This window comes from Streptococcus sp. k-628, from assembly GCF_013277475.1.
In the GTDB taxonomy this organism is placed as follows: domain Bacteria; phylum Bacillota; class Bacilli; order Lactobacillales; family Streptococcaceae; genus Streptococcus.
The window spans coordinates 1-41163 of the sequence record NZ_VMMZ01000015.1 but is presented as its reverse complement, the minus strand read 5'-3'; the positions used below and the strand labels follow the sequence as shown (position 1 = coordinate 41163).

General features: G+C 41.9%; 41 protein-coding genes. 3 read left to right on the top strand and 38 right to left on the bottom strand.

Features of this window, described 5'->3' with window-relative positions:
* Positions 1-196: 196 nt before the first annotated feature.
* The 18 genes from HT730_RS02745 to HT730_RS02660 form a co-directional block, all read right to left on the bottom strand.
* Complete coding sequence (locus HT730_RS02745) at positions 197-1231, bottom strand: prephenate dehydratase (RefSeq protein WP_173306739.1); 1035 nt, start codon at positions 1229-1231, stop codon at positions 197-199.
* Positions 1224-2693, bottom strand: coding sequence for an O-antigen polysaccharide polymerase Wzy (locus tag HT730_RS02740; protein ID WP_173306738.1), 1470 nt, complete (start codon positions 2691-2693; stop codon positions 1224-1226). Before HT730_RS02740 ends, HT730_RS02745 begins: the two co-directional genes overlap by 8 nt.
* Positions 2694-2708: 15 nt before the next feature.
* Complete coding sequence (locus HT730_RS02735; RefSeq protein ID WP_173306737.1) at positions 2709-3695, bottom strand: glycosyltransferase family 2 protein; 987 nt, start codon at positions 3693-3695, stop codon at positions 2709-2711.
* Between the two features lies 1 nt (position 3696).
* Positions 3697-4800, bottom strand: coding sequence for a glycosyltransferase (locus tag HT730_RS02730; RefSeq protein WP_173306736.1), 1104 nt, complete (start codon positions 4798-4800; stop codon positions 3697-3699).
* On the bottom strand, positions 4790-5635 hold the full coding sequence (locus tag HT730_RS02725; RefSeq protein WP_205380740.1) for a phosphorylcholine transferase LicD: 846 nt from the start codon (positions 5633-5635) through the stop codon (positions 4790-4792). The genes HT730_RS02730 and HT730_RS02725 overlap by 11 nt, the downstream gene beginning before the upstream one ends.
* Before the next feature lie 125 nt (positions 5636-5760).
* Complete coding sequence (gene psr / locus HT730_RS02720; protein WP_054386687.1) at positions 5761-7035, bottom strand: polyisoprenyl-teichoic acid--peptidoglycan teichoic acid transferase Psr; 1275 nt, start codon at positions 7033-7035, stop codon at positions 5761-5763.
* Positions 7032-7880: a prephenate dehydratase gene (pheA, locus tag HT730_RS02715; RefSeq protein ID WP_173229021.1), complete on the bottom strand. Its 849-nt coding sequence runs from the start codon at positions 7878-7880 to the stop codon at positions 7032-7034. Before pheA ends, psr begins: the two co-directional genes overlap by 4 nt.
* A complete protein-coding gene (locus HT730_RS02710) occupies positions 7877-8353 on the bottom strand; it encodes a shikimate kinase (RefSeq protein ID WP_173229019.1) in 477 nt (158 codons plus the stop codon). Before HT730_RS02710 ends, pheA begins: the two co-directional genes overlap by 4 nt.
* Entirely contained in the window at positions 8346-9629 is a 1284-nt protein-coding gene (aroA, locus tag HT730_RS02705; protein ID WP_173306735.1) for a 3-phosphoshikimate 1-carboxyvinyltransferase, read from the bottom strand. The genes HT730_RS02710 and aroA overlap by 8 nt, the downstream gene beginning before the upstream one ends.
* 91 nt (positions 9630-9720) lie before the next feature.
* A complete protein-coding gene (locus HT730_RS02700; protein WP_070478366.1) occupies positions 9721-10059 on the bottom strand; it encodes a YlbF/YmcA family competence regulator in 339 nt (112 codons plus the stop codon).
* A 53-nt stretch (positions 10060-10112) separates the two neighbouring features.
* On the bottom strand, positions 10113-10328 hold the full coding sequence (locus HT730_RS02695; RefSeq protein WP_240151452.1) for a hypothetical protein: 216 nt from the start codon (positions 10326-10328) through the stop codon (positions 10113-10115).
* A complete protein-coding gene (locus HT730_RS02690) occupies positions 10294-10449 on the bottom strand; it encodes a hypothetical protein (protein WP_173306734.1) in 156 nt (51 codons plus the stop codon). The genes HT730_RS02695 and HT730_RS02690 overlap by 35 nt, the downstream gene beginning before the upstream one ends.
* 10 nt (positions 10450-10459) lie before the next feature.
* Positions 10460-11563, bottom strand: coding sequence for a prephenate dehydrogenase (locus tag HT730_RS02685; RefSeq protein WP_173306733.1), 1104 nt, complete (start codon positions 11561-11563; stop codon positions 10460-10462).
* Positions 11564-11572: 9 nt separating this feature from the next.
* Positions 11573-12739 carry a chorismate synthase gene (gene aroC, locus HT730_RS02680; RefSeq protein WP_173306732.1) on the bottom strand — a complete coding sequence of 389 codons (1167 nt, stop codon included), beginning with the start codon at positions 12737-12739 and terminating at the stop codon, positions 11573-11575.
* Positions 12740-12748: 9 nt separating this feature from the next.
* Entirely contained in the window at positions 12749-13816 is a 1068-nt protein-coding gene (aroB, locus tag HT730_RS02675; RefSeq protein ID WP_173306731.1) for a 3-dehydroquinate synthase, read from the bottom strand.
* Positions 13817-13834: 18 nt separating this feature from the next.
* Positions 13835-14689 (bottom strand): shikimate dehydrogenase, encoded by an 855-nt coding sequence (locus tag HT730_RS02670; protein WP_173306730.1) that lies wholly within the window; start codon positions 14687-14689, stop codon positions 13835-13837.
* The gene (aroD, locus tag HT730_RS02665; RefSeq protein ID WP_000767770.1) at positions 14679-15356 is read right to left on the bottom strand and encodes a type I 3-dehydroquinate dehydratase; all 678 of its coding nucleotides are present in this window, start codon (positions 15354-15356) and stop codon (positions 14679-14681) included. The genes HT730_RS02670 and aroD overlap by 11 nt, the downstream gene beginning before the upstream one ends.
* Entirely contained in the window at positions 15353-16516 is a 1164-nt protein-coding gene (locus tag HT730_RS02660) for a class I SAM-dependent rRNA methyltransferase (protein WP_173306729.1), read from the bottom strand. The genes aroD and HT730_RS02660 overlap by 4 nt, the downstream gene beginning before the upstream one ends.
* 149 nt (positions 16517-16665) lie before the next feature.
* Between HT730_RS02660 and HT730_RS02655 the strand changes: the two genes are divergently transcribed.
* Positions 16666-18783 carry an LTA synthase family protein gene (locus HT730_RS02655; protein ID WP_173306740.1) on the top strand — a complete coding sequence of 706 codons (2118 nt, stop codon included), beginning with the start codon at positions 16666-16668 and terminating at the stop codon, positions 18781-18783.
* Between the two features lie 279 nt (positions 18784-19062).
* Here HT730_RS02655 and HT730_RS10655 read toward each other — a convergent pair whose 3' ends face one another.
* The 3 genes from HT730_RS10655 to HT730_RS02645 form a co-directional block, all read right to left on the bottom strand.
* A complete protein-coding gene (locus HT730_RS10655) occupies positions 19063-19323 on the bottom strand; it encodes a hypothetical protein (RefSeq protein WP_345890421.1) in 261 nt (86 codons plus the stop codon).
* A gap of 71 nt (positions 19324-19394) precedes the next feature.
* Positions 19395-21029 (bottom strand): hypothetical protein, encoded by a 1635-nt coding sequence (locus tag HT730_RS02650; protein WP_173306728.1) that lies wholly within the window; start codon positions 21027-21029, stop codon positions 19395-19397.
* A complete protein-coding gene (locus HT730_RS02645; protein WP_173306727.1) occupies positions 21010-21759 on the bottom strand; it encodes an ABC transporter ATP-binding protein in 750 nt (249 codons plus the stop codon). Before HT730_RS02645 ends, HT730_RS02650 begins: the two co-directional genes overlap by 20 nt.
* 178 nt (positions 21760-21937) lie before the next feature.
* Between HT730_RS02645 and HT730_RS02640 the strand changes: the two genes are divergently transcribed.
* Positions 21938-23392 carry an alpha-amylase gene (locus HT730_RS02640; protein WP_173306726.1) on the top strand — a complete coding sequence of 485 codons (1455 nt, stop codon included), beginning with the start codon at positions 21938-21940 and terminating at the stop codon, positions 23390-23392.
* Positions 23393-23481: 89 nt separating this feature from the next.
* Here HT730_RS02640 and alaS read toward each other — a convergent pair whose 3' ends face one another.
* The 10 genes from alaS to budA all read right to left on the bottom strand — a co-directional run bounded on the left by alaS (position 23482) and on the right by budA (position 33728).
* On the bottom strand, positions 23482-26100 hold the full coding sequence (gene alaS / locus HT730_RS02635; protein ID WP_173306725.1) for an alanine--tRNA ligase: 2619 nt from the start codon (positions 26098-26100) through the stop codon (positions 23482-23484).
* 21 nt (positions 26101-26121) lie between these two features.
* Positions 26122-26607 (bottom strand): LURP-one-related/scramblase family protein, encoded by a 486-nt coding sequence (locus tag HT730_RS02630; RefSeq protein WP_173306724.1) that lies wholly within the window; start codon positions 26605-26607, stop codon positions 26122-26124.
* A 273-nt stretch (positions 26608-26880) separates the two neighbouring features.
* Entirely contained in the window at positions 26881-27132 is a 252-nt protein-coding gene (locus HT730_RS02625) for a hypothetical protein (RefSeq protein ID WP_054385332.1), read from the bottom strand.
* 146 nt (positions 27133-27278) lie between these two features.
* The gene (locus HT730_RS02620) at positions 27279-28349 is read right to left on the bottom strand and encodes an ABC transporter substrate-binding protein (RefSeq protein ID WP_173306723.1); all 1071 of its coding nucleotides are present in this window, start codon (positions 28347-28349) and stop codon (positions 27279-27281) included.
* Entirely contained in the window at positions 28346-29119 is a 774-nt protein-coding gene (locus HT730_RS02615; protein ID WP_000712739.1) for an ABC transporter permease, read from the bottom strand. The genes HT730_RS02620 and HT730_RS02615 overlap by 4 nt, the downstream gene beginning before the upstream one ends.
* The gene (locus tag HT730_RS02610; protein WP_000753801.1) at positions 29116-29922 is read right to left on the bottom strand and encodes an ABC transporter permease; all 807 of its coding nucleotides are present in this window, start codon (positions 29920-29922) and stop codon (positions 29116-29118) included. The genes HT730_RS02615 and HT730_RS02610 overlap by 4 nt, the downstream gene beginning before the upstream one ends.
* Entirely contained in the window at positions 29903-31060 is a 1158-nt protein-coding gene (locus HT730_RS02605; RefSeq protein ID WP_000742895.1) for an ABC transporter ATP-binding protein, read from the bottom strand. The genes HT730_RS02610 and HT730_RS02605 overlap by 20 nt, the downstream gene beginning before the upstream one ends.
* A 159-nt stretch (positions 31061-31219) precedes the next feature.
* Positions 31220-32125, bottom strand: coding sequence for a UDP-N-acetylmuramate dehydrogenase (gene murB, locus HT730_RS02600; protein WP_173306722.1), 906 nt, complete (start codon positions 32123-32125; stop codon positions 31220-31222).
* A gap of 109 nt (positions 32126-32234) precedes the next feature.
* Positions 32235-32987 carry a YhfC family glutamic-type intramembrane protease gene (locus tag HT730_RS02595; RefSeq protein WP_173306721.1) on the bottom strand — a complete coding sequence of 251 codons (753 nt, stop codon included), beginning with the start codon at positions 32985-32987 and terminating at the stop codon, positions 32235-32237.
* Positions 32988-32996: 9 nt separating this feature from the next.
* Complete coding sequence (gene budA / locus HT730_RS02590) at positions 32997-33728, bottom strand: acetolactate decarboxylase (RefSeq protein WP_000360311.1); 732 nt, start codon at positions 33726-33728, stop codon at positions 32997-32999.
* A 141-nt stretch (positions 33729-33869) separates the two neighbouring features.
* Here budA and HT730_RS02585 point away from each other — a divergent pair, with 141 nt between their 5' ends.
* A complete protein-coding gene (locus HT730_RS02585) occupies positions 33870-35141 on the top strand; it encodes a PLP-dependent aminotransferase family protein (RefSeq protein WP_173306720.1) in 1272 nt (423 codons plus the stop codon).
* 19 nt (positions 35142-35160) lie between these two features.
* Here HT730_RS02585 and HT730_RS02580 read toward each other — a convergent pair whose 3' ends face one another.
* From HT730_RS02580 to HT730_RS02550, 7 genes are all read right to left on the bottom strand, one after another.
* The gene (locus HT730_RS02580; protein ID WP_173306719.1) at positions 35161-35976 is read right to left on the bottom strand and encodes an ABC transporter substrate-binding protein; all 816 of its coding nucleotides are present in this window, start codon (positions 35974-35976) and stop codon (positions 35161-35163) included.
* A 157-nt stretch (positions 35977-36133) separates the two neighbouring features.
* Positions 36134-36787: a phosphate signaling complex protein PhoU gene (gene phoU, locus HT730_RS02575; RefSeq protein WP_000946458.1), complete on the bottom strand. Its 654-nt coding sequence runs from the start codon at positions 36785-36787 to the stop codon at positions 36134-36136.
* Between the two features lie 11 nt (positions 36788-36798).
* Positions 36799-37557: a phosphate ABC transporter ATP-binding protein PstB gene (pstB, locus tag HT730_RS02570; RefSeq protein WP_173306718.1), complete on the bottom strand. Its 759-nt coding sequence runs from the start codon at positions 37555-37557 to the stop codon at positions 36799-36801.
* A 12-nt stretch (positions 37558-37569) separates the two neighbouring features.
* Positions 37570-38373, bottom strand: a complete 804-nt coding sequence (gene pstB, locus HT730_RS02565; protein WP_000049848.1) for a phosphate ABC transporter ATP-binding protein PstB — start codon at positions 38371-38373, stop codon at positions 37570-37572.
* A gap of 10 nt (positions 38374-38383) precedes the next feature.
* Entirely contained in the window at positions 38384-39268 is an 885-nt protein-coding gene (gene pstA / locus HT730_RS02560; protein ID WP_000543046.1) for a phosphate ABC transporter permease PstA, read from the bottom strand.
* Positions 39258-40175 (bottom strand): phosphate ABC transporter permease subunit PstC, encoded by a 918-nt coding sequence (pstC, locus tag HT730_RS02555; protein ID WP_173306717.1) that lies wholly within the window; start codon positions 40173-40175, stop codon positions 39258-39260. Before pstC ends, pstA begins: the two co-directional genes overlap by 11 nt.
* A complete protein-coding gene (locus HT730_RS02550; RefSeq protein ID WP_173306716.1) occupies positions 40175-41053 on the bottom strand; it encodes a phosphate ABC transporter substrate-binding protein PstS family protein in 879 nt (292 codons plus the stop codon). Before HT730_RS02550 ends, pstC begins: the two co-directional genes overlap by 1 nt.
* Positions 41054-41163: the final 110 nt, after the last annotated feature.

The following is a 41163-nucleotide window of genomic DNA, read 5'->3' as shown; positions in this document are numbered from 1 at the left end:
ATACTCTTCGAAAATTTCTTCAAACCACGTCAGCTCTATCTGCAACCTCAAAACAGTGTTTTGAGCAACCTGCGGCTAGCTTCCTAGTTTGCTTTTTGATTTTCATTGAGTATAAAAGAAAATTTCTGCAGACAGATAGAAAAAGCCTTCAAAATCGGCTCTTAGCCAACTTTGAAGACCTAATACATCAGAAAGCTTATAGTTTAAAGGTTGCTACACCGAGGATAGAACGATTTAAGTTTCTGAGAATTTGAAGACTTTGCTCAAACTTCTTATAACGAGTCACTCCGTACTCTTCAACAAGAAGGACTGTATCTCTTTCCAAAAGCGATGGCACATCTTGTAAATCGACAAAATGCATTCCTTTTAAAGACTCTTGATTTTGTTTCAATTTATCTAGGATAGCTTTGTTTGAGCTAACGATTGTTAATTCTTGTCCAGCATTTTTGTATGACAAGACATCTGCTAGGTTAGCAATTGTTGTAATCTCTGTTACAAAATCAATTTGATACTGATAAAAATCACCTGCTCTATTGATTGTTGGATTAAAGAGATAAACTAACACATTTCCCATCACAACCAAAATCACACAAACCACTCCAATAACAACTAAACGAAGAATCAAGTTTTTCACATTCAATCCAAGCGCTGTCTCACCATTTGCATTCAATTCTTTAGAGTTGATGGTTTCCAATTTTTCAATTTTTACATTTGCAAAAGTGTGTTTAAATTTCTCAATCAATCCATCAATTTTTCGCTCCAACAAGTCATTAGCATCTTTACTTGGTGTCAAAATTTTCACACCAACCCCTGCATCGTCAATCATATAGTAGACGGTCAGTTTTTTCCACCAATAATCATTCGTAGAATTTTTCAAGGTTGTTTCTGTCGTATCTAATTCACTGGCAATTTTTTTCAACTCACTGGGTTCTACATCATTGAAAAGATAAGCTCCATTCAAATTCCCATCAATCAATTTCCCATAAAAATCACTATAACCACCAATTTGATGATTCAAAATCGTTTTGGCTGAGTCTTCTGGAGGAGTGATTTTATAGCTAAGATAAGTTGAATAACTTGTTGTATCTTTGACAGTGTTTTTATTCCTAACTGCTTTAATTGTAAATGGTACAGCAATGAGAGCAAATAAAGCGATAAGAGCTAAAATATTTGCTTTTCGTTTTTTATAAAGATTTGCAAACAAATCAGCTACTGAATAATGTTCAAACATGATTTTTTTCTCCTTTGTTGAGTAGATACTGGTTCTCTTTTGTAAGCATTTTTGCTACAAATATCATCACAAGAACAATTCCCCAGAATTGCATTGTAAATAGATTGAAGAAACTTTCTGAAAAGCTACTTCTTGGCATAAAGAATAAATTATTCAAGATGAGTAAGGACAAGGCAAATAAGATTGTTCTAGAGCGATAGGCTACTTGCAACATGGCTATAAATAGCATACCGAGTAAGAGACTAAGCAGAAAGACTCCTATCATACCATAGTCGGTATACAACTCCATAATATAGCTACTTCCGATACCATGTCCTTTTAAATATTCCTTGTTCAAAACAAGATAGGACAAATTGTGGGCATAACTATTACTATCAATAGCTAGCTCCACACTATTGGTTGTATGTTCAAAGGCTTTTCCTCCGAAAATAGCCCCCAAGCTTCCCCTTGCAAAATAATCAAGGACAGGACCAAAAGTAAAATTACGGAAATCTCGGTAAGGGAGGCTACTGTTAAATAGAAAACCTCGAGCCAGAACTCCAAAACTAGTCCCTTGTTTATAGATAAAGTCAAGCAGAATATCCCAGAAACCTGTATGGGAAACCTGGACATTATCCCGTACATAATTGAGCACTCCCATCGCTAACATGAGAATAGGAGAACCTACAAAAATCGCTAACTTTTCTTTAAACCCAATCCATTTTCCTTTTTCAGTTTGCTCCCGCATGAAGTAATAAACGAAAGCAAATAAAATACTTAAAATAAAGGGATTTCGTGTCCCAATTGCCAAATGAATAGTATTGGCTGCAATAAAGGAGACAAGCACTGCTGTGGCCTGCCATTTCTTTGGCTTGGTTGCCAGATACATACACATTGCATAGACCGTAAAGGTTGATAAGATATAGGTAAAATAGGGAAGTTTACTTTCAAAATTTGCATAGTAGGCATAGTAGGACGTCTGCAAGCGATACAAGAGCCGTTCGAATAACCGAATGAAATAGAAAGGATAGGTGAGAAGAAAAACTCCTAGCGATACAAAGCGTAACCGCTTGATATAAACCTCTTTTAGAGAATTTCCTATATTTGCTACTTTTATTTTCTTCCTAGCTATGAAGTAACGAGCCAGGACGCCTCCTGTGGTCAATCCCAATATCGAAACCATGACAACTATAAAGGCAAAACGATAGGCTATGGGATGATAGGTATCCAAAGCGCCATCTCTAAAATAATCAATGGTCGGTCTTGATACCAGAAAGACAAAAATAGTTAAATAGAAAATAAAATGGATTAAGTAATACTTGATATCATTCCAACAAGCAATTAAGCTACTAACCAGTAAGAACAATAAAGTAGAAAGCAAGCTAACATTGTTATTATTAAACAGATACACAATTCCACTTACTAGCGTCAAGGCATAACTGACTAGGGTCAAACTAAATAATAATCGTTTTCCATCAATCACTTGCTCACCCCCGTTCTAATGTAATTTTTTAGATTTTTCAATATTTTTCAGTAATAAGAATCGGTATAAGGAAATATTTATGAATAGAGCCAAAGCACTAATTCTTCTCCCCTTACGGAAAATTGGATTCCTAGCAATAGCAAAGGCATGGCCTTTTAAAAAACGATGAATCTGAGAATAGGCTTCAAATTGTTTATACTGATCATCTAGTAACATCTTATCCAGAATAAAGAAGTGGGCATAGGCCAATCTGAAAAAAGCGACCTCTTTCAAATCAGGATAGTTTTTCATAACTTCATTGTAAAACTTTTGGTAGATATCAATATAGGCTAAATCCTTCTCTGCATAGGGTTTGGTCGTAATACTATCCCCTCTATGGAAATAATAATAATAGGGTTTAGTATTAACAACGTACTTCTTAGCCAACTTGATTAAATCAAAATGATAATAAGCATCTTCATAAATCAATCCCTTTGGAAAGGATAGGGCAGTTGCAATCTCTCTCCTGATTAGCTTATTGCAGATCGTTCCAGGTATTTTTTCACCTATGAGGTATTCCTTTAGAAATGTTTGAGAATCACAGACAAAATAATCATCCTGATTGGCTGACTGTGGGCTTTCATCATTAGAATAGACATTCATGACACCACAGCTCGAAACATCCGCATCTTCTTGAATTAATTGCTCATATAAGCTCTGAATCATTTCTGGATGGATATAATCATCTGAGTCAATAAAAATCAGATAATCTCCGTGAGCCTGCTTCATTCCATCATTTCGTGCTTGTGACAAACCTTCATTCTTTTTATGAAGCACTGACACCCTATCATCTAGTTCAGCGATTGAATCACACAAGCGACCACTTTCATCTGTTGCACCATCATCAACAAGAATGATTTCCAGATTTTGATAGGTCTGCTTCTGAATGGAAGCTATCGATTTTTCTAGGTACTGCGCCACATTATAGACTGGCACAATCACACTAATTAATGCAGTTTCCATGCTACTCCTCTAATAGTTTTTCTACTTGTTCGATTTGTTTGGCAATTGTAAATTGTTGAATGAATTGACTAGCCTCATCGACATCAAAGTTTGAGGCAGAAGTCATATAGTTCGTAATTGCCTGAGCTGCCTCTTGATTGCTCTCAATGATTTGTCCAAACCTTCCTTCTTGGGATAGTTCCTCAGCACCTCCAACATCCGTAGAGACAAAAGGGATTCCAAGGCTCAAGGCCTCCACATACACCCCAGGAAAACCTTCTTGTTTAGACATAGACAAGAGGATCTTCATCTGAGACAAATACTGGTATGGATTTTTTTGATAACCAAGGAAATGCACATAGTCTTCAAGCTCATACTCTTTAACTCGTTTTTTCAGTTCCTCTTCCATATCACCAGCTCCGATAAAATAGAGATGATAGTTTTTCCCCTCTTGGTGCAATAACCGTATCACTTCCACCACACGGTCAGAACCCTTATTTTCCTCAATCCGTCCGATGGTACAGATACTTTGAGGAGCAATCTCGATATCGATCTTCTCTTGAGATTTTTCTAAAATAGTCTTAAAATCATATCCATTGTAGACTGTCTGTAATTTAGAAGCATAATCTGGATAGACTTCCTTGATAGAATTGCTGGTCTTTTTTGAAATTCCTACAATGGTATTCGCAGCATCCAACTGGCGTCTATGTGATTCTCTTTTGGAGCTATCCTTAAGAAATTCTTCGATACTTCCATGAATCCAAGAGATTTTCTTGACTTCTTTTCTTTTAGAGAACAACAGTGGTGGATTCATAATAGTAAAGGAAACTTCAACATCATAATCATCTTCTACAAGCAAACGACGAGTCAGTCTTGGAAAATAAATTCTCATTCTCCACAAAAGAGCTCGTAACCATCTGGCTTGGCGATAATCCTGAAGGGATTTTAAAATGCCTACATGCTTGGGAACAGATTCGTATCCCTTATCAAAGTGCTCCATTTCAAGAATATCAATATCATACTTTTCTGGATCCAGATTTGAAACAATGGTAGACAGAATCTTCTCTGCACCGCCTCCGAGAGAAAAAGACCACATAAAAAATAAGATTTTTTTCTTAGCCACCATATTCTCCCTTGTATTCTGTATAAGGCTTATCCATATCAGCGATGACAGCATCATGATGCGGTACTTGCTTATTTGCTGGTGGTGGCGTCATATAATCTCCAAAAGCAGTGCTGAGATAGGCATCGTAGCCAACTGGAATAGGCATCTCTGTCCCTTCAAATGGTAAGAAAAGATTGTCTTCAAAAGATGCGATTGGGTACTTGTTTCTCATGTAGCCAGGACCTGAGCATAGCTCCGTGATTCCATCGCTCTCAGCTAGACCATACTTGGTCATTTCTTTCTCAGCTTTTTTCCAAATGCGATAACGGAGAGATTTTGGAGTCACACCCAGTAAAATGCGACTTCCCCATTTCATAAGAGCACCATGCTTTTCTGGAATAGTTTGGGCACAAAAGAGTGAATAGATCAGTGCCCAACGAACCTGTTTCTTCCGCTCAGCTGGATTTTTAGGATAATAATCCAAAGGCAAAACGTCCAAGGCCAAACCATGTGGCAATTCTAAATCCTGCTGATAAGGCTTGATACAAGTGGTTTCCTTGTCACGAATGGTAATAAAAAGATTACGGTCTACAAAATTCTTGTTACTCTTTGACAAGAAATAACGTTCATCTGCATAACGAGGCCATAATTCTGCCAATTTCTCATAATCCTTACGGGGCATGAAAAAGTCTAGGTCGTCGTCCCAAGGAATGAAACCCTTGTTTCGAAGGGCACCAATAGCACCTCCCCCACAGAGGTAACAAAGCAAATCATGTTCTTTACAAAAGGCAACAAAATATCCAGCCATCTCCAGACTACGAGCCTGAATTGCTTTTAAATCAGTCATATTGTTCATTATTCTTTCTATCGTATCGTTTCATTATACCACAAATAGGGGGTGAAAATCTATTGAAGACTGTAAAAAATCAAAGCCTGACTGCTAGATAAATAGCTTTCAAGCTTTGATTTTCCTATCTTATTTTATCTCAAACCCATCTGAGCTAATTTATTCTGATATTTGTTTTGATCGACCAGCAAGCCCAAGCCTCCATAAACATCATAGGCATCTACCCAGTCACCCAGTTCTGGAATCGTCAATTTTTCAATACCATTTTTTGCTCCATCCAAAACAGATAAACCGTTTGTTAGGAGGAAAGTATAGGGTGCGTTGGTTGAGGTCATAGCAAAAACCTTTCCAAGAGCTTCAGAACCAGTGAAAAGTTTAGTGGGATCTTTAATTTGCTCTAAAATTGCTGTTAAAACTTGCTGCTGTCTTTTGGTACGGCCGTAATCCGCCTCATCGTCATCACGGAAACGAGCATAATTGAGCAGGGTCGAGCCATTCATCTGCTGCTTCCCGACTTTGATGGTTTGGGTTGGAGACTCAGTCTCAGTAGCGTGTAAATCATCTCCGACTGTAGCTTCTGTTAGTGGACGCCCATTCAATGTTGAAAATTGAGCATCAATCGTCACCCCATCAGGGAAAAGCGTGTCAATCGCTGTTGCAAAGGCCTGAAAATCGACCAAGGCATAGTACTTAATGTCCAAGTCAAAATTATCTTTCAAGACTTGGCGAACCATTTCTGCCCCTTTTTGTCCCTCTTGTTCTCCTAACTCATAGGCTACGTTTAACTTGTTATCCGTCTGTTTTCTACCATTAATCACTTGACTATAACCATCTATATAGACCAAATTATCACGCATGAAACTGACTAGCTTGATTTTCTTGTCCGAACCTCCGACATTTAAGACCATAATAGAGTCAGTCCGCGTCTCAGCACTATTTTGACCAATTCGACCGTCCGTCCCCATGATCAAAATATTAACCCCGTCTCTAGTGTCCTGACCATTAAAGACTTGAACCTGTGCTGCCTTAGCATCAGCAGTTTTCTTTGCACTAGCATCTTGGTAACCACGTAAAAACATGAATACCATGGCCAAAGCCACACAGACCAAAAGTGAAAAAATCACCATAAAAATGCGTTTAAGACGGAGCTTCCGTCTTTTCTTTTTGGGAGGGGAAGAGAGTGCTTGTGATTTGGATTGTGAACGACTCCGGTTCGCATAGCTTGGTAAGTCAACCTGCTCTTCTCTTTCTTGTTCCAAGCTGGAACTACTATTTACCCTAGCAAGAGTTAGCTTTTCTTGCAAATAGGCAAACTCATTTTTTTCTCTCTCATTGAGATAGTGAATATTTTTTAGCAAATAATCATAACGTAATTTTTCATGATGACTGAGAGGATTTTCTTTACTCATCTTCTCTCCTTTCCATGGTCTGATATTGGATAAATCGGATAGGTACCCAGAACTTTATACTGGATTCCAATCGCTTCTAGTTCTTTTTGGGCAAAGTGAACCAAGTCCTTATCAGTATAGTCCACATCGATAATGAAAAAGTATTCGCCTAGCGCTGTCTTGAGTGGACGACTTTCAATTTTTGTCAGGTCAATTCCTCTCCAAGCAAAGGTCGACAGGGCCTTATAAAGTGCACCTGGAAGGTTGTCCGGTAAGGTCAAGGCCAAACTCATTTTTTCAGTTTGTGCTTGCAAGAGAATAGAAGGCTTTTTAGCTCCCAAAACCCAGAATCTTGTGAAATTGGCTTCCATTTCCTGAATATCCTCGGCAATCAGTTCCAAGCCATATTCTTCAGCAGAACTTCTAGGTGCAATGGCTGCAAAGGGCTGGTCTGGATGTTCGGAAATAAAACGGGCCGCATAAGCTGTACTAGCTGTTACCTCGATTTGAGCCTCTGGATATTGTTCATCGATGAATTTCTTTCCTTGAGCTAAGGCCTGTGGATGAGAAAAAATCTTTTCAATCTTAGTATGGCCTGGAACCACCATCAACTGCTGATGAATGGGCTGAACGATTTCTGCCACTGCTTGGATGCGAGCCTGATGAAAAAGATAGTCCAAGGTTTCATGAACACTACCCTCGATAGAATTTTCAACTGGCACCACAGAATAGTCCACCAAGCCTTGCTCATAGGCCTTGATGACATCTGTAATGTTGGCAAAGGCCTGCAATTCCTCCTGAGGAAAAGCTGTCTGCACAACGTGGTGTGAAAATGATCCCTTGGGACCTAGATAAGCAATTTTCATCTCAGTTCCTCTATAATTTCCTCTGGGCTTAGCTTGATTACATCCAAAACCCGACTGGCCACTTCCTCATACCAAGCCTGTCTTTCTTGGAAAATAGCTGCTAATTCTTCCTTGCTATTATTTAGAAAAAGCGGACGCTGATTGTCCTGATCAGCTGCGATACGTTGGTAGAGGGTTTCAAAATCGGCTTTCAGATAGATGTTATCAGAATTAGTCTTGAGTAAGTCACGATTTCGCTGAGAAATGACAACTCCTCCGCCAGTTGACACAACTTGATCTCTTTGTAATAACTCAGCTAGGACTTCTGACTCTATCTGTCGAAAGGCTTCTTCTCCCTTTTCCGCGAAAAATTCCGCAATGGACATACCTAAACGCTTCTCTATCAGAGCATCCATATCGAGATAATTTGGATCTAAAACTCTGGCGATTGTGGATTTGCCAGCCCCCATAAAGCCTAATAACACCTTAGCCATGAATCAAGCTCTCCAAATCATCAAAGAAACTAGGATAGCTGGTATTGATGGCTTCTGCACGGTCAAGCTCCACCTCTCCATCAGCAACCAAGAGGGCCGCGATAGCAGTCATCATGCCGATACGATGGTCTCCAAAAGTATTGACTCTAGCACCGTGAAGGGCTGATTTTCCTTTGATAATCATTCCATCTGCCGTCGGAGTAATATCTGCTCCCATGCTATTTAAAGCGTCTGCCACCACCTGAATGCGATCTGTTTCCTTGACCTTGAGTTCCTCAGCATCCTTAATAACTGTTACACCTTGTGCTTGGGTAGCCAGAAGAGCAATAATGGGCAATTCATCAATCAAGCGTGGAATCAAGGCACCACCAATCTCTGTTCCTTTCAAGTCAGAAGACTCAACAGTCAAGGTAGCAGATTTAGCGACTGGATTGATTTCAGTTATTTCCAATTTTCCACCCATGGCGCGAATGACATCAATAATACCGGTGCGCGTTTCATTGATACCCACATTCTGCAGCACCACACGAGAATTCGGAACAATCAAACCTGCGACTAACCAAAAGGCTGCACTGGAAATATCTCCTGGCACGACCACCTTTTGTCCTGTCAATTTTTGCGGCCCTTGGACTGTGATTTTCTTGCCCTCTACACTTAAATGACCACCAAATTGTTGCAACATATCTTCAGTATGGTTACGGGTGCATTCTTTTTCGATAATAACGGACTGACCCTGAGCCTGCAAGGCTGCAAACATCAAGGCCGACTTGACTTGGGCAGAGGCAATTGGCAACTCATAATGAATAGGTCTTAGGTTTTTCGTCCCTTTTAAGTGAAGGGGAGGCAAGTCTCGCTCAGTTTGCCCTGAAATGCTGACACCCATTTTTTTCAGAGGAATAGTCACACGATCCATAGGACGTTTGGAAAGACTATCATCTCCGAACATCTCTACTTCGAAGTCTGCACCTGCAAGGACACCTGAAATCAGGCGAATAGAGGTACCAGAATTTCCCATATCAAGGGCATTTTGCGGAGCTTTTAAACCATCCATGCCTACACCTTGAATAGTAATAACCCCATCTTTGTCCTCAATTTCAACACCAAGATCACGAAAAACCTGCATGGTCGAAAGAACGTCTTCACCTCGCAGAATATCATAAACCTTGGTCTCACCCTTGGCCAAACTTCCAAAGATAATGGAACGGTGGCTGATAGACTTGTCACCTGGAACGCGGATACTGCCATGTAAGTGGCTAATGTTTGTTTTTAGTTTCATACTGGACCTCATACTTGCAATACTTTTACTTATTTTATCATAAAAAGCCAGAAATTCCTTAAAAATTCCTGACTTTAGGATAGTTATTTTCTTATTTTAGCAATTCTGAAACTGGTTCGAAAACAATTTTTTCAATGTCAGAAAGGTAAATGGCCAATTGTTGTTGCTTGGTAAAGAATTCTGACAAGAGACTGTTCCCCTGAATCTGCTTGCCAAATCCTTCCATCTTAGCTTGGAAGGAAGCATCTGGCATTTGCCCTGTCTGTGCTAGTTTTTGAATTTCCTCTTGAAAGGCAACATATTCTGTAAAGATTTTGCTTGCCTCAGCATCTGCTGCAATAGCATCTTTAGCTGCTTTAACAGCCTTGTATTCTGGCAATTCGCGTAGACCGCGACTGAGTTCGTTTGCACTATCGTAAATATTTGACATAATTTTCTCCTTATTTATTTTTTTAAAAATTACTAATCACTCTGTAGTCTTTATTATTGTGCAATCACTTTTATATGACCTCTTGAATGTCCATTGCTTAATTCCTTATCTGGTATATACTCTATCTTCAAAGTTCCTAAATTAGAACCTGTTTTTATTTCATTTGACATAAGATTATCAAAATAGTTATCTATCTCATCATCAGATAAGGATGATTCAATCGATTTAACAATATCATGAAATACTTCTTTCCTTGTTGGATGGTTCATTTTTTGTCTCAACACTGGCTTCTGAAGTAGTTTTCACATCTTTTTTAACAGCGTAAGCTCTAAGTAAGATAAAAGAAATAAAGATAATACCAAATATGAATCTAGGCTCTATTTTAGGCATATTTTTCTCCCTATTTGATGACGACTGTGTAATCGGTATTTTCTGTTATAAGATGCTCGGCTCGTTCCAAGTCTTGAGCATTTTTAAATGAAATTTGTAGAATCCCGTGAATATCTTCACGGTTTTCCTCGTTGATATGAATATTGACCAAGGAAGTTCCACGTAGTAGTTCCAAAATCCTCAAGATGACATCTTCTTCATCGGGAACATCGACATAAAGGTCATAAGAGCTATCCACACCACCACGCTTATGAATTTCCATGGCCTGACGTTGCTCACGCGCTTGATTGAAAAAGTTCCAGATTTGCTCCTCATCTCCCTTGCTGATGGCCTGCCCAATCGCTTCCAAACGCTCCTTGAAATCCGCAATTCGATCCAGAATAGTTTCACGATTGGACAAGAGAATGGAGGTCCACATACCTGGCTCGCTTTCTGCAATTCGAGTCATATCTCGAAAACCACCGGCCGCAAAGCGCCTTGCCATCTCATGCTCTTGAGCATAGACCGCGGTCTGTTCCATGAGACTAGAAGCCAGAATATGAGGAAAATGGCTAATCTGAGAAGTCACCCGATCATGCTCCTTGGCATCAATCTCGATAAAACGAGCATGAAGACCTGAAAGCAAATCCCTCATTTCCTCAAGCGTGTCCTGACTTGTCAGCCTCGAAGGTGTGAAGATATAATAGGCGTTTTCAAAAAGATTGACATCCGCAGAAGCAGCCCCTGTCTTGTGACTACCAGCCATGGGATGGGCCCCGACAAAGCGAACAGGCTTGCCAGCTAAATAGTTCTCCGCCGCATCTACAATGGCTGACTTGGTTGAACCAGCATCTGAAATAATGACGCCTTCTTTCAAGTCCAAGTTGGCCAACTCCTTAATGAAAGCAATGGTTTGCTTTATTGGCAAGCTGAGAATGATGATATCTGCCAAAGGAGCAAAACTGGCAAAATCATCCGTTGCACGGTCAATCATGCCTTCTTTCAAGGCAATATCTCTCGAAGCTTGACTGCGATTATAACCTAAAATTTCATAATCTGGATGATCGCGTCTGATACCAAGTGCCATCGAGGCACCAATCAAACCAAGACCTGCGATATAGATTGTTTTTGCCATAGGAACTCCTTAATAGTTCTTTGTATAGTCTCGGTGTTGGGCTACCGCTTCTTTTAGTTCCTCGAGATTATCTGATGAGAATTTTTCGAGGATTTCTTGTGCCAAAACCGTTGCCACAACAGCTTCCATAACCACTCCTGCAGCTGGAAGGGCGGTCGGATCACTTCTTTCAACAGTTGCCTTGTAAGGTTCGTGGGTTTCGATATCCACACTCATGAGTGGTTTGTAGAGAGTAGGAATGGGCTTCATCACACCTCGAACAACGATAGGTTGCCCATTGGTCATACCACCTTCAAAGCCCCCTAGATTGTTGGTACGACGGGTATAGCCGTCTTCTTTAGACCAGAGAATTTCGTCCATGACTTGGCTACCTTTACGATAACCAGCTTCAAAGCCAAGACCAAATTCTACTCCTTTAAAGGCATTGATAGAGACAACAGCTTGGGCCAATCGCGCATCTAATTTTCTATCCCATTGGACATAGGAACCTAGGCCGACTGGAACACCTCCGACGACTGTCTCGACAACTCCACCGATGGTATCACCGTCACGCTTGATTTGGTCGATATAGTCCTTGATTTCCTGTTCTCTTTCTTGGTTGACAATAGAAACTTCAGACTGGGCAGCTCGTTCCTTAATCTCAGCGACTGTTAAATTTTCAGGAACATCGATTTCCTTGCCACCAAAGACAACGACATGGTTGGCAATCTCCATATCCAGCTCAGCCAAGAGGCGTTTGGCTACTGCTCCTACTGCCACCCGCATGGTGGTTTCACGGGCAGATGAACGCTCCAAAGAATTTCTCAAATCGTCAAAACGGTACTTGATCCCCCCAACCAAATCGGCATGTCCTGGGCGAGGATGGGTGATTTTTCGTTTGCTTTTAAGGCGGTCTTCAATGTCTTCTGCAGACATGATATCCAGCCATTTCTGGTGATCTTTATTGATGACGTCCATGGTAATGGGAGCCCCTGTCGTCTTCCCATGGCGAACACCCGAAGTAAAGATAACTTGGTCGCTCTCAATCTTCATACGACCACCGCGGCCGTAGCCACCCTGACGACGTTTCAAATCCTCATTGATGTCCTCTGCTGTCAAAGGAAGTCCAGATGGAATTCCTTCAATGATAGCTGTTAGACGGGGGCCGTGTGATTCTCCTGCAGTTAAATATCTCATACACTCTCCTTATTTTACCAAGTAGTCTTTCATCTCTTCCAGAGAAACTGGGTGAATGGTCGCCGAACCAAGCTCTGGCACCAAGACCAATTTCAAGGTGTTACCACGCGCTTTCTTGTCATGAGTCAAAGCCTGATAAAGCTTGTCAACATCCCAGTTTTCATAATCAACAGGCAAACCAAATTTCTGGCACATAGCTGTGATGGACTGGGTTATTCCAGCTGGCATGAGGCCTTTCCCCTCAGCAACCTTGGAAATCTGTACCATGCCCATGGCCACAGCTTCACCATGCATGACTTTTCCATAACCGGCAGTTGCTTCAATGGCATGGCCAATAGTATGGCCAAAATTGAGGTAAAGGCGAACACCATTGTCCAACTCATCCTCAACTACCATCTTGCGCTTGACCTGACAAGAATGTTCAATCAAGGTCTCTGCATATTCCAGAATGCTCTCTACAGAACCATCCAGTTCCGTCAAAAGAGCCCACAGTTCTGGATCCTCAATCAAGCCATACTTGATAACTTCACCCATTCCTTCAATCAACTCTCTTTTTCCGAGGGTTTCAAGAACAAGTGGGTCAATCAGAACCCCGTCTGGCTGGGCAAAGGTCCCCACCATATTTTTAGCAAATGGAGTGTTAACGCCTGTCTTTCCGCCGATAGAAGAATCAACCTGAGCTGTCAAACTAGTCGGAATCTGAACAAAGTGAATACCCCTCATATAAGTAGAGGCTACAAAACCAGCCAGATCTCCAACGACACCGCCTCCGAGAGCCACGATTCCATCACTACGAGTCAAACCCTGCTTGACTAGAAATTCATAGACTTTCTGAACAGTGGTCAAATTCTTTCTTTCTTCACCTTCTAAAAAGTCAAAAACAGCTACCTGAAAACCAGCATCTTCTAGGCTGAGCTTGACCTTCTCTGCATAAAGAGAAGCTACATGGTTATCTGTCACAATGACCACTTTTTGAGGTTGCCAGAGTTCTCGCAACCATTGACCAGCCTGAGCCAGACAACCTTTTTCAATCTGAATATCATAAGGATGATGAGGAATATCGATTCTGATTTTCATAGGAGAATCTCCCTTTCTTTATTGGTATTTTTCTGTTAAGGACTGCCAAATCTCTTCTGTCGGCATTTTCTTGCCTGTCCACAGTTGAAAAGCTTCTGCAGCTTGATAGAGCAACATTCCCAGACCATTGACGGCTGAATTACCCTGACTTCTGGCCCATTTTAAAAATGGCGTTTCAAAGGGTTGATAAATAATATCTGCCACCAAGATAGTTTCTGGCAAATTGATGCTTTCAGGAACTGGGGATGATTGACCATCCATGCCCACACTGGTGGCATTGACCAGTAAATCCGACTCAGCAATCCTTGCTTGCAGTTTAGGAACATCTTCTAAAGCGTACAAGTCCACTTTAAAGCCTGTTTGCTCCTGTAACTTGTCTAGGTAAGGTCTTGTTTTTTCCATAGAAACTGAACGAACAAAAACCGAAATCTGACTGACGCCGTCCAAAATAGCCTGTGCCAAGATAGACTTGGCCGCACCACCTGCACCCAGCAGGGTCATCTTCTTACCTGTAATTGTAAAAGAAGGCAAGCTCTTAAAAAATCCCTTGCCATCTGTATTATATCCAATTAAATTGCCATTCTCATTGACAACCGTATTAACCGCACCAATCAAGCACGATTCGTCACTCAGCTCATCCAAATAAGGAATCACCTGCTCCTTATAGGGCATGGACAGGTTGATGCCAAACATCTGGTAGCGACGAATATTAGCCACTGTTTCTGCCAAATCACCCGCTTCAATCTCCCAAGCCACATAAGCACCGTTGGTAGTTGTCGCCTCAAAGGCGCTGTTGTGGATGAAGGGGGAAATAGAATGCTTAATAGGATTGGCAACAACGGCAGCTAAACGTGTATAGCCATCAAGCTTCATCCAAAATCTCCCGAATTTTTTTCATGCTAGCTAGAGAAATCTGACCAGGGGCACTAGCCTCATCCAGACTAGCAAAGGACCAGCTAGAACCTGTCACATCTGCAGTGATACGAGAGACCTTGCCCACCTTGCCCATAGAAATAGTTACATATTCCTGCTCAGGATTGAGGGTTTTAAAGCCTCGTGTATAGTTCATCAAGTCTAGCACATCCTGCTCCGTATGAGCCATCACCGCAACCTTAACAAGTTTTGGATTTAGGCTCGTCAACTCTGACAAGATTTCCATCATATTTTCAGGTGTTTCTTGGAAATTATGGTAACTCAAAACAAGATTTGGGAAGTCCAGCATTTCCTCAAAAACATCCTTGTAGCTATAGTACTCAAAATCAATATAATCTGGTTGATAGAGTTGCGCCACTTCCTTGATTAGATGGATATATTCTTCTGGAGAAAGGTCGATTTCTCCCCCTTCAGAGCGAGTTCGCAATGTGAAAACCAATTCACGACCTGCAAATTTTTCAAAAATAGCTGGAGCTACCTGCAAAATCGCTTCTTTAGGCAGATAGTCGGCACGCCATTCAATAATATCAGCATCTTGATACCTTGTGGCATCCAGAGCCTGAGCCTCCTCTAAACTCCTTGGCATTACTGAAACGATTAATTTCATTTACTAACCTTCATACTAATCACCTTGAGGTAATTACTACTTTCATCTTTTTTATTATAGGCGAAATCTGCTGGAAGACCGTATTTATTTAAAATCTGGTAACTTCTTCCTGCAAAGCCTTTATCAATTTGTTCTGTAAATTTCTGACGGGAAACATTAGCAGCATTGGTGCTGGCAATGATAATTCCTCCCGGATTTAAAATCTCAAGACTCTGGGAAATCAACTTGTGATAATCCTTGGCCACAGAGAAAGTTTGTTTTTTGTTCCGAGCAAAGCTAGGCGGATCTAGGACAATCACATCGTAGGTTAAGCATTTTCGTTTGGCATACTTGAAATACTCAAAGACATCCATGACTATAAAACGATGGTCGTCTGTGCTGATTCCATTGGCCTGAAAATGCGCTTGAGACAATTCTCGTGAACGTTTGGCTAGGTCAACCGAAGTTGTCTGGCTTGCTCCTCCCATGGCCGCAGCCACTGAAAAAGCCGCTGTGTAGGAAAACATATTGAGCAAAGATTTGCCCATAGCTAAACCATCAACTATACTACCACGAACCTCATGCTGGTCTAGGAAAATCCCTGTCATCAAGCCATCATTCATAAAGACTTGATACAAGACACCATTTTCCAAAACAGTGAAAAAGTCAGGTGCTTCTTGACCATAAACATGGGAAGATTCATAGTCCAAACCCTTAAAACGGATCTTCTCATAGGCCCCTAACACCTCAGGAAAAACCTGTCTAAAGGCTTCTGAGATAGCCTTGCGAATCTGATAAACATAAGAGTTATACCAAGAAAAGACAGCATAGTCGCCATAAAGGTCCACTGTCAGACCCCCAAAGCCATCTCCCTCTTGGTTGAAGAGACGAAAGGCGGTTGTCAAATCATCTTGATAATAGGATTTTCTCTTTTCTTTAGCTTGTCTAAACAGCGTTTCAAAGAAAGCTTGATTGAAGGCCACCTTGTCCTTACTAACAAACCAGCCCAAGCCCTTGTTTTGCTGCGAAAGGTAGGCAGTCCCAAGAAAGGTTCCTTCTTGACTCTGCACTTCTACTTCCTGATCCTTGAGATTGACATTCTCAAGATCACTGGCTTCTAGTAAAACTAGCCCCTTAGCGAGCTTCTTTTCAAGCCTTTTGCTGACTCTTATTCTATTCATAACTACCATTATATCAAACTTTTAGCCAATTCTCAAAAAAGAAACTACCCTTGCTTTTTTACTCTTCTTTTAAAAAATGGTATACTAATACTAATAAAAAATTAGGAAGTAAATGTGTGAAAAGCAATTTTAACAAAATCCAAAAAGCCATGGGTACCAGACTGGGTTTTGTCCTAACCCTTTTAATCCTCTATTGGCTCAAAACCTTATTAGCCTATGCCGTTGACTTTAATTTAGATATTCAAGTGGGCAAGTTGCAGGGAAATTACCTTGCCTTTATCGCCTTTTTCAATCCCCTTCCTTTGGGGCTACTCCTGCTGGCTCTAGCCCTCTATGCTCGCTCAACCAAGATTTTTTATGGCCTGAGTATAGCTATTTATAGCCTTTTATTCATTTGGCTTTATTCCAATGTCTTTTACTATCGAGAATTTAGCGACTTTATCACGGCTAATACCATGAAGGTGGTCAGCAAGGTGTCTGTTGGTACTGCAGAACTAGAGTTACTGCGCTTTTGGGATTTCATCTATTTTATGGATTTCCCATTGCTGGCTTTCCTTTTCTATAAAAAATTCATCCAGCTGGATAGGAGACCTTTCAAATTCCGCTCAAGTGTTGCTATCACTGCACTCTCAGCCCTGCTCTTTTCTGCTAATCTTTTCTTGGCTGAAATTGAGCGTCCCGATCTCCTGTCGCGAGGATTTTCTAATTATTATATTGTTCGTGCCCTTAGTTTGCCCGCCTTTTTAGGTTATAGTGCCAATCAATCCTATAGCGCCAACAAAGAACGTGCTAAGGCCTCTGAGACCGACCTGCAACCTATTACAGATTATATTCAAGAACATTCGGCTAAGCCCAATCCAGACTATTTCGGCTTAGCCAAAGGGAAAAATGTGATTTATCTCCACTTGGAGAGCTTCCAGCAGTTCCTGCTTGACTATAAACTCAACATAGATGGAACTGAGCATGAAGTCACTCCCTTCCTCAACTCCCTCTACCATTCGCAATCAACCCTAGCCTTTTCGAATATCTTTAACCAAGTCAAGGCTGGGAAGACCTCAGATGCGGAAACCATGCTGGAAACTGGTTTGTTTGGACTTGACCAAGGTTCCTTTATGGTCAACTATGGAGGTACCAATACCCAGCAGGCAGCGCCTTTCATCCTATCGAAAAATGGCTACCAATCAAGTGCAGTCTTTCACGGTAATATCGGGACCTTCTGGAATCGAAATACGACCTATAAACAATGGGGCTACCAATACTTCTTTGATGCTTCCTACTTCACCAAGCAAGACAGTAGCAATTCTTTCCAATATGGTTTAAATGATAAAATCATGATGAAAGATTCTATCCAGTATCTGGAGCATTTACAGCAGCCTTTTTATGCTAAGTATATCACGGTGTCCAATCACTATCCCTATGCTAGCAATCTGACTGGCGATGAGCTTGGTTTCCCACTGGCCAAAACCAAAGATGAAACAATCAACGGCTACTTCCAAACAGCCAACTATCTGGATAGCGCCATCAAAGCCTTCTTTGACTATCTCAAAGAAAGTGGCCTCTATGAAAAATCCATCATCGTCATTTACGGAGACCATTATGGTATTTCCAACTCCCGCAATCCTGAGCTGGCACCCTTGATTGGAAAGACTTCTGAGAACTGGTCGAATTACGACAATGCCATGTTGCAACGAGTGCCTTTTATGGTAGTCATGCCTGGCTATGAAAAAGGACAAATCATCAATACCTACGGTGGACAAATCGATATCTTACCGACTCTCGAACACCTCCTTGGTATTGAGTCCAATTCCTTCCTTCAAGTTGGACAAGACCTCCTATCACCAGACCATCAAGAAATCGTTGCCTTTCGAACTGCCAATTCCTTCGTCACACCAAAATACACCAGCTATGACGGACGAACCTACTATACTGAAAGTGGTCTTGAAATCAGCAATCTTGATGAACAAACTCAGACCGAACTGGAAAGCGTTCGGCAAGCAGCTAGTCAACAGCTGAAAATCAGCGACCAGATTCAAACTGGTGATTTGATTCGTTTCTACCAAGCAGATCATCTTGGAAAAGTTGATACAGAAAGTATTTCTTACCTCAATTCTTTACCAATTCTGCAAAATATTGAGCAGGAAAAAGGTAGTCAGTCAACCAGCCTCTTTAGCCAACGACAAGGCAAAACTAGTACTGACCTTTTCAAGGCACCAAGTTATCAAGAACTCCACCCAGAGTCTGCAGAAACCGAATCAAAATCACAATAAAAGATGCTCTTCCATCGTGGAGGAGCATTTCTTTTTATAAAATAAAATTCAATGAAAATCAAAGANNCACATATATACGGCAAGGCAAAGCTGACGTGGTTTGAAGAGATTTTCGAAGAGTATTAACTGTGAGATTGTAGCTAGAGAGGTTGTATCAGCAATATATGTCTGTCAAGTTTAGTGGTGTAGATAGTAAAATAAAGATGAGAAGGCATATAGAGAAGATAAATCAGCTTCAGCAGGTATCTGGAAAATTTGATTTTATAGAAAAGCCTTTTGTTACAAACTAAATATACTATCAATAAATAATATTATAGAAGCAAGAATAATTATAATTTCACCTATCTGCATAATCCTATTTCGAACTCTAAATATATGTTCTATCAAAAATACTTGGATCACACACATTATAGGAATTAACGTTTTTGAAATTGAAAAATATCCCAATAAATAAACTATAAACAACAAAAATAGAACTATATTATATTTCTTATTCAAAACCTTCCCCCCTATATTTTTTTGATTGCCAATCGTAATAATTTACAACTACATTCTAACAAACTATAAAAGCGTTTGTCGAATTGAATTTATCAAGCAAGCGACCAACTATCTCATCTTTTTTCTATTTCTGTCAATATGCGTGACAGGTAGTAATGATAGCCAAAAATAGCAAGAGCAAGCAAGAGGATAAGAACTCCTACTCCCAAGCTGATGGCAAGGACAGGGGCGAGAGACCGAACCAAGAATAAGCTCCCTATTACAAGGGCCATTAAGATTGCACTATAAATAAAAATCAAAACAATTGCGACTATACGATTTGAACGGTTCACCAGGTCCGTAATGTTACTCCAATTGGTTGACAGATTTTTCACGTCCTTAAGGTAATGGTGGCAAGAAAGGATGACACTGGCAAGGATCCATGCCACAAGAAGGTAAATCATCGAAAGGATGGGCAAGCCTAGATATAGAGAAAGGCCAAGTAAAGTCAGAACTGGTAAAAAGGACTGGACAGCAAATATAATCCAAAATTTCACTTTCACATAACGAGCAAAGTCAAAGGGTAAACTCTTCAGAAAATCAACATTTTCCCTCTCCAAGGACAAGGCAATTGAATGCAGGCTGGTGATATTGTTATTGACAACTGCTATAAACACTCCTACAAAAAACAAGGGTAACCAGTATGGAGGATGAATGTCTGGAACTATCTGAGAATCTCGGATTTTGGAAATCAGACCGATCATCATGAGATAAGGAAGGAAAGCACTTGTAAAAAGCACCGTAACCACGCCAGTCCCCTGTCCCAAGAGGGTGAGGTGGTAGCGTAAAACCATGCGGAAAAATCCCTTTTTAGTAGTTGAAATTCTCTCCTTGCTGCGACGTTCTTTTTTGACCTTCTCCTCACTATTAAGCAGGATAACGTCATAAAAACGAGGAAGGACCTTCTTTTTGGTCAGATAAAGCAGGAAGAGAGTTAGTCCTATCCAAGCTAGCAGACCCAGTATGGCTTCTGTCGAAAAAGGCTCCACTGCTATTTTGTAAAAAATATGAAGAGGATAAAGGAGAAATGGAATGTCTCTAACTTTGTCAACAATACTTCCAAAAGTCGACTGTAGAAAGAGGACAAATATTAAAGGTATGAGAACCCCTATCCCAATCATCACATTCGAAAAAATAGACTGATACTTTCTGAAAACCGTAGTCTGAGCCAAAAAATGTACTGCCACTACCATCACTAAAGTAACAGAGACAAATAATAAGGCCAAGGACAGCAGCATCAAAGGCAAACCCAGCCATAGAGAAGGAGCTAGCCTAATATAGAGGACTAGAAAATAAGCTAGGATTGGTACAATTCCAGCTAGAGCTGGCAAGAGAACAGACAGTCCTTTAGCAATTATAATCTCTGATTCTTTAAAGGCATAGGGCCTATACAATGCCAAGTCCTTACTCTCATAAAAGACATTGTAAAATGCAGTGAAAGAAGTTGAAAAGGCAAGCACCAGTAAAATAGCAACCATGCTACTAAAAAAACTTGGCATTTCCTCAAAAGGAAAACGAAAGGCTATATTTATAAACATCAAAAGCATCAAGAGACTGGAAAAAATGTAAGAACTTAGGACTCTAGCGGAAACATTTACTTTTTTCCCAGGATTCTTGGCTTGCTTCTTTCGTAGGTTAGCCAGATTAGCTTCTTGAGATGAATAAAGGATATTGATATCAACTAATTTTTTAATGACCTTGAGACGCATCCGCAACCTCCTCTTTTCTACCAGCAAGACTAAGGTAGATACTTTCCAAAGACTGGTCTGGGTGGTCTTTTCTCAAGTCCTCTACACTACCACAATAAATCAAATGCCCCTTTTTCAAAATGGCAATCCGATCACAGACTTGCTCAGCTACCTCTAGGACATGGGTTGAAAACAAGACTGTCTTGCCTTTTTGCGCATGCTCCTTCATCATTTGCTTCAAATCAAAGGCAGCTTGGGGATCCAAACCAGTCAAGGGTTCGTCCAAGACCCAAATATCAGGATCAGACAAGAGTGCCCCAATGACAAAGACTTTCTGACGCATTCCGTGAGAAAGGGTTTCAATAACCTGATAACGATTTTCAGCAAAATCAAAAACACTCAATAGCCTAGCTAGACTAGCCTCCAAGTCAGAGCTAGTCAGATCATAGGATGAGGCGATCAATTCCCAAAATTCATTGGCCGTTAAACGTAAAAATAAGTCAGGCGAGTCTGCAACATAGCCAATCTTTCGTTTGATCGCCAAGCGATTTTCCGATAAATCCTGACCGTCTACTAAAATACGACCACTGCTGGGCGAAATGATACTGACTAGGGATTTTATGGTGGTCGATTTTCCAGCCCCATTATGGCCAATCAAGCCCATAATCTCCCCATTTTCAATCTGCAAATTGAGATTGCTCAAAGCCTCTTTATCACCATACAACTTACTAACATTTTGAAATTCAATCATGGGATGACTCCTATCTTTATCTATATTACATACTATTATACTAGCACTTTGATACAAAAAAATCAACACTTTATTTAAGTAGATACAATAGTTTCCTTCTATTCTTACGCAAACGTTTGCGTTGAGAGATACTTTATGATAGAATAAAGAACAAGATTGACAAGTAAGAGGAAACATCATGCAAAATCAAACACTCATGCAATACTTTGAATGGTATCTGCCCCATGACGGTCAGCACTGGACGCGTCTAGCTGAAGATGCTCCACACCTAGCTCATCTGGGAATCAGCCAGGTCTGGATGCCACCAGCTTTCAAGGCTACCAATGAAAAAGATGTAGGTTATGGGGTCTATGACTTATTTGACCTAGGAGAGTTCAACCAAAAAGGGACTGTCCGCACTAAGTATGGTTTTAAAGAAGACTATCTTCAAGCCATTCAAGCCCTAAAAGCACAGGGAATTCAACCTATGGCCGATGTGGTGCTCAATCACAAGGCTGCTGCCGATCACAGGGAAGCCTTTCAGGTTATCGAAGTGGACCCTGTAGACCGTACGGTTGAACTCGGAGAACCCTTCACCATCAATGGCTGGACTAGCTTTACCTTCGATGGTCGCCAAGATACCTACAATGACTTCCACTGGCACTGGTACCACTTCACAGGTACAGACTACGATGCCAAACGTCGTAAGTCTGGGATTTATCTGATCCAAGGAGACAACAAGGGTTGGGCCAACGAGGAATTGGTTGATAATGAAAACGGAAACTACGACTACCTCATGTATGCTGATCTAGACTTTAAACATCCTGAAGTCATCCAAAATATCTATGACTGGGCTGACTGGTTCATGGAGACGACTGGTGTAGCTGGTTTCCGCTTGGATGCCGTTAAACACATTGACTCTTTCTTTATGAGCAATTTCATCCGTGATATGAAGGAAAAATACGGTGAGGATTTCTATGTTTTTGGTGAATTTTGGAATCCCGATAAGGAAGCCAATCTGGACTATCTTGAAAAAACGGAAGAACGCTTTGACCTTGTCGATGTTCGTCTCCACCAGAATCTCTTTGATGCTAGCCGAGCAGGTTCCAACTATGACCTTCGTGGCATTTTCACAGATAGCCTGGTTGAACTCAAGCCTGACAAGGCTGTGACTTTTGTCGACAACCACGATACCCAACGAGGTCAGGCTCTTGAGTCTACTGTTGAAGAATGGTTCAAACCAGCAGCCTATGCTCTCATTCTGTTACGCCAAAATGGCCTTCCATGTGTCTTTTACGGCGACTACTATGGGATTTCAGGGCAATATGCTCAAGAAGATTTTAAAGAAGTCCTTGACCGCCTCCTAACCATCCGAAAAGATTTGGCCTATGGAGAGCAAACAGACTGCTTTGATGATGCTAACTGTATCGGTTGGGTACGTTCAGGTGCTGAAAATCAATCCCCAATCGCAGTCCTTATCTCAAATGACCAAGAAAACAGCAAGTCAATGTTTGTCGGCCAAGAATGGACTAACCAAACTTTCATAGACTTACTTGGAAACCACCAAGATCAAGTTACAATTGATGAGGAAGGTTATGGACAATTCCCTGTCTCAGCTGCTTCGGTAAGTGTCTGGGCAACCAATACAATCTAATAGCTAATGATAATCAAGCCAGGTCCAATCGGATTTGGCTTTTTTGCATTCACAAAAAGACCTACCCAAATGGATAGATCTTTACTTGATTACAATTTACCTGCTACGGCATCCAACAATTCTTGGATCTTAGCTTGGTTGCTTCCTCCTGCCATGGCCATGTCTGGTTTACCACCACCACGTCCATCGACGATTGGTGCCAATTCTTTGACAAGGTTTCCTGCATGAAGGTCTTTTGTCTTGCTTGCTACAAGAACATTGACTTTGTCACCGATAGCAGCAACTAGGACAAGAAGATCAGAGTAGTCTTTTTGTTTCCAGTTATCCGCAAAAGTACGAAGGGCACCAGCGTCAGATACAGATACTTGGCTAGCAATGTAACGGTGACCATTGACTTCCTTCACATCCTTGAAGACATCGCCCGCGACTGCAGCTGCGGCTTTTTCTTTCAACTCAGCATTTTCTTTTTGAAGTTGACGAAGTTGTTCTTGAAGTCCTTCTACCTTGTGAGGTACTTCCTTGACTTGTGGTGCTTTAAGAGTTGCTGCGACAGCTTTAAGAGCGTCCTCTTGTTCACGGTAGGCTTCAAAGGCTTCCTTACCAGTCACTGCCAAGATACGGCGAGTTCCTGAACCGATACCTTCTTCTTTGACAATCTTGAAAAGACCAATTTCAGAAGTGTTACCAACGTGGGTACCACCACAAAGCTCGATAGAGTAGTCACCGATAGTAACAACACGGACTTCCTTGCCGTATTTCTCACCAAAGAGGGCCATAGCTCCCATTTCCTTGGCAGTGTCAATATCTGTTTCAACTGTCTTGACTTCAAGAGCTTCCCAGATTTTTTCGTTGACTTGCTGTTCAATCGCACGCAATTCTTCAGCAGTCACTGCTTGGAAGTGGGTAAAGTCAAAGCGAAGGAATTCGACTTCGTTAAGAGATCCTGCTTGTGTTGCGTGATTTCCAAGGATATTATGAAGGGCAGCATGAAGCAAGTGAGTCGCAGTGTGGTTTTTCATAACACGGTGACGACGATTTGTATCAATTGCCAAGGTATATTCTTGGTTCAAAGCAAGTGGTGCAAGAACTTCAACTGTATGAAGAGCTTGTCCGTTTGGAGCTTTTTGAACATTTGTCACAGTAGCTACGACCTTACCTGACTCATCCAAGATTTGTCCGTGGTCAGCTACCTGTCCACCCATTTCAGCGTAGAATGGCGTTTCCGCAAAGATAAGTGAGGCAGTTCCTTTTGACACAGCTTCTACTTCTGCATTGTCAGCCACGATAGCCACCAATTTAGAAGACAATTGGCTAGCATTGTAGTTGAAGACACTTTCTACAGTGATGTTTTGAAGGGTTTCATTTTGCATACCCATTGAGCCACCCTTGACAGCTGATGCACGCGCACGTTCTTGCTGTTCTTTCATGGCTGCTTCAAATCCTTCACGGTCCACAGTCATACCAGATTCTTCAGCGATTTCTTCAGTCAATTCAACTGGGAATCCATAAGTATCATAAAGTTTGAATACATCTGATCCAGCAATGACAGATTGACCTTTTTCTTTCAAGTCAGCTACAATGCCTTGGGCAAAGTGTTGACCTGAGTGAAGGGTACGAGCAAATGATTCTTCCTCGCTCTTAACGATTTTCTCAATAAAGTCACGTTTTTCAAGCACTTCTGGGTAGTAGCTTTCCATGATTTTTCCAACGGTTGGAACAAGTTTGTAAAGGAAAGGCTCATTGATCCCCAATTTTTGACCATGCATAGACGCACGACGAAGGAGACGACGAAGGACATAACCACGACCTTCATTTCCTGGAAGAGCACCATCACCGATGGCAAATGAAAGAGAACGGATGTGGTCAGCGATAACCTTAAAGCTCATGTTGTCGCCATCCTGGTCATAGACCTTACCAGACAATTTCTCCACTTCACGAATGATTGGCATGAAGAGGTCTGTTTCAAAGTTAGTCTTAGCCCCTTGGATAACCGCTACTAAACGCTCCAAACCAGCGCCCGTATCAATGTTCTTGTGTGGCAATTCCTTGTACTCGCTACGAGGAACAGCAGGATCTGCATTAAATTGTGACAAAACGATGTTCCAGATTTCGATATAACGGTCGTTTTCGATATCTTCTGCAAGCAGGCGAAGACCGATATTTTCTGGGTCAAAAGCTTCTCCACGGTCAAAGAAAATCTCTGTATCTGGTCCAGAAGGTCCTGCACCGATTTCCCAGAAGTTATCCTCGATTGGAATCAAGTGACTTGGGTCCACTCCCACTTCAATCCAGCGGTTGTAAGAATCTTTATCATCTGGATAGTAGGTCATGTAAAGTTTTTCAGCTGGGAAGTCAAACCATTCAGGGCTTGTCAAAAGCTCATAAGCCCAAGTGATCGCTTCGTCACGGAAGTAATCACCGATAGAGAAGTTCCCCAACATTTCAAACATAGTATGGTGACGTGCTGTCTTCCCTACGTTTTCGATGTCGTTAGTACGAATAGCCTTTTGGGCATTGGTAATACGTGGATTTTCTGGGATAATGGTCCCGTCAAAGTATTTCTTAAGGGTTGCTACCCCAGAGTTGATCCACAAAAGTGTTGGATCATTTACAGGAACCAAGCTCACTGATGGTTCTACTGAGTGACCTTTGGTCGCCCAGAAATCAAGCCACATTTGGCGTACTTGTGCACTAGATAGTTGTTTCATATTGTCTCCTTATTTACTTGTTTAATGTGATTGGCTTTCCAGCATTTCCACATAGTCAATCGCGACACAGAGGGAAATGACTAGGTCTGCATAAGCATCCTCAAGAACCGTTACCCTATAGGTAGAGGTCAGATGGAAGAGTTCCTTCTTAATTTCCGCAATCAGCTGATCGCGATCATCCAGCAATTTGAAATCCAAATCCCAGATATTGCCCTCGATACGAAGACCTAGATTATCAAACTCATACTTATCTCGCCAGAAGGTCAACTTCTTACGAATGACGAAACTCGAGCCATCCCGAAGCTGAATCTCAAAACGAGGAAGCAAGGTCAAGATTTCTTTACTAATCTGACTGACCTGTTCACCATTAGCATCATAGATAGTAAAAGTTTTGGGAATCTTAAAAAATGATCCCTCCACCTGATAGGCAATTTCTCCCCTGTCATCCTTGATAGCGAAGCGTTCGCCTCCAAGACGAAACTTTTGTTTGACAAGAAATGTTTTCATCAACACCTCCAAAAATCAAAAGACAAGCTCATATCACGAAGGGCGAAAAACCGCGGTACCACCTTCATTCAATGAACTTGTCATTCTCTTGTTCTTATGCAATTGTATGATTGAGTAGCATGACTTCCTAGCTTAGATGGCTCGCAGCACCGCCATTTCTCTGGACTAAGACAACTGAAAATCAATTCTCAACTTTCTTATTATATCGTTTTTTTAAGCTTGCGTCAACTGGAATCATCTCCATTGAATCAGACCAATTCCCTACATCTCAGATTACTTTTTCAGAATATACTTTTTCTTACTGCCATTTTTCTTTTTATCCCAACTTTTATCCCAAGTTTTCGAATTGCTAAAGATAGCTACGCAAATATTTGCAAATATAAAGTTTCCTATCACCAAATATATAGACTCAGTTGTTAGGTATTGTCGATCCAAACCATCCTTTAGATAAAATAGTATATATGTTTGCTGAACAGTCAAAAAGGTTGGCCAGAAACTTTTTTTGAAAAAAGTAGACATTTTCATAGATGATACCGCTTTCTATTAGGATAAACTTAGTATACTACTAGACAAGCAAATAAGCAACTAGAATAGAAAAAGATATGGCTGTAAAAACTGCCTTCTACATAAAAACGAACCAGCTTGACTGATTCGTTTCGTGACTGCTAACTCTACTTCCGATACATTTTAAATTGTAGGAAGAGGTCGCTATATTTTCCTGTCCATTTATGGTCAAATTTCTCATAAACCTCTAGGTGTTTCATGGTTTCAGCATCAGGATAGAAGGCTTTATCTTCTTTTTTCTCCTCTGGGAGCAATTCCTTAGCTGGTAGGTTTGGTGTTGAATAGCCGACATACTCTGCATTTTTGAGTGCATTTTCAGGTTTCAACATAAAGTTGATAAAGGCATAGGCGGCATCTTGGTTTTTGACTGTTTTTGGTATAACCATATTGTCAAACCAAAGGTTGCTGGCCTCAGTCGGAACCACATAGCGGAGGTTTTCATTTTTTTCTAGCATTTGGCTGGCTTCACCAGAGAAGGTCACTCCGATAGCAGCGTTGTTCTGAATCATGTAGCCCTTCATCTCATCCGCCACAATAGCCTTAATATTTGGAGTCAGCTTGTAGAGCTTATCCACTGTCTCTTCCAACTGCTGGGAATCCTTGGAGTTGAGGCTGTAGCCGAGGGAATTGAGCCCCAGACCCAACACCTCACGCGCCCCATCAAAGAGCATGATAGAGTTCTTATACTCTGGCTTCCAGAGGTCATCCCAGTGCTCAGGCGCTTCATCTACCATGGTTTCATTGTAGACAATTCCCAGTGTTCCCCAGAAGTAAGGGATAGAGAATTTATTGCCTGGGTCAAAGGACTGGTTGAGGAACTCTGGTCCGATATTTTCAAGACCTTCAAGTTTTGAATAGTCAAGCGGTACCAAGAGGTCTTCGTCCTTCATCTTGTTGATCATGTACTCACTAGGAATGGCAATATCGTAGGTTGTTCCACCCTGCTTGATTTTGGTATACATGGCTTCGTTAGAGTCAAAGGTCTCGTACTGGACTTGGATTCCTGTTTCTTCTGTGAATTGCTCCAAAAGTTCTGGATCGATATAGTCCCCCCAGTTGTAGATAACCAGTTTTTGACTATCTCGGCTATTGATTTTACTATCTAAATGCGTCGCAATTCCCCACAACACGAGGATAATCGCTGCAATTCCTGCTAAAAATGAATAGAGTTTTTTCATGCTTTCTCCTCCTTCTCACGTGAGATAAAGTAATATCCAACCACTAGGATAATACTAAAGAGAAAGACAAGGGCAGACAGGGCATTGATTTCTAAGGAAATCCCCTTGCGAGCACGAGAGTAAATTTCAACTGATAGGGTTGAAAAGCCATTCCCCGTTACAAAGAAGGTCACGGCAAAGTCATCTAGCGAATAAGTGAAGGCCATGAAATAACCTGCAATGATAGACGGTGTCAGGTAAGGAAGCATGATTTCCTTGAACATCTGAAATTGACTGGCACCAAGGTCATAGGCCGCATGAATCATGTCACCGTTCATTTCCTTGAGACGAGGCAAGACCATCAAGACCACGATAGGAATGGAGAAGGCCACGTGACTAGAAAGAACAGTCAAAAAGCCAAGTGAAAACTTGAGTTGAGTAAAGAGAATCAAGAAGCTGGCACCAATCATAACGTCAGGCGCAACCATAAGGATATTATTGAGTGAAAGAAAGGCTTCTTGGTATTTCTTACGAGACTGGTAGATGTAAATAGCTCCAAAAGTCCCGATAATCGTCGCTATCAATGCTGATAAAAAGGCCAAGAAAAAAGTCTGAGTCACAATCAACATGAGACGACCATCGCCAAACATAGTTTTAAAATGGCTCAGGCTGAAGCCTGTAAAGCTATTCATGTCGTTTCCTGCATTAAAGGCGTAACCAATCAAGTAAAAAATCGGCAGGTAGAGGACAAGAAAGACCAGTCCCAGATAAAGGTTGGCAAATTTTTTCATCGTTCTCTCCTTTCCTTGGTCACCCACATGGTGATGAACATGGTCAAGATGAGAATTACACCGATGGTTGAACCCATACCATAGTTGTCATTTGTCAGGAAGTTCTGCTCAATGGCTGTCCCCAAGGTGATAACGCGGTTCCCACCAATCAAACGAGTCAGCATGAAGAGACTCAAGCTTGGAATAAAGACCGACTGAACTCCACTTCGCACGCCGTTCATAGACAGAGGGAAGATGACATGACGGAAAGTCTCCCACTTGGTCGCACCTAGGTCATAGCTGGCATTGATAAGATTGTTATCCATATCGTCCAAGACATTGAAAATCGGCAAAATCATAAAGGGAAGCTCGATGTAGCTTGCGACAAAGATAAAGGAGAAATCGGTAAAGAGCAACTGTTGTGAACCGATTCCGATAAATTCCAAAAATTGGTTAATAGAGCCATTTTGACCAAAAATCCCGATAAAGGCATAGGCCTTGAGGAGCAAATTGATCCAAGTTGGCAGGATAATCAGCATGAGCCAGAGTTGACGGTGCTTGAGACGGGTCAAAAAGAGGGCTGTTGGATAGCTGATAAGCAAGGTCACAAAGGTCACAATTCCTGCATAGAGTACAGAGTTGAAACTCATTTTTAGGTAGGTCAAGTTTTGTGACGCAAAGTAAGATTTATAGTTTTCTAAACTGAATTGTCCTTCAATATTAAAAAAGGATTGACCGAAAATCAAGACCAAGGGCGCAAGGACAAAGAGTGCAATCCAAAGCATGTAGGGCACTACAAAGAGTTTAGAGCTTGTTTTCTTCATCTCTTTCCTCCTCGATTGCATTGATCAGACCTGCTTCTTGCTCTTCGATTTCCACATATTCTTCGATACGGGCATCGAACTCTTCTTCTGTTTCATTGAGACGCATGATGTGGATGTCTTCTGGTTCAAAATCCAGACCGATTTCCTCACCCACGATGGCCTTACGGGTTGAGTGGATCATCCATTCATTTCCAAGTTCGTCATAGGCGATAATTTCATAGTGCACCCCACGGAAGAGCTGGGTATCGACCTTAACTTGGAGCTTGCCTTCTTCAGGAAGGGTAATACGCAAGTCCTCTGGACGAATGACAACCTCGACAGGCTCATTTGGCTTCATCCCACCATCGACCGCTTCAAAGCGTTTGCCGTTAAACTCAACCAAGTAGTCCTCAATCATGGTTCCTGGCAAGATATTTGACTCACCGATAAAGGTGGCAACAAAGTGGTTGATTGGCTCATCGTAGATGTCCACAGGTGTTCCAGACTGGACAATCTCGCCATCATTCATAACGAAAATCCAGTCACTCATGGCCAGCGCTTCTTCCTGATCGTGAGTGACAAAGACAAAGGTAATGCCCAATCGTTGTTGCAATTCACGGAGCTCGTACTGCATGTCTGTTCTTAATTTCAAGTCCAGCGCTGACAGGGGCTCGTCCAACAAGACCACACGAGGTTGGTTGATGATGGCACGGGCAATAGCCACACGCTGACGTTGTCCTCCAGAAAGTTTACGAATGGAACGTTTTTCGTAACCTTCCAACTGAACCATCTTGAGAACTTCCGCTACGCGTTTCTCGATTTCTTTCTTGTCAATTTTACGCAAGCGAAGTGGAAAGGCAACATTTTCAAACACATTCATATGTGGAAACAAGGCATAGGATTGGAAGACCGTATGGACGTCTCGCTTGTTGGTTGGGATGTCATTGATACGGACACCATCCAGCAAAATATCTCCTGTCGTCGCATCCAGTAAACCTGCAATGATGTTAAGGATAGTTGATTTCCCTGAACCAGACGCGCCTAGAAGAGTATAGAACTTCCCTTCTTCCAACTCAAAGTTGATGTCTTTGAGAACCTTGGTGTTGCTGTCTTCAAAAACTTTTGAGACGTTTTTGAATTCAATAATTGGTTTTTTCAATTGTCATTTATTCCTTCTTTTTCATAGATTAACAGATCAGGGCTCTGTCAGGCCGCCACTACCTCGTGTAGGAGATTAAACTGCCTACATTCTTCTGCACTAACGATAGGCTTTCACCCCCTTTCCATGACATAGCAGCAGCTTTTCAACTACAGCTTCCTACTTGCTTTCACCTAAAATACGGACTTCTCTTTCAAGCGTGATACCTGAGTGTTCCTTGACTTTTTCGATAACAGACTCAATCAAGTCCTCGTAGTCTTTGGCCGTTCCATCTGCGACATTGATCATAAATCCTGCGTGCTTTTCAGACACTTCTACGCCACCGATACGATAGCCTTTCAAACCAGCTTCTGAAATTAACTGACCTGCAAAATGCCCAACAGGACGCTTAAATACCGAACCACAAGATGGATATTCCAAAGGTTGCTTGAGTTCACGTAGGTGCGTCAAGCGGTCCATTTCCTGCTTGATAACCTGATGGGTTCCTGGGGCTAGGGCAAATTTAGCTGACAAGACAACTGCACCAGACTCCTGAATGGCTGAATGGCGGTAACCAAAAGCCAAATCCTTGACAGACAGGGTCTCGATTTCTCCATCCTTGGTCAAGACCTTACAAGACTGCAAGATGTGGGCAATCTCGCCACCATAGGCACCCGCATTCATAAAGACAGCACCACCAACGCTTCCAGGAATGCCACAAGCAAACTCGAAACCCGTCAAACTATGACGAAGGGCAATGCGAGTTGTTTCAATCAAGTTAGCACCAGCTTCTGCTTCAATGGTATAGCCATCAACGGAAACGTTATTGAGCTTGTCACACAAGATGACAAATCCACGAATCCCACCATCACGAACGATGATGTTGCTGGCATTTCCAAGAACCATCCAAGGAATATTTTCTTGATTGGCAAATTTAACAACACGCGCCAACTCAAAACGATTTCGTGGAAAGACCAAATAATCGGCCTCTCCACCTACTTTTGTATAACTATAGCTATGCAAGGGTTCCTTAAAACGGATATCAATTCCTTCTAGGATTTCAAGCATTTTTTCTCTTACAGACATGTCACTCTTCCTTTTACAAAATTCATTCCATTATACCATTTTTAAGACCATTTGACGACCCTAAAAAAATCTTAGGCTTATTTTAAACAAAAAAGAGGTTTCCCCCTTTTTATGATTTTTTGCAAAAAATTGCCTTTGTTCCATAGGCAACCAGAACAAGTTCAAGTGCTAAGACAACTTCAACCAAGACTGGATTTGTCAACCAGCCAACTTGGACTAGAGATGGTGCCAGATCAAAGAAGGCATGTAGGCCATAGGCTGCTAGGAGATAAATCCATTTCTTCTGGCGAACAGCTTGGTAAACCCAAACAGTCAAGAGTAATTGGAAACCTAGGGCCAAGATTCGCTCAAAACCAAGCAAATAAATCTGCCAGACTGATAGAGACTGAATAGTTTTCAACATATTTTCAGACAGCAATTGCATGACCTGTGGATCCTGAGTTTGAACCGCCGAAAGCACGAAGTAGAGATTGAGTAAACTAGTAAGGCCTAGGAAAATTAATTCCAAGCCACCATGCCCCAGTCCATAAGCCAAGGCGTCTGCCTTTTCCAAACTTCTCTTTTTCTCCAACCATTTGAAGAAAACAAGTCGAGCAGTTTCCTCAAAAAATGCTGCCATGGCTAGGCCATAGATGATATAGACAAGCGGATGGTCTTGCAAAAGGGCAATACTGCCGTCCTTTTGAGGATGCAAAACCAAGATATGCACCAGTTTTTCCAAAATCTGTGAAGAGACAAAGAAGGCGACAGCCCCCAAACCCAAGACAGCTAGATTGATCTGGTATTTCTTTTTGGCATACCAAATGCTTCCTATCAAGAAAGCCAGTAACAGCAACATGGTAATGATAATATGAATGGTCATTTTCTTCTCCTATTCCGCCTTTTCAATATCTTTTTTCATCTCGTCAACATTGAACTTAGCAAACAAGTATTGACGGTCTTGAACTGGGAAACGTTGGTCCAACTGGTCAACAGCTCCCACCTCGATAATGCCTTCCTTGATGACAAAGTCCATGACATGCCCACCGAAGGTCAAGTCATCTGAGATGAAGTGGAGATGGTAGCCTGCCACACTGACCCCATGGAAAATCTCTGGCGTCCAGAAACCAACGATGGTTCCCGCCACATTGTCACGACTATATTCAGGTTGATGGGTTGCGACATCAGCAAACTTGGTATCTGGTGTCGACTTGGGAATCATGCGCACATGCATATGTGAAAATTCCCCACGAATCTTGATAGAGCGGAAAAGATTTTCCCCATCATAATAAGACTCAATTCGCTCTTCCAATTCCTTGTCCGTCATCTCAAAGCGCTGGCGGAAAATGACTTCTGCCTGATGCGGTACTACTGCTGCGTAAGGAATAAGGGCATCTGGTGACACTTCTACAATTTCCGGTTGCTCTCCTGAGCCTTTGGCCTGATAAGCCTTGCCATCTAAGACAATCAATTCTCCATCAATGGAATCCAAGGTTCCCAAACCAAGGTCACCATGTTCTAGCAATTCTCCTACTGTCATAGTACCACCATAAAGGCCAGCCATCAAGGCTCCAAGAGTATTGTATTGAAATAATTTCACTGGTTCCTGCACGTTCTTATCCATTCACTTTCTTGTCTGTTATTCTATAAATCTTACTCCTAAGTATACCACATTTGCCCCTAGATGTGAACGAGAGAAACACCCTAGACATTGCCAAGAAAGAAAAAAAAGGGTACAATGTAACAAAATCAAGGGAGGTCTGGAATGAAGAAACTAAGCAAGTACCAAGAGGTTGTTTCCTATCTGAAAAACGGTATCGAGTCTGGACGTTTTCCAACGGGAAGTCGCCTGCCTTCTATCCGTCAACTGAGCCTTGACTTTCACTGTAGCAAGGACACTATTCAACGCGCCCTGCTGGAATTACGGCACGAGCAATATCTCTATGCCAAGCCCCAGAGTGGCTACTATGTCCTAGAACAAGGGCAACACCAGGATCTAGAAATCGAAGTCACTGACGAACATGCCAGTGCCTATGACGATTTCCGAATCTGTATCAATGAAACCTTGATTGGCCGGGAAAACTACCTCTTCAACTACTATGACAACCAAGAAGGTCTTGAAGAGCTCAGACAGTCCATTCACAAACTACTCTTTGACCAAGCCCTCTACTGCAAGGCAGACCAACTGGTATTGACTTCTGGAACCCAACAAGCCTTGTTTATCCTTTCTCAAATATCCTTTCCTAGCCAAGCCAAGGAAATCTTGGTAGAACAGCCAACCTACCATCGTATGAATCGCCTCTTGATTGCTCAGGGTCTGAACTATCAAACGATTGAACGAGGCGTTGATGGGATTGACTTGGAGGAGCTGGAAGGTCACTTCAAAACAGGAAAAATTAAGTTTTTCTATACCATTCCTCGTTTTCACTATCCTCTGGGGCATTCCTATTCTGAGCAGGACAAACGAGCCATTCTTGACTTAGCAGCCAAATATAGTGTTTATATCGTAGAGGACGACTATTTGGGGGATTTGGATTCCAAGAAGGGTCAGACTTTCCACTATCTGGACACAGAGGAGCGGGTCATTTACATCAAGTCCTTCTCAACCAGCCTCTTTCCAGCCCTGCGGATAACGGCACTTATTCTACCAAATGCTATCAAGGAAGCCTTTGTGGCCTATAAAAATATCCTAGACTACGACAGTAACCTCATCATGCAAAAGGCCCTGTCACTCTATATCGACAGTCAATTGTTTGAAAAAAATCGGCTAGCTCGCTTGTCCAATCAGGAAGCTTACCAAAAGCAACTCGAGGAAAGATTAGCTAACACTCCTTGCCCCCTTCCTCATTTCTCTCTACATGATGGTTTATTGCTTGATCTCAGACAGTACCCTAAAATCGCCAGTCTCAAACACAGTCAACTAGGCTTGGACTTCTTTGAAGAGGCTTACTTGGGTGCCTGTCCTTATCAATTTGCCAAGGTGTCCTTAGACAATCTAAAAAATGTTTTAGACTATTTAAAAGCAGAATTGGAATAACTTCCAACTCTGCTTTTTCTTATTCTTCAACTTCTGTTAAGGTTGCTGCCTTTTCAAGATAGCTTTGGTAAGTTCCTTCATCCTTGAGTTTTTGGATGACCTTGTCCACCACTTCTTTCAAATCAGCACTATTTTTTCTAAGGGCAACTGCATTAGCTTCGCCATCCTTCATCTTCAAGCTGACAGTTGCGACAGCTAGGTCTGCATTTTTAGCAGCATAACTAAGCGCAACAGGCTCATCCATATGAACAGCATCTACTTTTCCAGCCTGTAATTCATTAACAGCTTCCCCCATATTGGTTAGGGAAGTTAATTGAGCTTTTGGCAATTGTTCCTTGACCATTGATTCTGGAACAGTCCCTTTTTGGGCTGCAATATTAGCACTTTCAAGGCTAGTTAAATCCTTGTATTTTTCTACATCAGACTTACGGACCAAGAAACTAATCTTGTTTTCATAGTAAGGGATCGAAAAATCAAAGACTTCTTTTCTCTCGTCAGTAGCGCTAATTCCCGCAACTGCTAGGTCAGCCTTCCCAGTTTGAAGACTGGTCAAGACATTGTCAAAACTCATGCTTGAAATTTCCAACTTCACCCCAAGTTCATCAGCGATAGCCTGAGCCATATCAATGTCCGCACCGACTACCTGATTTTTTCCGTCAACCAAGGCTTGGAATTCAAAAGGTGCATAGTCAGGACTGGTCGCCACAACTAATTTCCCCTTTTGCTTAATGGCCTCAAGAGCTGACTGAGAACCATTCGAACTTGACTGGCAAGCCACTAAGAAGAAACTTGCAAGAAAGCTACATAAAACAAATATCCATTTTTTTGATTTCATAAATAAACAACCTCTCTGTTAATTTTGTATAATTATAACGCTATCCAAGATACTTGTCAAGCATTTTTTTGAATTTTTATCTCAAAAATATTTTTTTATTCAATAAAAGGAGCTTTCGGTTGATTTCAAGCTCCTTTTTATACAGAATGAATCTATTTTATAGTTCGACAATCTTACCTGTTTCAAAGTAAACAACCCATTCACAGATATTCTTGGCATAGTCTCCAATACGTTCCAAGAAGGCAATCACTTGGAAATAATCACGACCTGTAACAATGGCATCAGGATTTTTCTTGATTTCTTCTGTAGCCAAGTCACGAATGCTATCAAAATAATGGTTGATTTTTTCGTCCATGGCTGCTACTTCATAGGCCTGGTCTACTGAACCATTCAGATAGAGTTCCAGGGCTGCTTCAACGAAGTTTTTGACATCGCGCCCCATTCTCTTGATTTCTTCTTCAACAGCTGGGATGCGTTGCTCCCCTTTCATACGAATTGCCGCTTTAGCAATAGAAACGGCATGGTCACCCATACGTTCCAAGTCAGATACAGCCTTCAAGACTGTCAAAACAGTACGCAAGTCCTGAGAAACGGGTTGTTGAAGGGCAATCATTTCAAATGATTTCTTCTCCAATTTCACTTCGTATTCGTTTACTTCTGCATCGTCTTCGATGACTTCCTTGGCCAAATCACGGTCATGCGTAACAAAGGCACGCACCGTACGATTGATTTGAGATAGCACTTCTTGTCCCATAGCATAGAACTGATTGTGCAATTTCTCTAAATCTTCCTCAAATTGAGAACGTAACATCATTTATCTCCTTATCCAAATTTTCCTGAAATATAATCTTCTGTTTCCTTATGTTGTGGGTTGAGGAACATCTTCTTGGTATCGTTAACCTCGATCAAATCTCCATCTAGGAAAAATCCTGTCTTGTCAGAGATACGAGAGGCTTGTTGCATGGAACGCGTTACCAAGAGCATGGTGTATTTATCTTTTAGACCATACAAGGTTTCCTCAATCTTACCGGCCGAGATAGGGTCCAAGGCTGAAGTCGGTTCATCCAAGAGAATGATTTTAGGACTGGTTGCCAAGACACGGGCAACACAGACACGTTGTTGTTGTCCACCTGAAAGCCCGATAGCTGAATCATGCAGGCGATCCTTGACCTCATCCCAGATAGAAGCTCGTTGCAAGGCTTTTTCTACCGCTTCATCCAGAACCTGCTTGTCCTTCACTCCATTGATACGAAGCCCATAGACAACATTTTCGTAGATAGACATAGGGAAAGGGTTTGGTTGTTGGAAAACCATACCGATTTCCTTCCGCAATTCAACTGTATCGGTACGTGGGCTGTAAATGTTGTGGCCGTTGTATACCACTGAACCAGTTGTGGTTACCTCTGGATTGAGATCCCCCATGCGGTTAATAGCCTTGAGAAGGGTTGACTTCCCTGATCCAGATGGACCGATCAAAGCTGTAATTTCCTTAGGTTGGAAAGATAGGGAAACACTATTCAAGGCCTTTTTTTGATTGTAGTAAACGGACAGGTCTGATACCTGTAAAATCGCTTCTGTCATACTGTTTCCTTTCTATCCAAAGTGTCCTGTTACATAGTCATTGGTTGACTGTAGTTTGGCATTTTGGAAAATATTAGAGGTCTTATCGTACTCGATCAAGTCACCCAAGTAGAAAAAACCTGTGTAGTCACTAGCACGCGCAGCCTGTTGCATACTGTGGGTCACGATGATGATGGTAAAGTCCTTCTTCAATTCCAACATGGTTTCTTCCAGCTGAGCTGTCGCAATCGGATCCAAGGCTGACGCTGGTTCATCCATCAAAAGGATATCTGGTTTAACAGAGATAGCACGAGCGATACAGAGACGTTGCTGCTGACCACCTGATAGGGTCAAGGCCGACTTGTGTAAATCATCTTTGACCTGGTCCCAAAGGGCAGCTTGACGAAGAGAGGTTTCCACAATTTCATCCAAGACTTGCTTGTCCTTAACTCCTGCACGTTCATGAGCAAAAGTAATGTTGCGGTAGATAGACTTGGCAAAGGGATTTGGGCGTTGGAAGACCATTCCGATGTGCTTGCGCATCTCATAAACATTGATTTCTGGGCGGTTGACATCAATCCCTTGATAGAGAATTTGACCTGTTACCTTGGCAATATCAATGGTATCATTCATACGGTTGAGACTGCGGAGGTAGGTTGATTTCCCTGAACCAGAAGGGCCAATTAAGGCTGTAATTTTATTTTTTTCAAATTGCATATCGATGCCCTTGATAGATTCATTTTTACCGTAGTAAACATGTAAATCCTTAGTAGAGAGGGCCACTTTCTCTTCAGGAAAGGTGATGATATGCTTTTCATCCCAATTATATTTTGACATGGCTTCTCCTTTAGGCAGCGGTTAATTTCTTATGTAGGTAGCTTCCGAGTTTGCGAGCTCCAAAGTTAAAGATGAGGATAAAGATGAGGAGGACGGCCGCAGAACCTGCTGATACAATGGTGCCATCAGGAATGGTTCCTTCACTATTGACTTTCCAGATGTGGACAGCCAAGGTTTCTGCTTGACGGAAGATAGAGATTGGGCTGGTTACACTGAGAATATTCCAGTTAGACCAGTCAAGGGCTGGAGCGGATTGTCCTGCTGTATAGATGAGAGCAGCCGCCTCACCAAAGATACGACCAGAGGCCAAGACAACCCCCGTCACGATACCTGGAAGGGCTTCTGGGATGACCACATGAACCACAGTCTCCCAACGAGAAATCCCAAGGGCCAGACCGGCCTCACGCTGCGTATGGTGAACGTGTTTCAAGCTGTCCTCAACATTTCGAGTCATCTGAGGAAGATTAAAGACTGTCAAGGCCAAGGCACCGGAAATGATTGAAAATCCATACTCAAACTGAACTACAAAGATCAAATAACCAAAGAGACCCACAACCACTGATGGCAGTGAAGATAAGATTTCAATACAGGTTCTGACAAAATTGGTCACAGGACCTTTTTTGGCATATTCAGCTAGGAAAATCCCAGCCCCCATAGATAAGGGCACAGAGATAATCAAGGTAATGACCAGAAGGAAGAAGGAATTATAGAGCTGAATTCCAATCCCTCCGCCTGCTTGGTAAGAAGAGGATTTACCAGTCAAGAAAGACCAAGAGATGTGGGGCAAACCACGAACCAAGATATAAAGAATCAAGGATGCCAAGATGGCAACGATAATTCCTGCAATCGAGTAGAGGACAGCTGTTGCAATTTTATCTAATTTCTTAGCGTGCATAGTTTTTCTTTCCTCTTTCTTTCGTAATCAATTTAATCACACTGTTAAAGGCCAAACTCATCAAAAGCAAGACTAAGGCCAGTGACCAGAGAACGTTATTATCAACTGTTCCCATAACGGTATTTCCAATACCCATGGTCAACACAGAGGTCAAGGTCGCAGCAGGTGTTGTCAGTGAAGTTGGGACAACGGCTGAGTTTCCGACCACCATCTGAATGGCCAAGGCCTCACCAAAGGCACGCGCCATCCCAAAGACCACTGCAGTGAAAATTCCTGAACGCGCTGCCTTCAAGGTCACGCGCCAGATGGTTTGCCAACGAGTAGCTCCCATAGCCAAACTAGCTTCTCGGTAGTGGCGAGGCACCGCACGCAAGCTGTCCGTTGTCATAAAGGTTACCGTCGGTAAAATCATGATAAAGAGAACGAAAATCCCTGACAAAATCCCAAAACCAGTCCCACCAAAGACACTACGGACAAAGGGAACTACGACCTGCAAACCGATAAATCCATACACAACTGAAGGAATCCCGACCAGCAATTCAATAGCTGGTTGCAAGATTCTAGCACCTTTTGGTGAGACTTCGGTCATAAAAACTGCCGCACCAATGGCAAAAGGAGTTGCAATAAGAGCTGACAGGATTGTGACAATAAAGGAACCCAAAATCATGGGAAGGGCACCAAATTGTTTACCTGAAGGATTCCATGTTTGGCCAAAGAGGAAATCAAAGATGTTGACCCCGTTGACAAAGAAGGTCGACAAACCTTTTTGGGCTACAAAAATCAAAATCATAGCCACAATGATAACAATCAAAGACAGACAGGCAAAGGTCAAGCCTTTTCCAAGTTTCTCTAAACGAGAGTTCTTTGAGGGAGAAAGTAATTTTTTAGCTAATTCTTCTTGATTCATTATTGACTCCCTTCTAGTGCTGTCACCGTTCCTACAGCATCTTTTTCAACCTTCATTTCCTTAACAGAAATGTAACCCATCCCCTTAACGATTCCGCTTTGCGCTTCATCTGAGAGGACAAAGTTGAGAAATTCTGCCACCAATTCATTGGGCTGACCTAGGGTATACATGTGTTCGTAAGACCACAAAGGCCAGTTATTGCTTGTAACATTTTCTGCAATCGGCTCATAGCCATTCAACTTCATGCGTTTCACCGAGTCATCCACATAGGCAAAGGCTAGGTAAGAAATGGCTCCTGGTGTCTGGGAAACAATGTTTTTGACCATCCCATTTGAATCCTGTTCTTGACTCTGCACGGCAGATTGACCATCCATGACAACACTATCAAAGGTTGCACGCGAACCAGAACTTGCCGCACGGTTGATAATGGAAATGGCCAGGTCTTTGCCCCCGACTTCTTTCCAGTTGGTCACTTGACCTGTGAAGATGCTACGGAGTTGTTCAGTTGTCAGATTTTCAACATCAACTTCCTTGTTCACAATCACTGCCAAGCCCGCTACAGCAACCTTATGGTCCACTAGAGCGGATGCATTGATACCGTCTTTTTCCTCGGCAAATACGTCTGAATTTCCTACATCAACGGCTCCAGACTGAACCTGAGACAAACCTGTACCAGATCCTCCACCTTGGACGTTGACTGTTTTTCCAACGTGCATAGAGCCAAATTCATCTGCTGCTGCTTCGACCAAGGGCTGAAGAGCCGTTGAGCCAACAGCTGTCATGGATTCTCCACGATCAATCCAGCTAGCACATCCCGCCAAAGAACCTGCCAGCAAAAGAGCTGCAAGGGATAGAGCGAGTTTTTTCCTTTTTTTCACTGTTTTTCTCCTTGAAAATAATGGTGAATGCTGTGAATTTTTTCAACTATTTATTTATGTTTTTCTTTTGATAATTGGGAGCCAACTAAAGTTCTTATACTCAATGAAAA

Excerpts from the sequence above, each read along its gene's own strand:
- HT730_RS02745 (WP_173306739.1), bottom strand. The coding sequence starts at position 1,231 with ATGTTTGAACATTATTCAGTAGCTGATTTGTTTGCAAATCTTTATAAA.
- HT730_RS02735 (WP_173306737.1), bottom strand. The coding sequence starts at position 3,695 with ATGGAAACTGCATTAATTAGTGTGATTGTGCCAGTCTATAATGTGGCG.
- HT730_RS02730 (WP_173306736.1), bottom strand. The coding sequence starts at position 4,800 with ATGGTGGCTAAGAAAAAAATCTTATTTTTTATGTGGTCTTTTTCTCTC.
- HT730_RS02725 (WP_205380740.1), bottom strand. The coding sequence starts at position 5,635 with ATGAACAATATGACTGATTTAAAAGCAATTCAGGCTCGTAGTCTGGAG.
- psr (WP_054386687.1), bottom strand. The coding sequence starts at position 7,035 with ATGAGTAAAGAAAATCCTCTCAGTCATCATGAAAAATTACGTTATGAT.
- pheA (WP_173229021.1), bottom strand. The coding sequence starts at position 7,880 with ATGAAAATTGCTTATCTAGGTCCCAAGGGATCATTTTCACACCACGTT.
- HT730_RS02710 (WP_173229019.1), bottom strand. The coding sequence starts at position 8,353 with ATGGCTAAGGTGTTATTAGGCTTTATGGGGGCTGGCAAATCCACAATC.
- aroA (WP_173306735.1), bottom strand. The coding sequence starts at position 9,629 with ATGAAACTAAAAACAAACATTAGCCACTTACATGGCAGTATCCGCGTT.
- HT730_RS02700 (WP_070478366.1), bottom strand. The coding sequence starts at position 10,059 with ATGTCAAATATTTACGATAGTGCAAACGAACTCAGTCGCGGTCTACGC.
- HT730_RS02695 (WP_240151452.1), bottom strand. The coding sequence starts at position 10,328 with ATGAACCATCCAACAAGGAAAGAAGTATTTCATGATATTGTTAAATCG.
- HT730_RS02690 (WP_173306734.1), bottom strand. The coding sequence starts at position 10,449 with ATGCCTAAAATAGAGCCTAGATTCATATTTGGTATTATCTTTATTTCT.
- HT730_RS02685 (WP_173306733.1), bottom strand. The coding sequence starts at position 11,563 with ATGGCAAAAACAATCTATATCGCAGGTCTTGGTTTGATTGGTGCCTCG.
- aroC (WP_173306732.1), bottom strand. The coding sequence starts at position 12,739 with ATGAGATATTTAACTGCAGGAGAATCACACGGCCCCCGTCTAACAGCT.
- aroB (WP_173306731.1), bottom strand. The coding sequence starts at position 13,816 with ATGAAAATCAGAATCGATATTCCTCATCATCCTTATGATATTCAGATT.
- HT730_RS02670 (WP_173306730.1), bottom strand. The coding sequence starts at position 14,689 with ATGAAGCTTGATGGCTATACACGTTTAGCTGCCGTTGTTGCCAATCCT.
- aroD (WP_000767770.1), bottom strand. The coding sequence starts at position 15,356 with ATGAAATTAATCGTTTCAGTAATGCCAAGGAGTTTAGAGGAGGCTCAG.
- HT730_RS02660 (WP_173306729.1), bottom strand. The coding sequence starts at position 16,516 with ATGAATAGAATAAGAGTCAGCAAAAGGCTTGAAAAGAAGCTCGCTAAG.
- HT730_RS02655 (WP_173306740.1), top strand. The coding sequence starts at position 16,666 with ATGGGTACCAGACTGGGTTTTGTCCTAACCCTTTTAATCCTCTATTGG.
- HT730_RS02650 (WP_173306728.1), bottom strand. The coding sequence starts at position 21,029 with ATGCGTCTCAAGGTCATTAAAAAATTAGTTGATATCAATATCCTTTAT.
- HT730_RS02645 (WP_173306727.1), bottom strand. The coding sequence starts at position 21,759 with ATGATTGAATTTCAAAATGTTAGTAAGTTGTATGGTGATAAAGAGGCT.
- HT730_RS02640 (WP_173306726.1), top strand. The coding sequence starts at position 21,938 with ATGCAAAATCAAACACTCATGCAATACTTTGAATGGTATCTGCCCCAT.
- alaS (WP_173306725.1), bottom strand. The coding sequence starts at position 26,100 with ATGAAACAACTATCTAGTGCACAAGTACGCCAAATGTGGCTTGATTTC.
- HT730_RS02630 (WP_173306724.1), bottom strand. The coding sequence starts at position 26,607 with ATGAAAACATTTCTTGTCAAACAAAAGTTTCGTCTTGGAGGCGAACGC.
- HT730_RS02625 (WP_054385332.1), bottom strand. The coding sequence starts at position 27,132 with ATGAAAATGTCTACTTTTTTCAAAAAAAGTTTCTGGCCAACCTTTTTG.
- HT730_RS02620 (WP_173306723.1), bottom strand. The coding sequence starts at position 28,349 with ATGAAAAAACTCTATTCATTTTTAGCAGGAATTGCAGCGATTATCCTC.
- HT730_RS02615 (WP_000712739.1), bottom strand. The coding sequence starts at position 29,119 with ATGAAAAAATTTGCCAACCTTTATCTGGGACTGGTCTTTCTTGTCCTC.
- HT730_RS02610 (WP_000753801.1), bottom strand. The coding sequence starts at position 29,922 with ATGAAGAAAACAAGCTCTAAACTCTTTGTAGTGCCCTACATGCTTTGG.
- murB (WP_173306722.1), bottom strand. The coding sequence starts at position 32,125 with ATGTCTGTAAGAGAAAAAATGCTTGAAATCCTAGAAGGAATTGATATC.
- HT730_RS02595 (WP_173306721.1), bottom strand. The coding sequence starts at position 32,987 with ATGACCATTCATATTATCATTACCATGTTGCTGTTACTGGCTTTCTTG.
- budA (WP_000360311.1), bottom strand. The coding sequence starts at position 33,728 with ATGGATAAGAACGTGCAGGAACCAGTGAAATTATTTCAATACAATACT.
- HT730_RS02585 (WP_173306720.1), top strand. The coding sequence starts at position 33,870 with ATGAAGAAACTAAGCAAGTACCAAGAGGTTGTTTCCTATCTGAAAAAC.
- HT730_RS02580 (WP_173306719.1), bottom strand. The coding sequence starts at position 35,976 with ATGAAATCAAAAAAATGGATATTTGTTTTATGTAGCTTTCTTGCAAGT.
- phoU (WP_000946458.1), bottom strand. The coding sequence starts at position 36,787 with ATGTTACGTTCTCAATTTGAGGAAGATTTAGAGAAATTGCACAATCAG.
- pstB (WP_173306718.1), bottom strand. The coding sequence starts at position 37,557 with ATGACAGAAGCGATTTTACAGGTATCAGACCTGTCCGTTTACTACAAT.
- pstB (WP_000049848.1), bottom strand. The coding sequence starts at position 38,373 with ATGTCAAAATATAATTGGGATGAAAAGCATATCATCACCTTTCCTGAA.
- pstA (WP_000543046.1), bottom strand. The coding sequence starts at position 39,268 with ATGCACGCTAAGAAATTAGATAAAATTGCAACAGCTGTCCTCTACTCG.
- pstC (WP_173306717.1), bottom strand. The coding sequence starts at position 40,175 with ATGAATCAAGAAGAATTAGCTAAAAAATTACTTTCTCCCTCAAAGAAC.